Below are 57671 nucleotides of genomic sequence, written 5' to 3'. Positions count from 1 at the left end.
AATGGAAATTGCTGCTGGAATTTGTTTATAATAATAGCTTTGACATACAAAAAATTGAAAAAGCTATATGATGAAGAAGAATGGGAAACAGTAGTGGAGCAAATTTTCAATGGGTTTGAAAAAGTGGGAAAGAAATACACTTATATCGAGATTGCAAAAGAGGAAAATAGGTCAGACAAGTTGTACCTTATTTGCAAAGAAAATAATTTCTATATTCAGAATTTTTATCCTTATCTGCTCGATGAATATAAAGCGGAAGCGGAAATGATTTTTAAAAATTATATTCGAGATCAGGCAGAGCCTGCGGGGGCAAGAAAACATTACCGGAGCGTATGCAAGCTGATCAAGGAATATAAGGAAGCATTTGGAAAGACAGGTTTTATCGAGTTAAAAGCAGAACTAAAAGAGAAATACAAACGTTGGCCAACATTTTTGGATGAGCTGGAAAAAGTGTAAAAAAGCAAACCATTCCCAGTTCCACGAAAAAAGACGCTCTATTCCTGAGCGTCTTTTAAGCCTTTTCTGATAAGTGTCCTGATGGCTTCATTATTTGAAAGAATTTTGTTTTCTTCCTGATAGGCTTTGATTTCCTCAACTAAATCGTTGGGAAACATAACAAATGCACTGATTGTCCGGTTTTTCGTAGGCATTTCTTCACCTCTATGTCAATTATGGCTCAAAAATGTATAAATAGCAAAAGAATAGGCTTTTGAGTGTTTTATAACCATGAGAAGTTTGCAGATTCCTATACAGACTATTATAATTTAAGTAGCCATTTTTCATTTACATAAAACAATAAAGGAAAGGTATTTTGCCATGAATATAACCATCGCAGGCACCGGCTATGTCGGCCTGTCCAACGCAGTACTTCTGGCGCAGCATAATGAAGTTATTGCGCTGGATATAAATGAAGAAAAAGTAAATATGATCAATGATAAAATTTCTCCGATTGCGGATGAAGAAATTCAGCGATTTTTAAAGGGAAAGAATTTGAACTTGACAGCTACTACAGATACAATTCAGGCGTTCAAGGAAGCAGATTTCGTTGTCATTTCAACACCGACAAACTATGACCCCGACCAAAACTATTTTGATACAAGCACGGTAGAAAATGTCATCGAAAATGTTTTATTCATTAATCCGGATGCTGTTATGATCATAAAATCCACAATCCCGGTTGGCTATACGGAATCAGTCAGAGAGAAATTCAATACGGAAAATATTTTATTCTCTCCTGAATTTTTAAGGGAAGGAAAAGCACTTCATGATAACCTGTATCCTTCCAGAATCATTGTCGGCGAGCAATCCGAGAGGGCTGAGCACTTTGCAAATCTATTGGCAGAGGGAGCAGTGAAAGAAGATATCCCAATGCTTTTCACCCATTCCACGGAAGCAGAAGCTATTAAATTATTTGCCAATACATATCTTGCCATGAGGGTTTCCTTCTTTAATGAGCTGGACACGTATGCAGAAATGAAGGGGCTGAATGCCAAACAGATTGTGGAGGGCATTGGACATGACCCAAGAGTTGGGAATCATTACAATAACCCATCCTTTGGCTATGGCGGCTACTGTCTGCCTAAAGATACGAAGCAGCTGTTGGCCAACTTTGATGGGGTGCCAAATAATATCATCCAAGCGATTGTGGATTCCAACAGCACGAGAAAAGATCATGTTGTCGATCGCATCATGAGCCAAAATCCAAAAACTGTTGGCATCTACCGGCTGACGATGAAAACCGACTCGGATAATTTCAGGCAATCAGCAATTCAAGGTGTGATTGAGCGGCTTAAAGAGAGTAACGTGGAAATTGTTATTTACGAACCCTCCTTGGAAGAGGATACTTTTGAAGGGTATAAAATGATTAAGGATTTTGCTGAATTCAAGGGGACTTCAGATGTTATTGTTGCCAATCGTTTGTCGGAGGAATTGAAGGAAATCAGAAAGAAGGTTTATACAAGGGATTTGTTTAGCAGGGATTAATAACATTGGTTTATCGAAACGAATCTTATGGAATAGTAAACATAAGAGGTGGAAAATATGATAAAACCTAAAGCGCTAATAACAGCATTTGTAATTCTTCTCGCTCTTACCTTCATATTCGCATCTTGTGCAGAGGAGACTTCCACAGATAACGGATCTGATGACAATGGGTCGGAGGAGAATGGAAATAATGAAGAGAAGGATCAGGAAGGTACAGGAGAGGAGGCGGCTGAAATTTCGAATGATGGAATAGTTTATGCATTAACACCTGTTTCCGTAGCGGCAGAAAATACAGTTTATGAATTTACGATCAAGAATGAAAGTGATGAGAAAAAAGAACTTTCCTTTACAACAAGTCAGCGTTATGAATATGAACTGCGGGATGCAGAAAATGAGCTTGTTAAGCGGTTTTCCGATGGTATGGCTTTTATGCAAGTGTTGGAAGATATAGAATTGCCACCCGGGGAGGAACTGAACTATGAACTCGCGCTTCCTTCACTGGATCCAGGTGAGTATACGCTGACTGCCTATTCGGTGGCAGAGGGTTTAAGTGAAAACCAGGTGACGGTAACGTTTGTGATTGAAGAGTAGTAAAAACTAGTTTGTTTTAAGGCTGTTTTCGAGAAGTTTGCTGCTAGCAGGTAATATAGATTCAAAAATAACAGCCTATAAATAAGCTCACACCAATAGATGTGGGCTTTTATTTTTTTGTTAAAAAAACGGAGTTGAAGTATTACTTTTCAGCAAAATGATATATGGGTACTGCCGCAGTTTCAGCCCAGTGCTCAGCAACCAATGTTAAAGTTGGTACGGATTTGCTTGCAGATGCAGCTTCCTCAAGGTAATCCGAAAAGATGCCTGATGCGAAAAGGTTTGCGGCGATATAATAAGGTGTTTTCAAGGATTGCTCAACAAGCCAGTTCAGTTCTTCATTATGTAGTTCCCGCTGCACCATAACTCCAGATTAAGCCCCACGCTCTACATAAACGGAAGTGCCTTTACGTATGATAAAAAAGTCCTCCTCTGCTAAAATGACCTTGGTTTCGCAAGCCAGTGTCAGGCAGAGGAAGACATCCATAATGGATAAATCAAGTTTATCACATACAAAGTGGAATTGCTGAAGAAAGCATAAGCAATCTCCATACCTTTTATCGGCAGGTTAAAGAGAATGTTGAAACACAAGGTCGTTATTATATATCATTTTTTATCCTATTATTAAAAAGCCGGATTTCTTCAAACTTCCCGCGAAGACACAGGCAAAAACAGCTTAATCCCTCTCTTATTAAAAGGGAGCACCTTGCTGTCTGTCACCAGATGGCTGATATAGCTTGCGAGACATGTATAATAAACTCCCTGAATCCCAAGTGATGCTTCCAGTCTGGACGCGATCATGCCAAAGAAAATAATGCCTAAAATCGAGTGTGTATAACCCCGATGAGAAACCATGGATGCAATTAAAATATATGCTCCAAATAAAATCAGCCAGCTTTCCTGAAGTGAGGAGCCTCCAGCCAATACGCCGATTCCTGTAAGTATAAGCATATGTTTTTGTTTAAGCCGGGAAGAAATCAGCAAAATTGCGAGTCCGATTCCCATGCCAAGGTATTTTGCTGTATCCGTTCCTTCAAAGAAACTGTAAAAAATCATTAATAGACCAATAAGCTGAGCTACAGTTCGCAGTAGTTTATGAGATAATGTAATTCTCCCCGTGAGTTTTCCATCAATGTCCAAATCGGGTACTAATGCAGTTACAACCCCCAGACCAACCAAAAAGACTGTAGCCGATGGGCTGGATTGAAACGTATTTGCTGCTATGTATCCGATAGCCCCGCCGACTGCTGCATGTGCTGTTCCATTCATAATGCTGCTCCTTTTCCTGATTGTATATTACTATGCTTAACTATTGTACTACAAAATATGGTAAATGAGACATAGCTTTATTGCCAGTTGAAAATGATAAAGGAATAGGTTATGACAGGGGGGGTTAGAGGATGATTGCAGTATGTTTCCATCCATTAAAAAGGACGGCAATGTTATGCCGTCCTATCTCAGTTACAACTCATTTTTAAGAGGACCAAACAAAATTTTGCATTGCACGATCCTCCATCAATAATTATCCATCCCGCTGATCTTCACTTCATACGTACCTTCTTTTCGCCAACCGGCGCCACATGTATCGCCTGTTCCGTTAATCCTTCCACTGCCTCCAGGATCGTTTCATTAAAACTAGGATGTGGATACAATGGGAAAAGTAAATCTTCATCCCTTCCGACCATTTCAAGGGAAGTAACGGCTGTAGAGATTAACTCAATCGCTCCAGCACCAATCGTGTGAAATCCCAGCAGTAAATCGGTTTCCTCGTCTTTAATGATTTTCGTTATTCCGCTCTTTTCATTGGTTACCGTCGCATAGCTATTGCCTGTATAGGAAAATGAACTTGCTTTTACACTATACCCTGCATCTATTGCTTCATGTTCCGTCAGTCCAACTGCTGCGATGGGCGGGTTTGTATGGACAATGGTCGGTAAAAATGTCAGGTCTGCTTCACTGTTCATTCCTGCAATGGTTTCAGCTGCAATTTTTCCCTGTTTAATCGCCTTTACCGCAATTGAGTTGCCTGCTGTAATATCCCCAACGGCAAATACATTGTGAATTGATGTTCTCATTTGCCGATTGGTTTCAATAAATCCGGATTCCGTTGTAGCAATGCCAAACCGGTCAATTCCAAGTGATGCTGCACCGGCGTATTGCCGAGTAGTCAAATAAGCATGGGATCCTGTTATTGTTTTCTCTTTTCCATCCTTGAAAAGATGTACTTTTGCCTCATTTTTCTCCGTTGATATTGTATCTAGGTGAAAACCGCGATGTATATTTATGTTTTGTTTTTTTAACATTCGTTTGAGCTCACGGTTAATGGAATGATCGAATGAAAAGTCATCTTTTCCATCTAAAATCAGACTTACATCGGATCCAAGACTTCGGTAACTAAATGCAATTTCAAGTGCAATATAGTCACTGCCATAAACTAATAATTCTTTCGGCATTTCTTTTAAGTTGTAAATTTCCTCAGAGGATAAAATGCGACCGCTATTGTCAGTGAGAAAATCAGTTTTGATCGGCGAACTGCCGGCAGCAATAATCGCATGATTAAATTCATACGTATCAAATTGATGTCCGCTTTCAACGCCAACTCTATTTTCAGCGGTAAAATTTGCTTTTCCGTGTATGATTTCAATTTTATTGGCTGCACATAATGTCTCCACACCTTTTCGTAATCGGTTAACGGTTTTATCTTTATACTTTAACAGACGGCTGTAATCAAAATTTATTTCACCGGTGGAGATTCCAAGTGATGAAAGATGAGGAACGGTTGCATATTTTTTTGCGGCATGTGCAAATACCTTTGAAGGGATGCAGCCTTCATTTAAACAGACCCCGCCTAATTGTTTCTTTTCAATTAAGGTCACGCCAAGACCGAGCTGTGCTGCACGGATTGCTGCATTGTATCCACCAGGTCCGCCGCCAATAATCACCAGATCCCGTTTTTCTGCAAATTCGCCCACAACCATTTAAACCAGCTCCAATAGCAGTTTACTCGGATTCTCGATCAGTTCAATAAAGTAATTAGTGAAGGCGACAGCTGTTGCTCCATCAGCAACACGGTGGTCAAATGAAAAAGATAGATTCATGATGGAGCGAATGGCAATTTCTTCATCTTCCATCACAACCGGCATTTTCTTTGTTTTATGAAAAGACATGATTCCTGTTTCCGGATGATTGATAATAGGTGTTGCACCGGTTCCGCCGAGCGGTCCGACATTGCTCATGGTAAATGTGCCATTTTTCACATCTGTCATACTTAATTTGCCTTCCTGCGCTTTCTTCGTTAATGCTTTCATCTCTGTTTGGATTTCACGTAATGTTTTTTGACTAACATGATGCAGGACAGGGACCATTAATCCTGACTCTGTATCTGTTGCAAGGCCAATATGGTAATCCTGTGCAAGGCGAATCACTTCATTTTCTTCATCAAGCTGTGCATTAAAAATGGGGTATGCTTTAAGTGAAATGGCAGCTGCTTTGATGAAAAAGGCAACAACGGATATGTTTTCTCCCGTCTTTTTGAGTTGCTTTCGCAATTTGAGCAGTTCTGTTAAATCGGCTTCATCAAAATGGGTGACATGGGGTATCGTTTTTAATGAATGGTTCATTTTATTGGCAATTTGTTTTCTTATTCCTTTAAATGGTATCGTATCTTCTGCTTGGTCCATTATCCGATTTGGTGTATCATTAGTGGCAGTGGAATGGTCTGCAAATTGATGAATATCTTCCTCGGTTATTCTCCCGGCTGGCCCCGTACCTTGGATGTTTTCGATGTCCACTCCGTAGTCACGAGCAATTTTTCTCGTATATGGGGCGGCTAAAATACGTTTATAGCTGTTTGTTTGCGGCGTATTTTGCTCGGTTTGCAGTGCGATGACTGCGGCCGATTTTTCAGTCCTTTCCGCACTTTCAGGGATAGTGTTCTTCTGTCCATTGTCAATCTCAATAATAGTAGTTCCAACTGTGATCGTTTCTCCCACATCAAAATGTATGGCCTTAATTATACCCGCTGTCGGTGAAGGGATTTCTGCAACCATTTTATCTGTTTGCATTTCAATCAGTGGCTGATCAACGGCTACTTTTTCTCCAACCTCAACAAAATAATTTAAAATTTCCCCTTCGTTCATGCCTTCGCCGATATCATAAAACTTTACTTCTGCCATATGAACCACCTCCTAAAAATTCACTGTCTTTTCAATTGCAGCTTTAACACGTTTTTTTGTTGGTAAATAATCATTTTCCAATGAAAAAAGCGGAACAGGTACATCAAATCCTGTCACTCTTTCAATAGGTGCTTTTAAATATAGAAATGAGGTGTCATTGATGATGGAAGTAATTTCAGAGCCCACTCCGCCGGTGGCATGTGCTTCGTGAACAATAACAGCGCGGCCTGTTTTTTGAACGGAAGCTGCGATGATATCTTTATCAAGCGGGTAAAGTGTGCGGAGGTCAATGACGTCACACGAAATACCTTGTTTTCTCATTTCGTCTGCTGCATGTAGAACAATTGGCATCATTGCGCCCCAGGCGATTAATGTAACATCGTCCCCTTCTTTAGTCCGCACCCCCTTTCCGAGGTCTACTGTATATTTTTCAGCCGGCACGTCATTACGTTCTCCTCGGTACAAGCGCATTGGTTCTAAAAATAATACAGGATCGGGGTCCTCGATGGCAGCGATAAGCAGGCCTTTTGCGTCATATGCATTTGAAGGACAAACCACTTTAATCCCTGGTAAATGGGTGAAAAGTGCTTCCACGCTATCAGAGTGAATCTCCGGAGACCGTACACCGGCACCATATGGCGCGCGAATCACCATCGGTAAATGATAGTGCCCCATGGTCCGTGACCGCATTCTTGTGACGTGGGTTGCGATTTGTTCGTATGCCGGGTAAATGAATCCAAGAAACTGTATTTCAACAACAGGCCTTAAGCCGTTAAGTGCCATCCCGACAGCTGTGCCAACAAATCCAGCCTCACTGAGTGGCGTATCGATTACCCGTCTTTCGCCGAATTGTTTCTGGAGGCCGTCTGTTGCTCGAAAAACACCACCGTTAACCCCGATATCCTCTCCAAGTAATAAAGTTGTTTCATCATCTGCCAGCATCGTTTTCAGCCCATCATTAATTGCCTGGATTAGTGTGATTGACCGGGGCTTTTCTGCCTGCTGCTTAATATGCTTTTGCATAGACAATACCATAATCGCTGCCTCCTTTTATTAAAGAAATCGTATAAAATTTGCTCCGGTTCACGTGCTGCAGGAATATGAAAGTCCGTCTTGCCGATTTCGTAAGCACCAGTCTCTAACATGTGACAAAGGAACTAATATTATCTTGAAGCTGATTGCTGCTTCAACTTTTCTTCAATCATTTTCTTCGGAAGAATTTTTTGAATCACTTCTCCTTTTCCAATCACACCGTATTCATTTTTTACATATACATCTGTCACAAGTTCCCATTCACTTACCTTACTGACAGCAGCTGTGATTTCAATTTTGGTTCCCAATCCGGATGGAGTTATATGCTTTACTTTCACTGCAGCGCCCATTCCTTCTTCACCGTCTTCCAAATAAGGGATGAGCAGATTTCTGGATGCCCATTCCATATGATAGACCATGGATACAGTGGAATAGGTCGGATGAACCACTTCCCCTGCAAATTGAGCAAACATTTCCTTTGTTACTTCTGCTGAAATTTTGACTGAGTCACCAATCTTCAAACCTTTTATCATTGAACTCACCTTTTCTGCTGCTTAAAAATGCTTTGTCCGATTTCATTGTTCTCATACCAGAAGGATCATGCAAATCCAGGAGCCTAGTGTTAAATCTTTTTAATACTTATTTATATTATTTGAGTAGGAATTTTTTGATAATAATACAATGTTAGTATATTTAGTCGATGGTTAGCTGTCAACCCCAGGGATTTCCAATTTTCTAATTGTTGAAGGTTTTATTAGGTAAGGATGATTTTATTTTGATAGCTTTCCTTATTGTAAGATGTTTTACTATGTCAGCTTTAATATAGCATTAAACTAATACATATAGATTGTAAAAAATTCCGGGGGAAGTTCTTGAATTTAACTGTATGTATATTTTTCATTCCCATAAATGTTAACTTGACGATTACCAAATGGAGGGATACCATAACGACAGGCATCTCCTGTTAGTTAGTGCAGCAAACTTTTCACGACCTCCAGAAATACATTCAGTGGTTAAGCTTCTTATTTGTGCATCCTGATTAAAATTGGAAACAGCATAGTTCTGCCATACCGCATAAAAAAACAGAAAGAGTTGATTGAAATGACTGAAATCATTGCTTTGCAAATTCCCGAGGCATTGGAACAGCAAGATTATAATTTTTTGGCTTCCTGTATTTCTGATAGCAGACTCAAACAGCTCAGTCGGTTTATCCATATGGAAGATGTATATCGGTCCCTGTTTGCTGAGTCATTGGCCAGGGCAGTAATTATTAATAAGTTACATATGGAGAACCGAGATATCCATTTCGGAAGTAATACGTACGGAAAACCGTATTTGTCAGGTCAATCAAACTTTCATTTTAATCTATCTCATTCAGGCAGCTGGGTAGTTATGATCTGGGGGGAAGACCCAGTTGGAATTGATATCGAAAAGGTGAAGAAAATCGATATTGGTGTGGCTGCACGCTTCTTTTCCAGTGAAGAATATATGGATATTATGTCAAAACCTGAATATGAACAGCGGGATTTCTTTTACGCACTGTGGACATTGAAGGAGAGCTATATAAAAGCACTGGGGACGGGATTGTCTATGCCATTAGACTCATTTGGTATTCGTATTCTCGAGGAAAAAATTACGCTGACCGGGGCTCGGGCTCAATGCTTATTTAAACAATATGAGATTGCCCTCGAATACAAGTTGTCTGCATGTACTTTCACTAACGAATTACCAAAGTATGTTCAGCATTATCTATTCAAAAGTTTGATTAGCGAATTAAAGCAAAAAGTTTAGTGACTGTGATACATGTCTAAGTGCGTATTCAAAAAGAAGGGGTGAAAAGAAACTTGAACTTCTGCTTCACAAGAGCCTGAATTCAGCTGTAAACTGCCACATTGATATTTCATACATACAATAGCTCCGTTCAAAAGTAGGTATTTTATCCTGTGAAAGGAGTGCTGATAAAAGCAGTTGAAAAATAGTGAAAAGGAAATAAACTAGTAAAATAGGAACATTTTAGAAAATTCCATTGATTTTTATTATATAGGCTGATAGTATTTTAAATGGATTTAGTAAGATAGTTCATTATATTGTTAATTGAAACACTGATTATTCGGGGTTTTGAAATTGATGTTCGAGGAGAAAATCTTCATGACAAGTAACAAAACAATAAAAAAAACGATAAAGGTCTTTAGACCGAATAGTGAAGCATCATTCAGACTATTCTGCTTTTCCTTTGCAGGAGGATCAGCATCATTCTTTGGCGATTGGCAGCCTATTTTAAGTCAAAGCGGAATTGAAACTTGTGCGATACAGATGCCGGGGCGCGAGGATCGACTCTCCGAAAAGTTGTTAACGAATGTAGATGAGATTGTTTCTGAAGTAATTGAGGCATTGGAAGATTTTCAGGATAAACCATTTGCTTTCTTCGGACATAGCATGGGAACACTAATTAGTTTTGAAGTAGCCCGTAAACTCAGGTTATTGAAAATGAGACAGCCAAATATTTTATTTATGTCAAGTGGCAAAGCACCGCAAATACAACCAAGAAGAATACTCCACACACTCCCCAATGACAGTTTCCTTTTGAAAATTAAAGAGTTAGGCGGTACCCCTGATGTCATCATGGAAAACGAGGACTTATCAAATATATATTTACCCATATTAAGAGCGGATTTTAAAATGATAGAAACTTATAAATATATAGATTCCAATCCCTTGGATACTAAAATTGTTGCATATGGAGGCAGGATAGATGAAGAGGTCAAGTACGAAGATATAGTTGCCTGGGAAGACCACTCATTAAAACCATTAAAAATTAATATGTATGAAGGCAGTCATTTCTATTTACGCGATTACAAGGAAAAGGTAATAAAAAACATTATAGCTCACATTAGGTCTGATTGTCAATAATTTTATTATGAAAATATGAAAATAATGGAGTGATAGCATTGGAAAAAATAGGGGTCATCGGTGCTGGCGTAATGGGTGTAGGTGTTGCTCACAGCTATGCTTTGGCAGGATATAACGTAATTTTGATAGACATAGATTCTGAAACATTGGAACATGCAGAGAAGCAAATATTTACGAATGCAAGATTATATAGTATGTACAATAAAGAGTTGGGAAGGGTTTCCCCTGATGAAATCCTGAATAATATAACCTTTACGGACGATTTAGAAACACTGGGAAATGTAAACTACATAATTGAAAATATTTCAGAGGATTGGGAAAAGAAGAAGGACATTTATCATACGCTCTATAACATCTGTTCATCAACTTGTATTTTAGCTGCCAATACATCATGCATTTCAATTTCCAAAATTGCTTCATTGACTAAACACCCCGAATACGTCATCGGGACACACTACATGAATCCAGCCCCGCTGAAACCTGCGGTAGAAGTCATTCAGGGCTACCATACATCGGAATCAACAATGAATAAAACGAAAGAACTGTTAGCTTCGATTAATAAGAATGCCATCATTATTAAAGACTTTCCAGGATTTGTATCGAATAGAATATCCCATCTTTTTATGAATGAAGCTGCATTTGTGGTACAGGACCAAGTTGCAGAGCCGAAAGATGTAGACGCTATTTTTAAAGAATGTTACAGCCATAAAATGGGGCCATTAGAAACAGCGGATTTGATAGGAATAGATACCGTTGTTAATTCACTGGATATTTTATATCAAAGCTTTCAGGATCCTAAATTTCGGTGTTGTCCATTATTGAAACTGATGGTCGATCAAGGACGGCTTGGAAAAAAATCCGGGGAAGGGTTTTATAACTATTCCATAAATAAAGTAAATTGAGGAGAGGTAAAAATGGGGATCGGTACGGAAAAGAAAGTCCAAAAAATAAAATGTGTTGTTTGGGATTTGGATAACACAATATGGGATGGAATACTTATTGAAGAAAATGTAACGCTCAGGAAAAACATTATTCATACGATTAAGGTTTTAGACGAGCGCGGAATATTGCAATCCATTTCCAGCAGGAATGATTACGATCTCGCTATGCGGCAATTAAAAGCGTTTGGACTTGATGAATATTTTATTTACCCCCAAATTAATTGGGGAAATAAATCAGCTTCATTATCCAAGATAGCAAGGTTGATTAATATAGGTATAGATACGCTTGCTTTTATTGATGATCAAGCATTTGAAAGGGATGAAATCAGTTATGAGTTACCTGACGTTCTTTGCATAGATGCCCTGAAAATTGAAAATATACTGGATAGACCGGAGCTGTCCCCGCAGGTGGTAACTGAGGATGCCAAAAATCGCAGAAAAATATATATGGATGATATAAAACGTAATGAAGATGAGAGCAAATTTGAAGGCACGAATGAAGATTTTTTAAAGACGCTGGGTATGAAATTAACCCTGTCAAGTCCAAATTATGCGGATTTGGAAAGAGCAAGAGAGCTGACACTTCGTACAAACCAGCTGAATGCAACTGGATATACGTATTCAATTGACGAACTTTATGAATTTACGAAATCCGAAAAACATAAGCTCCTGATGGCTGAACTCTCTGATGTTTATGGTTCCTATGGAAAAATTGGGCTTGTACTAGTTGAACTAAATGAGGATGTGTGGATTCTAAAACTGTTGCTTATGTCCTGCAGAATTATGTCAAGAGGGGTAGGTTCTATCATATTAAATCAGCTTATTAATCACTCTATAGACAGCAAAGTTAAATTGATAGCAGAATTTATACCAACTGACAGAAACAGAATGATGTATGTAACCTATAAATTTGCCGGTTTTTCCGAAATGAAAAAAACGGGTGCTGTTAACTTATTGGAAAATAAGGATAATAATCACAGGAAAATTCCGGGTTACATTGAAGTGAATGGATCTATTTAAGGGAGGGGTATTAAAGAAAATGAATAAAGAATTTTCAATTCGAAAAGCAGAACTTGCTGACAGTATTGCGGATATTATCAAGGATATTTTAGATGCAGATTCCGTTAAGTATGACCTTCCGTTTATCGAGTTAGGGCTGGAATCACTAGATATTCCCTTTTTTATTAAAAAGATGTCGAAGGAGTTTAACGTTGAAATTCCGGTCACTTCGGTGTTTGAAAATACGACCATACATTCCTATGCAGAATATATATATTCAATGCTGGAGGAAACAGGGAAAGCGGATGAATGGGAAGAAGCTAATCAACAAACAAATACTAAGGACACTGTGGGAATTGTAGGCATGAGCTGCAGGTTTCCCAGCGGAGCAAATAATCCTGAACAATATTGGGATAATCTCATGGAAAATAGGGACGGCATCTCAACCATTCCTGAAAGCAGATGGGATATAAATGAATATTATAGTGAAAATAAAAAAGAACCAGGAAAGATGTACACAAAAAAAGGCGGATTTCTCAATGTGCCGGTAGATGAGTTTGATGCACCATTTTTTAATATTTCACCAAAGGAAGCTCAATCACTGGATCCGCAACAGCGCCTGCTGCTGGAATTAACTTGGGAAGCATTTGAATCTGCAGGTATGGATATTAATGAATATAAAGGAAGCAACACTGGAGTATATGTCGGCATGGCTGGAGAAGAGTATTCTTTAGCACATTATAAATCAGGTGACGTAAATAAGATTGATGCCTATTCGTTAACCGGAACAACATTTAGCACTGCTTGCGGGAGGATATCTTATACATTTGGTTTTGAAGGTCCCAGTATGAGTGTAGATACTGCTTGTTCATCATCTCTGACAGCACTCCACATCGCAAGTAAGGCACTGCAAAACCATGAAGTTGATATAGCTGTTGTGGCAGGAGTTAATTTAATGATTTCCCCGGCTGTACATGTATGCTTTTCGAAAATAGAAGCCATTTCAGTTGATGGGCATAGTAAAAGCTTTGATGATGCAGCAGATGGCTACAGCCGATCAGAAGGCGGCGGGGTCCTTATTCTTAAACGTACAGAGGAGGCAAAGGCAGACAAAGATCCTATATTGGGCGTTGTATCCGGTACTGCTGTCAATCAGGATGGAAAAAGCAACGGCTTAACCGCACCTAATGGAGCTTCCCAGGAAAAGTTAATGAATAAGGCGTTAAAAGAAGCCGGGCTCAGTGAACAGGATATAGGATACATAGAAATGCATGGAACCGGCACAAAATTGGGAGATCCGATTGAAGTAAATGCAGTGATAAACAGCTATGGCAATTTAAGAAGTAATGAGAAACCATTAAAAATCGGTTCTGTAAAATCAAATATTGGACACCTGGAAGCAGCTGCCGGTATCGCCAGCATTATAAAGGTGCTGTTGTCTTTCAAGCATGCTGCATTGCCTGCTAATCTGAACTACAACACACCAAATTCATTTATAGATTGGGAAAAAAGCGCCATAAAAGTGGTTAATGAAAATATGAAGTGGAAAGATCCCGTGAAAAGAGCCGGAATAAACGGATTTGGATTTGGTGGTTCAAATGCGCACATTATATTAACAGAACCAGATAATAAAGCAGAGGAAAAGACAGAAGCTCAGACAGACACTGATCCTGCCTATATTTTAAAATTAACCGGAAAAACAGGGAATGCAGTGAAGTCTAATGGGGTTAACAGCTTGGATTTCATAAAAAATAATCAGCAGACTTCCTTGGCAAATATAACATATACCAATAATTCATATAAAAGTGACTTTAGTAAGCGAGCAGTGATTACCGGAGACAGCAGAAATGATTTGATGCAGAATTTAGACGCTTATATAAATAATCGGCATTCAGAAAGTGTTATAGAGACTGCGGATGAAATTGGTTTGCCTAAGCTCGTATTTTTGTATACCGGTCAAGGGTCTCAGTATATTGGCATGGGCAAGGAGCTTTACACAAAATTCAAGGTGTTCCGTGATGCTTTTAATGAGTGCAGCGAGCTATTTTTGCCATATTTAAAAGAATCATTATCCGAGCTTATTTATAGCGGTTCTTTTGATGATAACTATATTGCGAACACTTTTTTTGCTCAACCATTGATTTTCAGTATTGAATATGCGCTGGATCAATTATGGGAAAGCCTGAATATTAGGCCGGATATCGTAATTGGCCACAGTATCGGGGAATATGCTGCAGCAGTTAGAACAGGAATCATGACATTGGATAATGCAGTAAAGCTTTTGGCTAAACGCTCATCTTTAATGTCTTCTATGCCTGGTGGAAGCATGACATCTATTTTTGCAGAAAAAGAAGTTGCAGAGGAGCTAATTAAAGGATATGAGACCCAAGTATCCATAGCCGTGATTAATGCAAAGAGCAATATAGTTGTATCCGGGGAGAAGGAAGCAATAGAAAGTATTACTGCTAAGGCAAAACAAAGAAAGGTAGAAGCCAAACCATTGCATGTTTCCCATGCCTTTCATTCTCAGATGATGCTGCCAATTGTTGATGAGTTTAGAGATACCGCTGCCTCTGTTGCATTTAAGGAAAGTCAGGTTGAATTCATTTCCACAAAACTCGGACGTACAGTCAAGGAAAAAGAAATTCTGGATGCTGATTATTGGTCGGATCATATTACAGATACCGTTAATTTCCATCAGGGTATGGAATGTTTGAAGGAGAAAGAAAACATTATTTGCCTGGAGATCGGTGCTGCAAAAGTGTTAAGTCTGCTGGCAAAAATGGCACTGGGCGATGAATCGTTAATCTTATCCTCTATGGATAGAAAAACAAACAATTTGAAACAGCTTTACACTTCTGTTGGAGAACTATACTGTCAAGGGTTTCCGGTTAAATGGAGAAATCTTTACGATGATAATCGCAGCAAAGTCGAATTGCCAACCTATGCCTATGATAAGAAATCTTATTGGCTGAAACCAAACCACCAGATGGAAAAAAATGTAATTTCAAGTGGAAGCATTCTGGGTCAAAAAATAGTCACACCATTGTTAAAGGATACGTTCATTTATCAAAATACGTTTAATAGTAACTATCCTTACTTTATGAAAGAGCATATTATTTTTGATTATGCCATTGCACCTGCAGCTGCTCACTTATCCATGCTGTTCTCCAAGGCAAAAGATTTTAGGGGAGATCAGCCATTATCGATGGAAAATATCGAATTTCACAAACCCTTAATTACTGGAAAAGATGACCAGCGAACTGTTCAGTATGTATTTGAGAATACTGAACCTGACGCGATTGACTTCAATGTGATGAGCACGGAAGAAGCAGAAACAATGAAGGGAAATTGGAGTGAGCATTGTAAAGGAACACTCAAAGAATTAAAAAATAAAACAAATGAAGATAAAACAGCTGCTATTGCTGATTTGGAAAATATGTATCCTGAGAACCAGGCAGCGTATACAGTGTATGATGTCATGGAAAAATTCGGATTTAATTTAGGTAGTGGTTTTACCAGAATAAGTAAGGTGTGGAACAATGATCATTGCGGCGTTTGCCGAATTGATCCTTGGGATGACTCGCCTGTGGATGAGAAATATGAAATCTATCCGGGTACAGTAGATTCAATTTTACAGTCACTCTTTGCAGTGTCCGAATTAAGTGTAAAAATGAACGCCGACACAGAAAACTATAATTTTATGACAGCAATACCTATTTCCATCGGCAAAGTAATTTATTACTACAGGGAAGCAAAGTCGTTGTGGTGCCATGTTGAAGCTGAAAATTCCCAAAAAGACGGGATTCTGGGCAACCTTGAAGTTTATAATGAAAAAGGCGAAATAGTATTGGAGTTAAAAAATTTCCTTGCTATAACAACAGACCGTACCGCTATTTTAAAAGACTTTGATATAGGCGTCAGCAATTTGCTTTATGATGTACAGTGGGAAGAATCCAAGGGTAAAGAATCAGTGCACGTTTCTGAAGATAAAAAACTGCATTATATTATACTGTCCGGAAATAAATTGTTAGCTGATGCAATGTATGACCGTTTAGGTGTTCAAGGATACGACAGTACCATCATCTCGGCGGAAGAGTTGAGCAATCTAAACAGTAAGGAGGAAATGAAGCATCTGCTAAAAATGCTGATTAACAAAGACGCAGGAAAAACGTATAAACTCTTGTATATTCCCCCGAACAATATCGGGGATGTAGACAGCACCACGGAGAAGTCATTAATCCAATCGGTGGAAAAATCCAATTCGGATGTATTGCACATCATCCAGGCAATGAGCGAAATGCAAGCCGCTGATGTGCTTCAGCTGTGGATTATTACTCAAAATGCGCTAGGTCTGTCTGAAGAAAATATCGATATTATGCAATCAATGCTGTGGGGATTTGCGAAAGTAATTCGTTTGGAATATCCGGCACTTTGGGGAGGAATTGTAGATTATTGTGCAGATCATGAAGATCAGAACATGGACAGTCTTATAGCGGAGTTAATGGATACCGGCAATGAACAGGTTGTATTGCTCGAAAATAAAAGGCGCCTGGTACCGAGGCTTGAGACATATGAGATGGATAAAAACAAGGAAGCAATTGCTGTTCATCCCGATGCTTCTTATGTCATTAGCGGAGGTACGGGAGGCATAGGTTTGGCTTATGCAGCGTTTTTAATAAATAACGGTGCAAAGCATCTTGTTCTTCTTTCCCGAAACGGACCAAACGAAGAAGCTTCGAAAAAAATAGAGCAATGGAAGAAAGAGAATGCGAACGTCATAGTGAAAAATGTAGATATAAGCAAAACATTTGAAGTGGATGATTTAACAGAAGCTTCCTTGCCACCAATTAAAGGAGTGATACATGCAGCTGGCGCACTAAGCGACAAGATGATTGCAGATCAGGATTGGGAGAGCTTTGAAAAAGTGTTTTCCGGAAAAACATTGGGAGCGATAAATCTGCACAAGGCATTTTCCGAGTATCCGCTGGATTTCTTTATGATGATGTCCTCCATTACGTCAGAAATTGGAAATATTGGTCAGTCTAATTATGCAGCTGCCAATTATTTTCTGAATACATTGGCTCACTATAGAAAAAGCATGGGGTTACCGGGACTATCCATTTGCTGGGGGCCATGGGCAGATATTGGCATGGCTGCAAAAGACCAGGAAAACCTTGGAAGAGTTGCAGAAAGAGGCATTTATGCGCTGCCGGCTGAACGCTGTGAAAAGCTAATTGAAAAATTACTCAGTGTGGATGCACCAAGTGTTGTTGCAGCTGATATGGATTGGGATCTCCTCGATGAAAAAACAGATAACCGGGAAGTATCAAATTTTCTATCAAAAGTAGCTGTAAATAATATGAATGTGAACAAAAGTAAAGAAACACGAACAATAAGTATTTCATCCGAGTTAAAGACGTTGGAAAGGGAAGAAAGGCATGAATTTTTACTGACAAGATTAAAGCCTGTCATATCAAAGGTAATGGGATATGCTGATGGTGAAACGATTCAGGTGGATATTCCAATTACGGAACAGGGTGCGGATTCGTTAATGATTTTTTCCATGAAAACGGAAATCAGCAAATTAACGGATTTTGAGATTGATGTGTCAGCTTTCTATAACTACCCGACGCTAGTAAGTATGACTGAGTATATTTTAAAGCAGATATTTACAGAAGATGATGTTGACAAGGAAAAAGGATTGGATAAAAGTGACTCTGTGGACGATTTATTGCTCGAAATTAATTCTTTGACTGACTGAAAAAACTGCATGAAATAATCATAATTAAAAATGATTCGTATGGAGTGATTCTGAACGATGCTTTAATTTCTGGTATTGCTCCATTTGAATCATGATTAGGGAAACCCCACACCTGACTGAGGAAAAAAGCAGAAGCGCCCGTTTAGCGGTGCATGAAATTAGATGAACCAGATTTACAGTATTTGAAATTTAAGTGAATCTTATGTCTGTTAGCCGCGGACCTTTATACTTCCTTTGGGGATTCCCGGATATACATATATATCACAAAGATAAATACACATGTGTTAAATGAATTAGCCAAAAAAGAAAAAGTACTTTCTGTTAAAAAATCGAAAGTCCCTTCTTAAATATAACAGTGACTTAAGCAGGTACATTAGAAAACTTGGCTTATACGCTGGAGTGCAAGCTTTAATGGAGAAAGTCATAGCTGCTAAAAAAGGATCTGAGGAATATGAGTATAAAGGTGAAATTGAATCAGGATTTACAAAATAAAGCTACAAGCGTGAACAGTAGCGAAACCAATATTCGGGGAGATGCTCAAGTGAAAAAGAAATTAATAGGGTTCGACAGTGTAATGAAAGAATATGAAATGGGTGAGATGACCATCAAAGCCTTAGATGGTGTTGATTTTTCCATTTACGAAGGAGAACTCGTTGTCATTCTGGGAGCAAGCGGTGCCGGTAAAAGTACTATTTTAAATATCCTTGGCGGCATGGACACAGCTACTTCAGGAGACGTGTTTGTCCATGACAATAATATTACCGAATATGATGAAAAAAAATTAACGGCATTTCGTGCGGAAGATGTAGGTTTTGTGTTCCAATTTTATAATTTGATTCCCAATCTAACTGCACTTGAAAATGTGGAATTTGCTTCTGAAGTGTGCGAAGACCATTTAGATGCAAATGAAATATTAAACAACGTCGGGCTTGATGAACGCAAGGATAACTTTCCATCGCAGCTTTCCGGCGGGGAACAGCAAAGAGTTGCAATAGCAAGAGCCGTTGCAAAAAATCCTTTACTGTTACTTTGTGATGAACCAACCGGTGCGCTGGACTATAAAACTAGTAAATCAGTATTGAAACTTTTACAGGATTTAAATAAGGAAACCCAAAAATGTATTGTCATCATTACACATAATGCTGCTATTTCCCCTATTGCTGATCGGGTTATCAAAGTGAAAAGCGGAAAAATAGAGGAAGTAACTACCAATGAAGTAACACAGAGTATAGAGGGGATTGAGTGGTAGTGAAGAAATTAAGTTTAAAACTACTAAGGGATATAAAAGAGTCCAAGGGGCAGTTTTTAGCAATAATTTTAGTTATTGCGGTGGGCGCTTTTTTTTATGCCGGATTGGTTACAATAAGCAGTGATCTTAGTGACTATACCGAAAATTATTTTGATGAACATAATTTAGCAGATTTCAACGTCCATTACAGTGAAATTACGGAAAGCGAAATAGCTCCGATGCAAGATATCGAGGGGATCAATAATATTGAAGGCAGATATACGTTTGATGCGAGTCAGAATTTTGATGGATATCGTGCATCCTTGAAAATACATAGCATACCGCAGGATAACCAGATCAACACCATTGCTGTAACGAGTGGCAACACGCCATCCAGTGAAGAAGAGATCATGTTGGATTCCCGCTATGGGGAAGCTCATGATTATGCAGTTGGTGATATGATCACCATTAATACAGATGATGGAAGTTTTGATTTTATCATTAGCGGGTTCGGAGAAAATGTGGAGCATGCATTTAATATTGAGGACCCATCCCTTGTTCTGCCGGACCACAATACTTATGGCTTAGCCTATATCCATGAAGATCGAATAGAAGAAATTGCAGGCAGTTTTTATTACAATGAATTAATTGTAGATGCACAAGAAGCATATGATACGAATCAAATCAGCAATGCCATTGAAGATTACTCAGAAGCACTTCCTTACCTGTACCTGGTAAATAAAGAAAGAGCGGTCAGTTATTCTGCTATAAATGTAACCATTAGTAATAACGGATTGATGAGCACAGTTGCTCCACTAATCCTATTTATGGTTGCTGCCGTTATTATTTTTCTTACCATGTCAAGGCTTATTGATTCCCAAAGAAATCAAATCGGTATTATGAAAGCATTGGGAATTAAAGACAGTAAGATTTTACTGCATTATATGGGATACCCTATTTTGGTAGGTATTGTCGGCTCTATCGCAGGTTGGTTAATTACTGCTGCAACACTTGTTAATGTACTTAATTCAGTAATCGAACAAACCTATTCCCTGCCGAATTTTAATTTGTCTGTTTCGTATTATACGATATTCCCGTCAATTATCGTTTCTGTCGTTTTCGGGATCATTGCCTGCTTTCTAAGTGGAAGAAGTATATTAAAAGAACGAACAGCACAGGCATTAAGACCAAAGCCGCCAAAGAAAATGAAAAAGATTTTAGTGGAAAGAATTCCTGGTCTCTGGAAAAAACTATCCTATGGAAATAAACTGATTCTGCGAAATATTTTTCTGAACAAAAAGAAAGCCTTGGCAAGTTCTGTTGGAGTAATTGTATGTGTGATTCTATTAATTACAGCTTTTGGTTTTGAGAGTTCTATGCAAACTATTGCTTCACAGATTAATAAGGTTTATAAATACGATTTTAGAGTGGATTATAAAGAGGAGATATCACCTGAAACTGTAAACCTGCCGCCGGATGTTGACAACTATTTTGCATTGGATACCATTCCTGTCGAGTTTGTAGATTTCACGGATGAGAACAATGCATCTTTGGTTGTTACGGAAAAAGAAAATAATTTAATTCAATTCTTCGATGATCAGAATAACAATATTGCATTAGATGATACGGGCGTGCTGGTGCCGAAATCTTATGCCGATATATATGAAATTTCAGAAGGAGACACGATAAAAATTAAATTAATTGGTCCTGAACACCAAGGACAGGAACTCGATATTAACGTAGCCAAAATATCGACGCAGTATACAAATCCGTCCTTTTACACTACACCGGAGTATCTCAGCAGCCTTGGTGCTGATTACAATCCGTCTTCCTTATTGGTTCAAGTGAATAGTGGTGCAAATACGGACAGTGTTCAAAGTGATTTTGAACAGGACCCTGCTGTTGACAGGATTTCTGATAAGAGTGATATTGAACAATCAGTTGATAATATCATTGAACAGAATAATCCGGTGTTTATCATATTCATTCTTTGTGCGGTTATATTATCTTTTGGGGCAATGTATACCATTTCCTCCATTAATATTTACGAGCGCACACGTGAGCTTGCTACATTGAAGGTGCTGGGTTATCAAAAGAATAGGATTAACAGTATTATTTTTGTTGAAAATATCATTTTGACGTTGATTGCAGTCATTATCGCTTTGCCAATCAGTGGTTTCGCATACGGTTTGGTTGTTCAGGCATTATCCAGTTCCAATCAGCAGATTCCTGAAAACCTTGGTTTGGTTACAATTGGGATTGCAGTCTTACTGACATTTGCATTAACGATCATATCGAATCTGCTGCTCAGACGAAGAATTAAAAAAATTGATATGATTGAATCGCTGAAGAGCGTGGAGTAGGATTATTTAAACTTTTGTCAGGTGGAATAAACCTTCTGGCAATGTATTTAACAATTTAATTGTTTGTTTAATTTTTACCGGACTTTTTGACTACCTCTTTAAGGATTGGGGATGAGATTATGGGAGAACAGGTTGATAAGTATAAAATTGCCCTGAAAAAGGCTGCAAAAAAAATAGAAGATCTTTCCAGTGAAATAAATGAACAAAAAAATAAAGAGTCTATTGCCGTAATTGGATATTCATGCCGCTTTCCCGGCGAGGCTGTTGATCCGGATGGCTTTTGGAAAGTGCTTGAGAATAGCATGGATACTGTAACAAAAATAAAAGAAGACAGATTTGACTATAAAAAATATTATAGTGAAAATCCGGAAGATGAGGGGAAGATGATCACCCAATATGGCTCCTTTTTAAAGGAGGATATAAAAACATTCGACAATACCCATTTTAGGTTAACGGCACTGGAAGCAAGCTCTATTGATCCGCAGCACAGACTATTATTGGAAGTCAGCTGGGAAGCTATGGAGAACGCAGGATTGAATATCGAGAAGTTAAAAGGAAGCAGAACCGGTGTATTTATTGGAATAAATTCATTTGAGTACGCAAATGCAGAATTGTTCTCAGGAAATACTTCTGATATTACACCGTATTCTACAACAGGAGTCTCGCTTAGTTCTGCTGCAGGCAGAATATCATATTATTATGACTTTACCGGACCTGCTGTAACCAATGATACTGCTTGCTCTTCATCTATTGCAGCTTTAAACGCTGCTTTTGAAAGTTTGAGGAATCATCAATGTGATATGGCTATTGTCGGTGGTGCGAATTTATTGCTGTCCCCTGAATCGTTCGTTGGACTATCCAAATATAGTGGTCTCTCCAAAGATGGCAGATGCAAACCGTTTGATGAGGCAGCAGATGGGTTTGGAAGAGGAGAAGGATGCGGTGTCATTGTTTTAAAGCGAATGGGAGATGCAATGGATGCTGCTGATGATGTTAAAGCTTTAGTAAGGAGTGTTGCATTAGGACAGGACGGGAAATCAAATGGATATACTGCCCCCAATGGTCTTTCCCAGCAAAAAGTTATGAGGCAGGCATTATCCAACGCAGGGTTAACAGGTGAGGATCTAGACTATGTAGAGACTCATGGTGCCGGAACGCCCTTAGGTGATTTGATAGAAGTAGAGTCCATTTCAGAAGTTATTAAAAATAAGAAGGACAAGCTGTTAATAGGTTCTGTGAAGTCAAATCTCGGCCATTTGGAGGCTGCCTCAGGCATGGCAAGCCTTATTAAGGTTATCATGGCAATCGAGAAGAAAAAGATACCGGCAAGTATTCAATTTCACAATCCCAATCAGAATATTAACTGGAATAAAACAAAAGTAGTCAGCCAAATGACTGACTGGCCGGAAACTGGCAATGTGAGAAGAGCAGGGATTAATTCATTTGGCTTTAGCGGAACATTAGCAAATGCAATTATTGAAGAACCTCCTGAAATTTATATAGAAGAGAAGCAGGATATACTGCCGGAACATATCATGACGTTATCGGCTAAAAATGAAAATGCACTAAGAGATTATTTGGGTTCAATGAAAAAGTTTCTTTTAAATGAAGAGAAAAATATTGGGGATATTGCTTATACTACGAATGTAAGTAGATCATTTCTGAATCACAGATTCGCTGTCATTGGAAAAACAAGAGAAGCGTTTGTGGATAAGATGGAGCATGCTCTAAATAACCCACAAGGCATTTTATCAACAAAAGGTAAAAAAAATAACGCCAAAACTGCCTTTATATTTACCGGTCAAGGCTCTGTATATAAAAACATGGCAGAAGACCTTTACCTGACGTCAAAACCGTTCAAGGAAACATTGGATATATGTAATAAAGAATTTAATAAAATGCTTGATATATCGATATTGGATGGGATTTTTAGTGATGATACGGAACTGATCAACACCCCTATTTATTCCCAGCCCATCATATTTTCAGTTGAGTATGCATTGACAAAACTCTGGGAAAAACTGGGCGTTAAGCCTAATGTTGTGGTTGGGCACAGCATTGGAGAGTATACTGCTGCATGTTGTGCCGGGCTAATAAGCTTCAATGATGCAGTCAGAATGATTGGTCAGCGCGGAAAAATGATGGAATCAATTGATATTGAAGGGAAAATGCTTGGAATTCTTACAAATGAGGAAAATGTACAGAACGCTATTAAGGAAAGTGGTTGTAATAACGTTTCCATAGCTGCTGTCAATGCACCTGAGAATGTTACTATATCCGGTCCAAGTCAGGAAGTGGATATGGTTGTTTCTGCAATACAATCGAAGCATAGAGTTTTTATTAATCAACTAAATATTGCGCACCCGTATCATTCTCCAATGATGAAAAAGTATGAGGATGTTTACAGCAGCAGTATAGGTGACATATTATTTGCTGATCTTCATGTTGATATGATATCAACTATCAGCGGGAAGTTAGAGAATACTGATTATTTGGGTAATAAAAGTTATTGGGTGGAGCATCTTTCAAAAAGTGTAAACTTTCATCGTGCTATTTTGGAAGCAAGAAGGCTTGGAGTAGAGGTATTCATTGAAATTGGTGGAGATGCCACACTGAGCGGACTGGCAAATCAATGTATCGATGATGAAGAAGCCATGTTTCTTCCTTCACTAAGGAAGGGATTAAGAGGATATGAACAACTATTTGACTCCATTTCCAAGCTATATGTAAAAGGGTTTGATATTGACTGGAATTCTTTTCATGACACTTACGTAAATAAAAAGGTGGAAATTCCGAATTATCCATTCCAAAAGAAAAAACTTTGGCGCGAGGTGAATAGTATGGAAAATTTAACCCAGCCACAGGAAAAACAAAAGATACCATTAAATAAAACAGATGAAATGCCTCAACATGAACAGACAGACCCGACAGAGGAAAAAGAAAAGCTGAAATCAGAGATTAAAAAAATGATTCAAATGCTGACATGGCTGGAAAATGATGAAATAGAAGATGATTTGAATTTATTTGAGCTGGGCTTTGACTCATTAGTTTTAGTATCTCTAAATAAACAAATCCACAGTAAATATAACTTGGATATATCTTTAAATGATTTTTTTGCGGAGCTGGATACGGTTGAGAAGATTGCAGGATATATCTTTGACCATACAGACACCACTTTAATTATTTCCGAGGAGACAGACACAAAAGTGACTCCCGAAGCTACAGTTGTTATAGATGAGGAAGATGAAGAAGCCCAGACAGCACATGCAATGAATAGCAGCTTAGAGAATGCTCCACTTGACAATATGGACACTATACAGGATGTATTCAATAAACAGATTCAAATAATGGATAGACAGCTTGAGATTATCAAAAATATGACGGGATCAAGCGGACAGGTAACAATTGATAAGAGGAATTATCAGAATGGACAGAAAAAAACGTCAGCGCCCACAAAAAATTTAAATACGAGCAAACAAAAAAACACTGATAAAACCAGCTATGTTCCCTTTAAAAAGACCAATATTGAAGAGACAACGCGATTAGATGATCTAAAGTTAACATACATAAAAAATGTGGAGAAGAAGTATATAAATCTTTCTGCTAAATCGAAGGAAGCGACACAACACTACAGAAGTGTATATGCAAATAACAGAAATGTAGCTGGATTCAGGCCAGTATTTAAGGAAATGATATACCAGATTGTAGCTGAAAAAGGATTGGGTTCCCGAATCCGTGATATAGACGGTAACAGCCTGCTTGATTTAACGATGGGGTTTGGTGTGAATTTGTTTGGCCATAATCCGGATTTTATCAATAAAGCCTTAAAAGCAGAATTGAATAACGGAATGCCTTTAGGACCAATGGGAAGACTGGCAGGAACAGTCGCTGAAAAAATAAATGAACTTACAGGTGTAGAAAGAGTTGCTTTTTATAACTCAGGGACGGAAGCCAACATGGTAGCTGCTAGAATAGCCCGAGCTGCTACAGGAAGGAAAAAAATTGTTGTTTTTGCAGGCTCTTATCATGGAACTTATGATGGTTTGCTGGGCTTACCTTCTTATAATGAGGAAGGAAATCCAGTTTCCATTCCGCTGGCACCCGGGATTATGGATAGTATGGTCAGTGACCTTCTCGTTCTGCAATATGATGATGAACATGCATTGAATTTTATTAAAAATAATGCTGATGATATAGCCGGCGTATTGGTTGAGACAGTCCAAAGCAGAAAACCCGATATTCAGCCTCGTGATTTCCTTCTGAAGTTAAGGGATCTAACGGAGGAATTTGACATTGCATTGATGTTTGATGAAATAATTACCGGATTCCGTATTGCGCCGGGAGGAGCTCAGGAATACTTCGGAATTAAAGCAGATATCGTAACTTATGGAAAGGTAGCTGGGGGCGGAATGCCCATAGGCATTGTATCCGGCAAAGCGAAATATTTAGACAGTATAGACGGCGGAATGTGGCAATATGGAGATCAGTCGGTTCCACCTCGCGAAAATAAAAGAACTTTTGTTGCCGGAACTTTTTCACATCATCCTATGGCTATGGCTGCAGCAGCAGCGACACTAACGCATATAAAGAAAAATAAAGACCATATGTATGCGGAGCTTAATGGTAAAACAGACCGTTTTGCTGAACACATAAATGCTTACTTTGAAAAAAATCATATACCGATGAGAGTAGTTCATTTTGGTTCTTTATTTCGGTTTGTTTTTCAGGGAGATTTTGAAATATTCTTTTATGGATTACTTGAAAAAGGAATTTATATTTGGGAAGGAAGAAACTGTTTCTTTTCAACGGAACATACAGAGGAAGATATAGATGCAATTATTTCGGCAATTAAACGAACCGTGGAGGAAATGAGACAAGCAGGGTATTTTGGAGAATTGCCTCCACAGAAGGAATCAGACATTATCACACCTGAAGAAACAAGTCATCCACAGGTTTATCCAATGTCTAATATGCAAAAAGGTTTATATGCCCAAAGCATAGTCAGCGAGGACGATCCAAATACCATCGTTTCCGCATTAAAATTTACTGGAGAACTTGATATCCCTAAATTGGAAAGAACTATTTCTGAAATCATGCATCGCCATGAAAGCTTAAGAACACAATTCTATGTAGAAGATGGCCGGTTTAAACAGGAAGTTTTGCAGCATGTTGAATTTAACATAAAGAAAATGAAAATGAACGGCGAGAATGCTGATGCGTTGATACAGAAAGCTGTCACATCTTTTGACTTAAGTACAGCACCGCTTTTTAGAATTACAGTAATAGAAGACGGAGATAGCGCGGGGTTATTAATCTTTCATTTTCACCATACCATAGCAGACGGAATTTCAATGAATATATTTGTACAAGAAATAATCCAATTGTTTAGAGGTCAGAGTTTGCCACCTGTAAGGCATCAATACAGGGATTTTATTGAATGGGAAAAAAAGTATTCCGATTCTCATGAAATGGAAAGGGATAAAAAATATTGGCTTGATAAATTATCCGGAGCGAGAAATGTATTACAGCTGCCTGCTGATTTTCCACCTAATAAGGAAGGGGATTTCTTTGTCGCAACGGTTAAAGAAAAAGTGTCTTCCAATGTGGTTAATCGCCTGAAAAAAGCAGCCGGTAAACATCAATGTTCTGTATTTATGCTGTTAGTTACTGCATGTAATATTTTGCTCAAAAAACTTTCAGGCAGTGAAGATATTTTAATAGGAACACCAGCCTCAAATAGGGGTGGAGGATCGTTTGATAATAGTATAGGGATGTTCACGAATACGATTGTATTGAGAAATTCTCTTAAGGATAAAAAAAATCTCAAGGAATTGATCATGGAGGTAAAGCAAAACAGCTTGGAATCCTATCCACATCTTAATTACCCATACCATGATCTAATCAGCCAAATTAATGAAGATATAAGTCATAAAGACGCTTTAATCAACACGATGTTTATATATGAAAAAACAGATCAAAGGTCACTAAAAATTGACGACTTGGAAATAAGTGCTCATGACTTTAAAACACAGTTTTCAGATTTTGATTTTACAATGGAAGTACTTGAAGAGAATGGTGCGTTTGACATCAGTTTGACGTATAAAACCGGCCAGTTCAAAGAAGAAACGATGAAGAGGTGGGGACAATACTTTAATAATATTTTAGAGATATTACAGCACGATGAAAATAATCAAATGAAGCTTGAAGAGATTGAATTAATCGACGCCGCAGAGAAGGACACATTGCTTCATGAGTTCAATGCCGATGCCGAACTTTTGGAGCCTGAAACGAGGACAATTTGTCAACTGTTTGAAGCACAGGCGGAAAAGACACCAGATAAAACAGCAATTGTTTTTGAAAATAATCATATGAGCTACCGGGAATTAAATGAGAAAGCCAATCAGCTGGCAAGGCTACTGAAGGAGAAAGGAGCAGGTACAGAATCAATTATAGGGATCATGGTAAACAGATCCTTGGATATGATGATTGGAATTTTGGGGGTATTAAAAGCCGGAGGAGCCTATTTGCCAATTGATGCGGATTATCCGGCAGAGAGAATTCGTTATATGCTTACAGATAGCGGCTGCAGCATCTTACTGACTCAAAAATCATTACACGAAAAATTTGATTTCTCCATTCAGCAAATATGTATGGACGAGGAGAATCTGGAGAATAGAGAGAAGGAAAATCTCGATATTGTCATATATCCTGATAATATGGCTTACCTTATTTATACATCCGGATCAACTGGAAAGCCAAAAGGTGTCATGATTGAACACAGGAATGTAACCAGTTTTGTACATGCGGTAACCAGTAAAATGGATATAGATGAAACGGACCGTGTTTTATGCATGACTACGTTCAGTTTTGATATTTTTGGATTTGAGTTATTTGTTCCTATTACAAAAGGTATGGAAATCTACCTTTTGAACAACAAAGAGCAAAAAGACTTACTCCATTTAAAAGCCTTTATCTATAGAAATAAAATAAACATTCTTCAAATTACTCCATCAAGAATGAAGATGGTTATTGACTCTATAAAGAATGATGATATTAATGGCAGCCATCTTCAAAGCTTAAGGACAATATTAATCGGCGGCGAGGAACTGCCTTATAAAGTATATGATGAAGTGAGAAAAATAACGAATGCCAAAATCTATAACATGTATGGTCCTACAGAAGCTACGATCTGGGCTACGATGAAAGAATTAAATGACAGCACAATTACCATTGGAAAACCGCTTTCCAATTGCAGGGCATTAATACTGAGCAACAATAAAGCCATCCTCCCGTTAGGGGTGCCGGGCGAACTTTATATATCGGGGGAGGCAGTGGGAAGGGGTTATTTTAATAAGGAAGAACTAACCTCTGAAAAATTTGAAGAAAATCCATTTATACCTGGCGAGCGTATGTATCGGACGGGTGATTTAGCCAGATGGACAGAAGACGGTAATATTCAATTTTTAGGCAGAATGGATAATCAGGTGAAAATAAGAGGTCATCGAATAGAACTGGGAGAAATAGAAAACCAGCTGCTGAAAGATGAGCGAATAAAAGAAGCCGTAGTAATTGATAAGGACATCGGTCAAGAAGATAAACGTTTATGTGCCTATGTCGTTTTCAATGAGAAAATACTGCTTAAAGAATTAAGGGAACTAGTTGCCAAGGCCTTGCCGGACTATATGATGCCAGCGCATTTTATACAACTGGAAAAACTGCCGCAAACGTTAAATGGAAAAATAGACAGGCTTTCTTTGCCGGATCCATCAGGGAAAATAGAGACGGGAGTAATATATGAAGCACCTCAAAATGAAACGGAAGAAATGTTGCTGGATATATGGATGAAGGTTTTACGTGTAAAGCGGGTAGGGATAAATGATGATTTCTTCAGCTTGGGCGGGGACTCGATAAAAGCCCTTCAGCTGGTTTCGAGATTGAAGTCTGCATGTTTTGATTTGGATGTCGAAAAGGTTTACGATCATCCGACAATCAAGGAATTGGCCAAAGTTTTTGTATCCAAAAACAAGCACAGTCAAGAAACTGTAACAGGAAAAGTAAACCTCACACCAATTCAGCTAAGCTATCTTGACGGGGAATTAAAGCAGTACAGCTTATCTCAGTCCGTGGTCTTATATACAGAAGATGGGATTCAGCTTGATTCAATCAAAAAGGTGTTTGACAACGTAATGGTCCACCATGATGCATTAAGGATGGCGTATAAGTCGTATGGAGAAAAAATTATGCAAATTAACCGGGGGCAGGAAGGTAATCTATATGATTTGCATGTATACAACGATTCAAGCTATGAAGAAATGTTGGATAAATGTAACGAAATCCAGGATAGTATCAGCCTTGATGCAGGACCATTGGTTAAATTGGGTTTATTTAAAACAGCAACGGGAGATTATTTCTTTATAGCTATCCATTCTTTGCTCATAGACGATAGATCATGGGAAATTCTATTGGAAGATTTGGAAAGTGGTTATGCCCAGGCAATGAATGGGGAAGAAATTACGTTTGGGAAGAAAACTGCATCCTATAAGGAATGGTCGGAAAAATTGAATGAATATGCCGATTCCCATACGATAACAAATCAGTTTGCTTACTGGAATGAATTAGAAGAAGTAAATATAAAAAAACTGCCAAGAGACGCCAGATAAGAAAATGGATAGCAAATAGCAGGACAGGGAGGGAAGGAAACATGGATGTGCAAATTAAAACGTCATCAACTCGCAGGCAGCAAATGTTTGAATTCGGTAAACAAAATACCAGGCAGCTGGAAAAGATGAATAAAGCGTACAACACGGAAACGAGAGAGCTTTTACTGGTAGCTCTGGCAATGACAATCAGCAATTGGACAAAAGAAGAAAAGACATTAATTAATGTTGAAACGGATGGCCGGCAAGAGAGGCTGGAAGGTATAGATGTCACCAGAACAATCGGGTGTTTTTCAACGCAATATCCAGTGATTCTGACAAACCATGTTAATATTGCGGACACCATTAAAAACACAAAAGATATGTTGCGAAACATCCCCGATAGTGGAATGTCTTATGGACTGGCTAAGTATTTATCCGAGGAAAAATTGAATGTTAATTTAAAGCCGGAAATACAATTTACCTATCTATGGAGGGGAAATCCCCGCAAAAATGACAGTATGTTTCAAGCAGTTAAGTTAAACAATGGCCAGGCATTCTATCCATTGACTGTTTTAGGAGTATTCACAGAGGGAAGCTTAAAAGTTTCCTTCACCTACAGTAATAAAGAATTTAACGACGGGACAATGGAAGGCTTAATGAAATACTACAAAGATTCTCTCGTTTTAATTATGGATCATTGCCTGAAAAAAGAAGATAGTGTTGTTACGACTTCTGATCTGACCGATGGAGATATCACTTTGGAGGAACTGCAGGCTTATCAGGACAGTCTGGGTAACATTAAAAGAATTTATCCGCTGGCACCGATGCAGGAAGGAATGCTTTATCACACTTTGCTCGAAAAAGATGATCCTTACAACATCGTTTCGAGTATACAATTAGAGGGTTCGGTCGATGAGAAAATCTTAGAACAAGCATTCAACAAGGTGATAGACCGGCATGATATTTTAAGAACCGTTTTTGATTACTTTTCTTTTAAGCAAAGTATGCAGGTTATTTTTAATAAGAGAAAGGCTGAAGTTGAATATCTGGACCTTACAGAGCAGCATAAGCAGAAAGAAAAACTTGTTGATGATTTAATTAAACAACAGAAACAAGAACGATTTAACTTAAGTACCGATATGCTAATAAGATTAACCTTGGTTAAGACAGATGAAAAGCATTATTACATCATTTTTAATGCCCATCATATTCTGATGGACGGTTGGTGTTTCGGTATCATTGTACGTGAGCTCTTCAGCATATATAACGAATTGAAATATGGAATCCCGGCTGATTTGGAGGATGGAAAACCATACTCTGATTATATTGCATGGTTAAAGACCAAAGACTTTGAAAATGCGAAGGATTACTGGAGATCCAACCTGGAAAAAATTAATCATCCTGTTAAAGTGCCATTTGGCACAGAGAATAAAAATAATGAAACAGTTAAACAAGAATTAAGCTTGACCCTTGATAAGAAACAGACAGGATCCATGGAGAAATTGGCACGAAAACATAAAGTAAGCCTTAATACGGTTTTACAAAGTATATGGGCCATTCTTCTTCATAAATACGGAAATAATAGTGATATTGTATATGGCTATGTTGTCTCGGGAAGAAGTCCCGAATTAGAGGGAGCAGAAAACATTCTTGGGCTATTTATCAATACGGTTCCCCTAAGCGTAAGAGTGCCAGACGATACACAATTTACAGAACTGATGCAGGCTGTAAGAGGGAGAATTTTAAAAAACAGCCAATACGATTATTTAAGCCTGGCAGAGATACAAAACGTCAGCCGGCTCAAAAACGATCTTATAAATTGTCTTTTTGTATTTGAGAACTTTCCATTGGATGAAGGTGAATTAAAAGAAGAAATTGAACGAAATAATGAGTTGACACTGAACAGTGATAACCATTCTATTTTTCGCAACACAGTAATCGATGAAACTAACTATGACTTCACTGTTGTGGTGACGCCGAATAAAGAAATGGAGATAAAGTTTTTATATAACGAAAAAGTGTACAGCACAGAAGATGTTTCCAAAGTAATGAATTCCTTTGAAAATTTAATGGATCAAATTATGCAGAATAGTATGGTGAAGATACAGGATATCCAATTGGATAATCCGGAAGAAAAGCATAAAATGCTCGTTTCCTTTAATGATACAAAAACTGCATATCCAAAAAATAATACAGTGGCGGAACTGTTTGAAAAACAGGTCAAAAAAACGCCAAACAATACAGCGGTGGTCTTTGAAAATAAACATTTAACATATGAGGATCTAAACCGGGAGGCGAACAGACTAGCCCATACGCTGAAAGAAGAAGAAATTGAAAAAGAGCACATAGTAGGCATTATGGTAGAGAAATCCCTCGAGATGGTAATTGGAACATTGGCTATTCTAAAAGCTGGAGCAGCATATTTGCCAATTGATCCCGCATATCCAGAAGACAGAATAAACTACTTGCTGCATGATGGCAATGTCAAAATGGTATTAGCTGATACAGAGAATCGGAATGCGCTTTTAGTTGTTCCGAAGCTGCTGGATATTACCAAAAATAGTGCCTATACCGGCAATATAAATGACCCTGAAATAATAAATGATGCGACGAGCCGGGCATATGTTATCTACACTTCCGGAACAACAGGAAATCCCAAAGGAGTAGATATAAAGCATAAAAGTATTGCCAGACTGGTGAAAGAAACGAATTATGTTGATATAAAAGAGGATGACAGGCTGCTGCAGACAGGATCGATTACGTTTGATGCCTCCACTTTTGAAATTTGGGGACCTTTGCTGAACGGTGCTGCACTTTATCTTGCAAATCAGGATACCATACTGGACTATGACCTGTTGGAAGATTTTCTGAAAGCAAATAAAATCACAACTATGTTTTTGACTCCTGCATTGTTTCATAAAGTAACGGAAGTAAACCCGAAAACTTTCAGTGAATTAAGAACCTTGCTTGTTGGCGGTGATGTATTATATCCGAAATATGTAAATAGAGCATTAAAAGCAGCTGCTGGTCTTACGATTATAAATGGGTATGGACCAACAGAAAATACAACATTTTCTACAGCATACCGTATGAGTTCTCCTGTGAACGAAGAAAAGACAATTCCGATCGGTTCTCCGATTTCGAATACAACGGCATATATTTTAGACAGTAATTTCGAATTAGTTCCTATTGGAATGGAAGGAGAACTATGTTTATCGGGTGATGGGCTGGCTGCAGGTTATCTGAATAAGGAAGAACTGACAAAAGAGAAATTCGTTGACCATCCTTTTTTGCCGGGTCAGAAGATGTATCGAACCGGTGACAAGGCCAGGTGGCTGCCTGATGGAAATATCGAATATTTAGGGAGAATGGACCAGCAGGTGAAAATAAGAGGTTTCCGAATTGAGCCTGGAGAAATAGAAAATGCGCTGTTGAAGCTTCAAGGGGTGAAGGAAGCTGCGGTAGTATCCAGAGAGGAGCAGGATGATAAGTATCTTTGCGCCTACTACAGCTCAGAAACAAATTATGATCGTGAAGAAATGAAAGATGAGCTGAAAAAGCATTTACCTGATTATATGATTCCTGCCTGGATTATAAGGATGGAGTCATTGCCGCTTACGCTTAATGGGAAGATAGACAAAAAACAACTGCCGCTGCCAGGTAAACATACGGAGACAAATTTCCATGATGATGCACCAGGAAATGAAGTGGAGCAGGTCATTGCCTCGGTTTGGAAAAGCGTACTGGGCGTTAATAGAATTGGAATAAATGAAAAGTTTTTCAGTTTGGGCGGAGATTCAATTAAAGCAATACAAATTATAGCCCGAATCAGAAATGAGGGATATGATGTTGAGCTAAAAGATTTAGTTGGAAACCCAACCATTAAAGAATTAAGCGGAAATGTTAAACAGAATGACAGAGAAATAGATCAGGGGGAAGTAACAGGTGAGGTTGATCTGACACCGATTCAACAATGGTTTTTTCAACAAAATAAATTAGTGAAGAATCATTTTAATCAAGAACTGATGCTTTTTAGTGAAGAAGGCTTTAATCAACAGTGGCTGCAGCAAGCCTTTGAAACTATTATCAAACATCATGACATATTAAGAGCAGTATTTACAGATGGAAAGCAAAGAATTAAAGAAACATCAGAAAAGCTCTATGACATGGTTGTGCATGATTTAACCGGAAGAGACGTCAATAAAGAAGAAATCAATGACTTATGCAGTGATATACAGGCAAGCATGGATTTGGACAAGGGCCCATTAGTCAAATTGGGATTATTTAAAACCGATAAAGGGGATCATCTGCTGATAGCAATTCATCATCTTATTGTAGATACCGTGTCATGGAGAATTATCGTGGAAGACTTTGATAGGATTTATAATGGGCTGAAACTCAAACAGGAGATAGTGCTTCCGGCAAAAACCACATCTTTTAAAGAATGGTCGGCGAGACAAAAAGATTTTTCCGCAGGTTATCAGATGAAGAAGGAGCTTGCGTATTGGAAGAACTTAAACGCTTATGATATGAGGAAGCCGCAACAGATTAAGGAATCCAAAAAACTTCATGGGCATACAATGAGCACCAAAACAGCAGTTTTAGACAAAGGTTTTACAGATAAGCTGCTTACGGAAGTAAATAGAGCATATTCTACGGAAATAAACGATATTATACTTGCCGCTTTAACCCTTACTTTAGGCAAATTTAATCACACCAATCAAATCGTGCTGAACCTGGAATCTCATGGCAGGGAGCCAATCGTGAAGGATGTAGATATCACAAGAACAGTTGGATGGTTTACAAGTCAGTACCCGGTAGTTTTGAGCAGTTTTAAACATTTGGGAGAACTGATTGCGGGGACAAAAGATACATTGCGGAAAGTCCCGAATAAAGGGATAGGATATGGTATTCTGAAGTATTTAACGGAATATGATTTGGGAGAAATAATTGAACCGGATGTAAGCTTCAATTATTTGGGACAGTTTGACCATATTATATCCGGTGAAAACTTTACATTGTCTGAGATATCCGGAGGAACTTCCGCCAGTAAAGACAGTATACGATTGTATCCATTGGATTTTGTTGCTTTTATTGCAAACGGGGAATTTAACTTGACTTTGAATTACAGCAGCGAAGAATTTAATGATACAAACATCGATCAACTGTTACAAGATTATATGAATAACGTCAAGTCTATCATTTCTCATTGTGTATCGAAAGAACAAGTGGAGGTTACCGTTTCAGATGTTACAGACGAAGCAATAATGCCAGTACAATTACAGTCTTATGAAGATGCTATGGATAATATTCAAAGCATTTACCCGCTTTCCCCAATGCAGGAAGGACTGATTTTCCATTCTTTATCGGAAAGTGGAGAGGCATACCATGTCAGTATGCAGCTTTCATTAACAGGAGACCTAGATGTCGAGATCCTGAACAAAAGCTTTCAGGACTTGACAGCTCGTCATGATGTTTTTCGAACGAGTTTTGACAGCAGCAGTTTTCATGAGAATATGCAAGTTGTATATAAAAACAGAGTTCCGGAACTGCAATATTTTGATATCAGTAAGATGAAAGGAAACAAGGAACGCTATGTCCACAAATTATTGCAGAAGGATAGAAAACGAGGTTTTGACTTATTTAAGGATATTTTAATCAGGCTGTTTGTAATAAAGCTTGATGAAAAGGAATTTAGTCTGATCCTGAGCAACCATCATATTATTTTGGATGGCTGGTCCTTTGGTATCATTACCCAAGAGTTATTTCAGATATACAACAATTACAAGGTGGGTGCACCTCAGTTTACGGAAAAGGTGGTTCCTTATCAAAAATATATTGAATGGCTGAAGAAACAGGATGAAGAGAAGGCGGTCGGTTTTTGGAAAGACTATTTGACCGGCTATAACAATCATATTGAAATACCTTTTAAAAAGTCATCTATCAGTCAGGGAAGAAGCCAAGAGGTCATTTGGAGTCTGGGTAAAGAGAAAACGGATCAATTAAATGTATTTGCAAGAACTAACAATGTCACAGTCAATACGATTTTACAAAGTATTTGGGCAATCCAGCTGCAGCGGTACAATAACGTTAGAGATATCGTATTTGGGTTTATTGTTTCCGGCAGGACGACAGAAATTAATCAAATTGATGAAATGGTAGGCTTATTTATCAATACGATACCATTAAGAGTAAACACAACGAAAGAAAAACGATATACAGAAATAATCAGGAAAATGAAAGCTGATTTAGATGAGAATGAACCGTATCGTTATGTCTCTGTGGCTGAAATTCAAAAGAATACAGAGGTTAAATCAAGTTTAATCAATACATTAATGGTATTTGAAAATTATCCCATAGATAAAAACTTGATTAATGACGGGATACTTGAAGACGCGGGTTTACAAATTGGCGAATTTACGTCTATTGAAGAGACAAACTACAGCTTCAACCTGAAGGTAATATCTGGAGATGAACTTGTCATCGCGTTTGATTATAATGACGGCATTTATGATCAGAAGGCAGTCAGTAAGGTAAAAGATCATTTTGCCGGTATTTTGGATCAAATAATGGAGAATCCTGAACTTGAAATTGATGAACTGGAATTGCTGGAGAATGAGGAAAGAAACGTTTTATTGGAAGATTTTAATTCCATGAATGTTCCTTTGGACATGAAGGCTACAATTCAAGGATTATTTGACTATCACGTGAAGAAAAACCCGGATAAGCCTGCAATAGTATATGATGGCCAAAAAATGAGCTATAGCGAGTTAAATAAAAAGGCAAATTCATTGGCTAAGCTGTTAAGAGATAAGGGAATTGGGCCGGAGACCATTGTGCCGGTGATGACAGACAGGTCCTTTGAAATGGTAATTGGAATACTTGCTGTATTAAAGGCAGGAGCAGCATATTTACCCATCGATTCAGAATATCCTGAAGCTCGCATCAATTATATGCTTAGCGATAGTGGAGTTCAAATGTTGTTAACCACCAGAAAATCTCTGCAACAAAGAGAACTTGCCATCAGTGAGTTCATTTATTTGGAAGATGAAGAGCTGTATGCGAATGAAGTGGAAGAAATAGATAACAAAAGTAATTTAAACAGCTTGGCATATGTTATTTACACGTCAGGGACTACCGGGAAGCCAAAGGGGGTCATGCTTGAACAAAGAGGGGTCATTAATCTGACAAATTGGTTTAAGCAGGAACTTGAAATAAGCGGAGATGAAAACATATTACAATTTGCCAGTATGGCATTTGATGCATTTTCTTGGGAATTAAACATGACACTTTTGCTTGGAAACACATTTTATATACCGGAAAAGGATGTAATTACAAGTCCGGATTTATTCAATGATTATATAAAAAGCAATCAGATCACGACAGTAACTCTGCCTCCATTTATCGCAGCCGAGCTTGATGCGGATAATGGCCTGCAGAAAGTAATCGTAGCCGGCAGTGAAGTGAAAGAGAATCAAATTAGCCATTTATTGAAGAAGATGACAGTTATTAATGCATATGGACCGACAGAAGATACAGTTTGTACAACCTTTTATCCGCTCTCAGATAAAAGTAAAGGAAGCATACCGATTGGAAGGCCGATATCAAACCATCGTGTTCTCATCCTGGATGAAGATCATAAGCTGGTCCCTGCCGGTGTTGAAGGTGAATTATGTGTATCCGGAGCTGGTGTAGCCCGCGGATATCTGAATAACGAATCCCTAACAAGGAAGAAATTTATAGAAAATCCTTATAAAACAGGCGAAACACTTTATAAAACAGGGGATGTTGCCAGGTGGATGCCGGACGGAAATATAGCGTATTTAGGAAGAATGGATCATCAGGTTAAAATCAGGGGATTCCGAATTGAAATGAGTGAAATAGAACAACAGATGCTGAACATATCATCCATATCCCAAGTTGCTATAGCGGATAAAGAAATAAATGGGATGAAATATATTTGTGCTTATTTTGTATCGGAGGATGAAATCAGTGTTGCTGATTTAAGAGAAACATTGAGGAAGACCCTTCCAAACTATATGATACCGTCTTATTTCATCAGATTAGAGTCTCTTCCATTTACTATAAATGGAAAGGTGGACAGGGAGAGACTTCCGGATATCGAAACAAATATACAAACCACTGCTTCTAAGGATGAGGAAGTTCATGAAGCCGAACAAACGATAAAGGACATTTGCAAAAAGGTATTGGGATTGAAACAGATTGGCGTGCAGGATAACTTATTTGAATTGGGAGCAGACTCCATACGAATTGCCAAGATATATACGGAGCTAAGAAAATTGAACTTTGACATTTCCATTAAAGACCTTTTTTACTATGAAACGATAAGGTCCATTTATTTAAACTGTATAGCTCCGGACTCATCGGCAGTTCAAGCGGAGAAAGAAAATGCAGAAGTTGTCTATACGGGAATCAATGAAATCAAACGACAACTGACAAAACAGATAAATGAATTTAACGATATGATATTGAGTGTGGAAGCAACCAAAGTATTTCCCACATCTTCCATCCAAAAGATTACGTGGGAGACAAATAGGACGTACAGCGGTGCAATTATGAAATTTAATCATGAGGTAAATGTGAAGCTGCTGAAAAAAAGTATCGTTAGTGTGATCAATAAACAGGGATTGCTGAGAACCAAATTAGTAATGTCAGACGGGAAAATGGAAATGAAAGAACACGGCATGCCGGAGCATCTAAATATACCTTATGTAAACCTGGAAAACACAACGGAGAAAGTGAAAAAACAGGCCATAAATTTCATCGTGGACAATCTATATCAGGAGAACTTGGAAAGCAAAGAAAAAATGATGCATCAGCTTCTGTATAAGGTGATTATAGTTAAATTAGATCGTGCAAAGTACAAAATTTATATGCCTTTTAATCATCTCATATTTGATGGAATGAGCATGGAGATCATAAAAGCAAATATTAAAAAGGCATATGCTGACAACGGTGAACTTTTGGAAGAAGTTACCGGATATGATACCTATGTCCGCCAAGTGCTCTCAGGTCCAAAGGATATATCTGAAGAAGAGCTTATGGAAAAGTTTCGTCTTAATGATTTTTCGAAGCGTATAAAATTGTATAATCAAGCATTTAAAAACAAATCTTTTAGAAATACCACTATATCACTCGAATTATCGGAAGACATTTATGAGCAAATCAAAGAAAACGCCTGGGAAGTTTCCTTAAATATTTTCCAGGTCATTTTGGAAAGCAGCTTTGATATGGAAAAAGTACCTTTTGTCATGATGTATCAAGACAGAAAAAATAATGTAAATAATTACTACAATACGGTTGGAGAGTTTCTTGATGTATTGCCATTAGTAATAAAAAAAGGTGAAAAATTTGATATGGAAAAAGTGCATGACTTCATTAATTTGGCATGCGGAAAGAATATTAATTTTTCAACACTGTTGGAGAACAAGGACTTTGAGAAGCAGTATAAAAGAATTAGTAAAGCTTTAAAAGGTGTCTATACAAACGCGATTCAAGTACCAATATTTAATTTTTCAGCTATCTATGATTCAAAAGCAGAGGATGAAGCGCTCGGGGGAGAACAAGGCGATTTGTCTACAGAAATTAATGTGGCGCTTCACGAGGGAGGATTGAAGATACATTTATTTTGTGAGGAGGATAAGAAGACAATAATTAGAGAAGCCCTTCAGAAGTATGTTCATCATCTAGGCAGCATCATTACTATGAAACCGAAATAATACAGTTTACCTCAGAGGAGAAGAATAATGGAAAGAAGACAAGGAAATAAAAAAGTTGTTATGATCTTTCAGGGAATCAGTGCCAATTATAAAGAATCAATTGCGATGTTGAACAGTACGCAGCTGGGTGAAGTGAAGAAACTATGCCATGTGGTGAATGAAAAACTATCATATGATCTATGGTCATATATTTGTGACACGGACATTTATACAGAAGATAACCCGGAGCTGGATTGGATGGCAATTTATGCTGCAAACCATAGTATTTATCGGTCCTATCTTTCCTTCGGGTATATACCGTCTATGTCTTTAGGCTACAGTATGGGTCTAATTACAACTGCAGCCTGTAATGGAGCCATTTCCTTTGAAGATGGATTGGATATTCTAAATGGAATAAGCAGGTATAGGCGAAAGCATTCCAAACAAAAAGAAAACATGGCTATCATTATTGGAAGGACAGAACATGATATAGCGGAAACAATTGTGAAAAAGAATCTGTCTGAGTGTGTTCAGATCTCCATTGTGAATAATGATGACTGTGTTACCATCTCAGGAGTAGATGAAGCAATAGAGGAGATCGTTGATCTGAGTATGGAGGCCGGAGCTCTGCAGGCTTCTAAACTGAATTCGCCTATTGCGTTTCACTCCCGATTTACTAAAGATGGTATAGAAGACTTAGAAGCAGTAATGGCATCTATAAATTTCAGAGATTTAGAGGTTCCTATTCTTTCTGCTTACAGTCAAAAATTACTTTATAAAGGAACAGAAGCAAAGCAGGAAATAATCAAAAATATGTACAGTAAGATGGAATGGATGAAAACATTGAATAATGCTGCCGAAAGAGGAGCTGAAGTATTTGCTGATGTAAGTACGGACGGCTCTTTAACCAAGCTGTCAAGGCTTGTTGTGGATGAGCATGAATTCATTACCTTAAATAAATTAAATCGATTATTGGACAAGTTAAAAATATGAAAAGAGGGTCATGAAATTGAATGATACAAAATTAAAGATTCGGGAATTTTTGCAGCAGTTTTTTGGCGATCATCAGTTGCGTGATGATGAAGATTTGTTTTCTACAGGTTATGTTAATTCGCTTTTTGCAATGCAGTTGGTCATGTTTATAGAACAGGAATTTCACATTCAATTAAGCAATGATGAACTGGATTTGAGTAATTTCAAATCGATTGACACTATATCCAATTTTTTAGAACAAAAGCAAGTTCAATAGTTCTTAAGGAAGATGAAAAAGTTACTAAAGTAAAAAAAGGTAAGGGGGAAGAAATGGAAATACAACTGACAAATAACCAAAAAGAATTAAAAGAGCAATTCAGAAGGTTTGCAGAAGAAGAGATAGCTCCCTTTGCGGCTGAAAGTGACAGAAATGAATGGCTGTCAGAGGAAATCATGGATAAAATTCACCGTTCAGGTTATCTTGGTTCCATGATATCGGAAGAATACGGAGGAAAAGACTGGGATCCTATCACGCTGGGTCTGCTAAATGAAGAAATAGGAAGAGTATGTTCATCTACAAGAGCAATGTTCACCGTTCATGGCATGGTGGCAATAGCAATTGAAAGATTTGGAACGGAAGAACAAAAGAAAACGTATTTACCGCTTATGACAGATGGAAGCCTGCTTGGTGCTTTTGCATTATCGGAACCCGGTGCAGGCAGTGATGCCAAAAGTGTTACATGCGAGGCTGAAGTTAAAAATGACAGTTTCATGATTAATGGCGAAAAAAAATGGATAACAATGGGACAAGCGGCTGACTTATTCCTGGTGGTAACCAAACTCAACAACAATCCCACCGTATTTCTCGTGGAAGCAGATACGCCGGGGTTAGACATTGTTCCCATGAGTGGGTTAATGGGCAACAGAGCATCTATGCTGGCAGAATTACATTTTGAAGACTGTGTCATTCCAAAAGAAAATATGATTGGAAAAGAAGGTATGGGTCTTTCCCATGTTGCTTTGAATTCGCTGGATTATGGAAGATACACCATTGCCTGGGGATGTGTCGGCTTGGGGCAAGCATGCCTGGAGAAGAGCTTTACTTATTCCGGAAAAAGAAAACAGTTCGGTGCATCCATTAACAAAAATCAATTAGTTCAAAAGATGCTAACAGAAATGATTGTAGAAGTTAAGGCTGCTCGGCTAATGTGTTATTATGCAGGTTATTTAAAGCAAATGAATGTTGCTGAATCCATTATGGAGACATGGAATGCCAAATATTTTGCTTCTAAAATGGGTGTCAGTGCAGCGGATAAAGCAGTGCAGATTCATGGAGGAAACGGTTTTATCCAAAACTACGATATAGAAAGGTTCTATCGTGATGCTAAAATAAATGAAGTCATTGAAGGGACTTCCCAGATACATGAAGTATTAATTGCAGCTAATGCCAATATGGGATGGATTAGCTCCTAAAAAGAAATGAGTAATATAAGGAGCATAGGTAAAACCACCTGCTTGGCAATGTACAGACTGTGTCTTGAGCTCTCCCCGGCTTCTGCGGGGAGGCATGATTAGGGCGAGTGACGTGGATTAAGTGGAGCCGCCTTCTCTGAATACGGGTGAATTATACCATGACTGCATTTTTGGCTAATGTAATTATCCCGGTACGTTTTCTTTCCATGTTGTAGTCAGGCACGAGATAAAGTTTATTAAATTATTAATTAGTTATATAGTTTAATGAGTATCCCTTTTGCTCAGAATAACTTTTCTTATGAACGTAAACAGGCAGAAATTCAAAGGTGAATTGTTCAGAAGCTTAATTACTTTGTGTGCCTCAACGGTAAGAACACTGATTCTGAGCTAGTGGGATAATCACTTATAGTTTTAAGAAGTGGTTCAAAAAGTCCGGTAAAAATGACACTTCGACAGGGGAGCTTCGACTAATTACCGACACGTCTTGGGCCTACGCTGAAATGCTTGCCCCACCGTAAAGATTTGTGTCGAACGTCGAATTCACCACATTTTGTGGTAGCTCGTTGGCTTGACGCTACTCATGTATCTAAATGCATACATTCCGTTCCTTGGAAAAGAAATACGCTTTTCCTGCGTGCGAAGTAAATGAACAGAAGCTTATCTTATGCTCAAAGCTACGCCGCGATCTGAACTTCTCGGTTCTTTTTATCATCCTTTTTATAAGAAAATGGGATTTTTGCGGTGTCTGGTAAGACATGGGGGTTTTGAATACGCACTTTAATACATAAATACAGCTTTTAGCCAGTGAAAATTAATGGAGGTGTCTTTTTCATGGGGGTTGTAGACTTTTCCCAAAAAAATAAGCAGGAAAATATAAATATGTTAGAAAAAATGGCAAATCATGAGCAAGTCATGTTCTGTAATGATCCTAAAACAGGACTGCAGGCAATCATTGCTATTCACGATACAAAGCTTGGCCCCGCACTTGGGGGAGCAAGAATGTATCCCTATGAAACGATGGATGACGCGTTGGAGGATGCTTTGCGTCTATCGGAGGGTATGACTTATAAATGCGCTGCTGCAGATATTGATTTCGGAGGCGGAAAAGCCGTTATTATTGGTGATCCGGAAAAAGATAAAAGTCCTGCTTTATTTCGTTCGTTTGGTCAGTTTGTAGATTCATTGAATGGCAGATTTTATACTGGAACAGACATGGGAACAACCATGAATGATTTTGTACAAGCTTCAAAAGAAACCAATTTTATTACCGGTATTCCAGAAGCCTATGGCGGGGGAGGAGATTCATCCATACCAACTGCACAGGGTGTTATTTACGGATTACAGGCGACGAATCAGTATCTTTTCGGCGAGGATCGATTGGAAAGTAAAAGCTACGCCATTCAGGGATTGGGCAAGGTTGGCTATAAAATTGCGGATCATTTGTTAAAGCTGGGTGCAACTTTATTTATTAGCGATGTAGATAGGGGAATTCTTGATAAGTTTAAAAATAAAACAGCTGTGAATGGGGGGTCAGTAGAAGTTGCAGGCAAGGAAGAGATATACAGTACAGATGCTGATATTTTCATACCTTGTGCGATGGGCGGAGTGATTAATGATCAAACAATACCACAGTTGAAGGTGAAGGCCATTGTTGGCTCAGCAAATAATCAGCTTTATGACAACAGTCATGCAGAGTTGCTTGATAAAAAGAATATCCTTTATGCACCGGATTATATTGTTAATGCCGGGGGGTTAATTCAAGTTTCCGATGAATTGTATGAACCAAATAAGGAGCGTGTATTATTAAAAACAAAAGCTATTTATCATTCGATTCTTGAAATCTACCGCCAAGCAAAGCTCGATTGCATTACTACGGTAGAAGCAGCAAACCGCAAATGCCAGTCAAGAATGGAAGAACAGCAAAATCGGAATAACTTTTTCAATCGGAAACACAGTCCGAAATGGGATATTCGGGGATAGGGTGAAAATCCATTTTAATAAGGGTGGGATTAGAGTGAAAGAGAAATATCCTCAATTCAGGATCGTGGATGAAACAGGACAAGTTATAACAGAAGATTACGAGCTGGAAATGCTGGTGGAAAAATCAAAATCATACTATTATCACATGTTGCGTATCCGGACTTTTGACCGAAAAGGGAAAGCATTGCAGCGTCAGGGACGGATTGGAACCTACGTGCCATTTGAAGGCCAGGAAGCTTCGCAGGTTGGCAGTGCATTGGCACTTCAAACGGACGATTGGCTTTTTCCTTCCTATCGCGATCATGGAGCGGCATTAACCTTTGGAGCTGATATGGATAAAACCCTGCTTTATTGGAATGGCCGGATCGAAGGAAGCCTCCCTTCAAAAAAGAAAAATATACTTCCTGCATCAGTTCCGATTGCAACTCATCTTCCCCATGCAACAGGCGCTGCAATGGCTGAAAAATATAAAGGCAATCAAAATGCTGCTATTGCTTATTTTGGGGATGGCGCTACATCGGAAGGTGATTTTCATGAAGGATTGAATATTGCCAGCGTTTTTAAAGCTCCGGTTGTCTTTTTTAACCAGAATAATGGATTTGCTATTTCGGTCCCGATGGAAAAGCAAATGAATTCCGAAACCATTGCCCAAAAAGCAGAGGCTTATGGAATTCCAGGCGTACGGGTAGATGGAACAGATATTTTTGCAGTTTATTTTACCGTGATGAAGGCACTTGAACGGGCTCGGCTGGGGAAGGGACCGACACTTATTGAAGCTGTGACATGGCGATTTGGCGCACATACTACGGCGGATGACCCAACGAAATATCGTGACCAGGAAAAAAGTGACCAAATGCGGGATGCTAAGGACCCTTTGCTGCGGCTTGAACGATTTATGAAAAAGAATAATTTATGGGAAGAGAAATGGATCAAAAAAATACAAGCAGATATTGAGCTGGAATTAAATAAGGCAATAGAAATGATGGAGAACTATGGTGAAACTAATATAGCCGATATGTTTGATTATGTTTTTGAACAGCCGACCTGGACTATTCAGGAGCAAAAGAAAATGCTGATGGAAGCGGAACATGATTGACTGTTGTCGGGTTAAAACCAGGGGGTAATAGCTATGGTTTATGTCGCACTTCTTCGCGGGATAAATGTGGGCGGGAAAAATAAAATTGATATGAAATTACTTCAAAAAACATTTGAAAGAGCAGGTATGAAATCTGTTGTGACATACATTAATTCAGGTAATATCATATTTACACAGGATAGCCTTTCAAAGTTAGAAGTTTCACATATTCTAGAAGAAGCAATACAAAAAGATTTCGGATTACAAATTAAAGTTTTAATTCGCACTTTTGATGAGTTCAAGATAATAATGAATTCTCTACCGGAGTCATGGAAAAATGATCAGCATATGAAAAGTGGTGTTATGTTTTTATGGGATGAAATTGATGATAAGTCAGTAATTGATAAACTGCAAATTAAACCTGGGATTGATTATGTTAAATACGTAACAGGAGCTATTCTGTGGTCGGTTGATAAGGAAAATGCAGCCAAAAGCGGGAAAATAAAACTCGTTGGTACGGATTTATACAAAAAAATGACGATTAGAAACGTCAATACAACCCGTAAAATATACAAACTTATGCAGAAGACAGTTTCAGGTTAGCCTGATGTAAGCTTTAAAATATTCAAAAATGAAAAAGTAGGTTGTCCAAAGAAGGGTAACTTGGTATAATCAAACGATTGTTGGGTGAGCACACGCTGCACTTGATGGGATTTTAGCGTCGATTGGTCTAGAGAGTAGTCTCCGCGTACCACCTGTTACAGCACATCAATGGCGTTGCTGCAGGGTTTTAGACTGGATGTGCAACCGGGATACTGATGATGATTGCTTTATACTCTATTAATCTGCACATTATGGGACAGCCCACCTCGCCGATCTTAAGTAATGGGGAGGTGATTCCCGAACTTCAAGGAGAAACATTAATCGAATTTAGGCATCGGGTTATTGGAGCGGTTCTTTTCATATTCACGCTTCTGTTATTTTGGAGAGTGAAAAAGGAATACAGGGAAAAGCGTTCAAGGGTGGTGGCCAATTGGATGCTTGGTCTATTGACTTTGCAGCTGATTATGGGTGCCATCGTTGTATTTTATCATCTGCCGGCCATCGTGGTTACGGCTCATTTATTGATGGCGATGATCTTTTTGGCTATTTTAATGTGGTTTTGGCGTTATCCTGTAGGGAAGCTTTCATTTGGAACATCGTAATCGAGGCATGGATAACATCAGCTGAATGAGAGTAGGGGGATTAGCCCTCTACTCTATACTTTCTTCAGTCTCTTTTCGCACAAAACACATTATTCCTGCTGCTAAATATAACAGGGATTGGAACAGAATGCCCGAAAACATCAGCCAGCTGCTTATCACAGCTGCTGCGATAAAAAGTCCACCTGAAAGGCGCGGTCTGCTTGAAAGTTTAAGCAAGGCAATCAGCCCCAATAAAAAACTGATAAAAGAACTGATTACGGGAATCCATAATGCACCAAGCAATAAATACATAAAGCCGCTCAATACATCATCAAAATACGCTTCAACTCCCGACCATCCAACTCCAATGTTTATAAGCAACAGCAATAGTCCCAGAGCAACAAAAAATATAAAATCAATGGCAGTTCCGATAATACCTAATATTAATTCTGCAGTCCGTTTCATTCAACAGCCTCCTACAAGGTTTCTCTACTTATAATATAGCAAAAATCAACAGATATGAATAATAGAATATGATACACATATTGAAAATGCAATGCACGGACGGATTCCAATGAAAGCATTTCAAATTAAGATCGAACTAATTGATTCAGACCCTCTTGATGGACAAGGTGATGATATTCTTGGGATGATTTTGCATCATTTGCCAGCAGTACAAAGGCGTCCGGGTTACTTGGGTGAATTTCCAGTGCTTCTTTAATCAGTTTCTCTTTTTTCTTTGCATGTTTTGGCCCTTTTATTTGTTGAGCCTTATCCAATTTCTCCTGCGCAATATAGCGGGGCTCGTCGGAGGAAGGGGATGGAATTTCTTCACTTGATAATAATTGATCCAGAAACGTATTCATTTCTTCCTCTGATTTAAAATCCTGCTCCTCCATGATTTTTTGGATATCGTGAATAGTATTTTCGAGGCTTGTAGTGTGATCTTTGTGAGGAGGGGTTTCATGTAAAATAATCCACGGAATCAATCCGCCCATGTATGCATCCTCTAGTGCTTCGCTATGATATAAATCCGGCAGGGGATGTTCAAAGTAAATATTTTCTATTGTATCCTCGTAGTTTGTAATCGTATATTCTAATAGCATTTCGTGGAGGTTTTCCAATTCCGTATTGTACAGCTCAGGACTTAGTTCAACCACATTCGAAGCTCCACAGCATTTTTTGTAGTTTTTCCACTCCCGCATGGACATGGATCGTTTCTTTTCGGATTGTTCATTTTCACACACCCCGCATAATAAAGTTTGATAGTTTTGGTATGCAGGAAATAATGGATTTTCACAAGTGGCACAAGGGGACAGGTCTTCTGTCCCAATTGCTCGTTCATGTGTGGACTGATTCGAGTATTCCTTGCCAACTCTACAAATGGTAAAGGGCTGTGATCGTTGGAATGCTGATATATTATCATGAGCGCTGATAAATCCAAGGGTATCGGAAGGCTGATATTCAGCCAAAAGAAAACGGTAGATTTAATTTTATTGTACCAATTCCCAGGTGGGACAGCTCACCTGATCCTGTGTCCCAACGCTTCTAAAATTTCTTCATTATGCTGACCAAGAAGGGGAGCGGGTCTTGTCAACTGACCCGGTGTACCGGAAAATATAGCGGGGAATCCGAGTGTTTGCATTTTGCCTCCAATTGGATGATCATATTCCAGTACCATATCCCGGCTTTTTATATGTTCATTCGTCAGCGCTTCATCATAGGATAAAATAGGACCTGATGGAATGCCGTGTTTTTCCAGCAATTCAAGCCAATAATCGCTATTTTCGTGTTTGAATACCCGCTCAATCTCCATTTCCAATGCTTCTCTATTTTCTGCGCGCAGGCTGTTGGTAAGAAAACGTTTGTCTTTCAGCCATTCCGGTTTATCCACGACATGCTGGCAAAATATTTCCCAAAGCTTCTGATTGCCTGCCCCCACTAATATATAGCCATCTTCTGTCACATATCCCTGATAAGGAGCGGAAACCCGGTGGGCAGTGCCATTGCGTGTAGCTACTTCGCCTTTTCCAAAATACGCGGCAGCTTCCCAAACGGTCCAGGCAAGCCCGGAGTCCACAAGGGAAACATCAATGTATTGCCCTTCGCCATTTTTTAACCGGTGAATATAGGCAGATAAAATCGATTGGATGGCTGTTTGGGCTGCGGCAATATCATGAATCGCGATGCCAACTTTTACTGGCTTACCATCTTCTTCCCCGGTCATATCCATTAATCCGGAAAGGCCTTGAGCCATAATGTCAAACCCGCCTTTATTTTTGTAAGGGCCAGTCTGGCCGTAGCCCGAAATGGAGCAATAAATAAGATTCGGGTTGATTTCTTTTAATATGTCATAATCGATGCCGAGTTTTTTTGTTACACCGGGGCGATAGTTTTCCACAAACACATCTGCGGTTTTCACTAATTTGTATAGTGTATTTAATTCCTCTTTTTCTTTTAAATTCAGCTGCATCCCGCGTTTGTTCCGGTTGACCATCATGTACATATAGCTTTCATTATCAATGTAGGGGCCCATCGAACGAGTGTCGTCCCCGTTCGGATATTTTTCTATTTTAATGACATCGGCTCCCATGTCTCCAAGGACCATTGTACAATAAGGCCCCGCCAACACTTGTGATAAGTCGATTACTTTCATGCCTTCCAGTGCCTGTTTCATGTATTGTGTGCTCCTTTCTATTAGTGGCAGGGCAGGGAGGGTATGGTTTAATTTCCTTCCTTGATCACCGTTACCTGTTTCGCTTCCTGAATGCTGCTTGCACCAGCTAGTGCAAGAGATACCCGTGTGTCCTGAATGAAATTAGCTAAAACTTGTTCCACACCAGCCTGACCTGCTATTGTCAACCCGTAGACATAAGGTCTTCCAAGCAATACTGCATCCGCTCCCAGGGCAAGTGCTTTTACAACATCAGCTCCACGACGAATTCCGCTGTCCAGTAAAACAGGAATTTGACCATTTACTTCATTTGCAATTTCCTGCAAGGCATCGAGACTAGATATAACCCCATCCAACTGCCGTCCGCCATGATTGGAAACAATAATCCCATCGATCCCCATTTCGATGGCTTTTTTGGCATCACAAGGGTTTAAAATACCTTTAAGCAGAATAGGGAGGGATGTTTTTCTTTTAAGCTCTGCAATATCCTGCCAATTCAATGTTGGATGATGAATATTCTTTAAAATTTCTTTGATGACTGTTTCGTTATCATCGTCAGCCAGGGTAGATAAAAACACTTCATCTGATACATAGTTTGCTTTTCCGTATCCTTCTTTCAATGGAGAGAATTTGTTTTTCATGTCTGTTTCCCTCCAGCCAAACATAGGCGTGTCTATTGTTAAAACAATCGCTTTATATCCGGCATTTTCCGCCCGCTCCACCATGCTATAGGAGATCGATTTATAATTGGACCAGTAGAGCTGAAACCATTTTGGGTTATCAGCGCTAGCCGCAGCTACTTCCTCAATGGCATAGCTGGAAACGGTGCTTTGAATAAAAGGCACCCCTTTAGCTGCAGCTGCTCTCGCAACGGCAAGATCCCCGTCACTGTGACATATTTTCATCATGCCAACAGGTGCAAGCAGAAATGGATGTTCATATGTTTCTCCAAATAATTGTACATTCGTATCCAGGCTGGAAACGTCATTTAAATAAGTGGGCAGGATAGAATATTTTTCAAAAGATGCTTTGTTCTTCCGCAGCGTTTCCTCTGCACCTGATCCTGATTGAATATTTCCAAATACTGCCGGATCTAATTTTTGTTTTGCTGCTTGTTCCAGATCTTTAAAGCTGAAGGGAACAGCAGATGCTGAAGTTATATTATCAAAATAGGCATCCCTGTTTTTTGTAATGGACAATCAAATCACCTCTTTATTCAAATAAAATTTGGCTTTCTTTTATCGAGAAATGCTTGAATACCTTCCTTGTAATCCGCTGAACTATAGGAATCAAGCACGACCTTTTCAATTGCTTTCGTTTCCTCAATTTCACCATCAATGATTGACTGGATTACTTGCTTAATACCTGCATTGGCAACAGGGGATTTTTTCAGAATCTGATCGGCAAATTCCAGTCCTTTTTCTTCCAATTCTTCTGCAGGATGCACCTGGTCAATTAAACCGATTTTATTTCCTTCTTCTGCAGTTATCAGTTTAGCAGTGTATAAAAGTTCTTTTGTTTTTGCTGGGCCAATCAGATTGTACAGCCGCTTTGTGCTTGTCAGATTATAAACGATGCCGATATTTGCTGAAGTAATGCCAAGTTTGCTGCCGGCTGCTGCAAACCGGAAATCACAGGCATTGGAAAGTTCCAAACCGCCGCCAATGGCAAGTGTTTGAATGAGGGCAATCGTTGGTCTTGGAAAACGGTATAATTTTTCGATCGCTCCAAGGGCAAAATCATTGTACGCTTTGGCTTTTTCGGCATGCAAGCGGACTTCGAGAAATTCCGTAATATCCGCTCCGGCCGAAAATGCCGTCCTATCCACTCCCTTTACGATAAGCAGTTTTACGGTTTCATCATCTTTTAGTTCATCAAGCAAGTTTTCCAGCTGCTGAAACATGGAAAGGTTAAAGCTATTCTTTTTTTCCGGCCGATTAATGATGATCGAAGCAATGGCTCCGTTTTTTTCGATATACAATTCGTTAGACATAATTAAAATCCTCCCGTTAATCCTTCTTTAATCTAGCTGCAAGCCTGTTTCCAAATGATTGAACACCCTGGACTAAAATGATTAATATGATGACGGTTGCATACATGACTTCTGCTTCATAGCGCAAATGTCCATAACGGTAGGCCAGATCCCCAAGTCCTCCGGCACCAACGAGACCGGCCATGGCTGTGGCACCAATGAGACTGACCGTGGCAATGGTAAGCCCAAGAATAATGGACGGCCGGGCTTCCCGAAGCATGACATTCCAGATAATCTGCCGCTTTTTAATCCCCATCGCTTTATACGCCTCGACAACACCTGCATCTACTTCCAGTAAAGAATTTTCTATCAATCTGGCGATGTACGGGGCTGTATAAAGGACGAGCGGAACGATGACCCCTTGGACGCCAATGGTTGTGCCAACAAGGAATTTCGTGAAAGGCAATATGAAAAACAGTAAAATAATAAATGGAATGGAACGTACTATGTTAATCACGAGATTCAGAACTTGATAGACCCATTTGTTTTCCAGTGCCTGGCCGGGACGCGTCAAAACAACTAAAATACCTAAAGGGATACCAAGTAAAATGGCCAGTACAAGGGCGATTGACACCATTTGAAACGTTTGAACAGTTGCTTCCCATATAATCGGCAGCCAATCCTCCATAAATTGTCCCATGCTAGCTTCCCTCCACTTCTTCTGTACGGACACCTTGCGCTTCTAAAAAGGCAAGTGCTTCGCTTGTTTTTTTATGTTCCCCAACGAGATGGATCACAAGATTTCCGATAATACCGTTCTTTAATTCCATAATATTTGCTGTTAAGATATTAGGCTGCACATTAAATCGTTGGCTGACTTCTGCCAAAAGTGGTTCTCCCGCGTTATCCCCAACAAATGTCAGTCTGGATACCGTTCCTTTGAGTTTTAATTGCTCAATGAGGGAGTCCGATAATTTTCGCTGGGAAATGGTGTTTAAAAATTTCTTTGTTGTCGGCTCGATTGGATTTGTAAATAAATCAATCGCTGTTCCCTCTTCAATGATGTCGCCATCTTCCAGTACATACACATAATCACATATTTTTTGAATGACATTCATCTCATGGGTAATAAGCAGAATAGTAATTCCAAGCTCCTGATTAATTTTCAGCAATAAATCAAGAATGGAATTTGTTGTCTCCGGATCCAGTGCACTTGTCGCTTCATCACTAAGCAGGACTTCCGGTTCCTGGGATAAGCTGCGAGCAATGGCCACCCGCTGTTTTTGCCCGCCGGATAATTGAGCGGGATAAGCATCCTTTTTCTCGGATAAGTCAACGATTGCCAAATATTTATCCACTTTTTCTTTTACTTCTTGTCTGCTGTAGCCTAAGAGCCTTAACGGGATGGCTATATTATTAAAAACGGTAGCAGTTTTTAACAGGTTAAAATGCTGAAAAATCATGCCTACCTTCTGCCGGGTGACCCTTAATTCCTCATCCGTTAGTGCAGTCACTTCCTTATCAGCAATATACACTTTCCCGTCAGTAGGTCTTTCCAGTGCATTCACAACCCGAATTAACGTACTTTTCCCAGCACCACTGTAACCAATCACACCATGAATTTCCCCTTTACCAACACGAAGATTTACTTTATGGACCGCTTGAACGTCCCCGTTTTTAGAGGGGAAGACTTTTGATACATTCTCTAACCTAATCATATTGACATCCTTTCACTGAAACATAGGGAGTTCTTTTGTTACAGAGCATACGGCTTCCGGGATGAAGCAAGGGGGAGGGGGACCGAAAAGATCGATTCGCTGATAAAAAGCTCCGACCCGCTGATAACCCCAAAATACCGCTAAAAAACACGCGACAATAACTGGCCCACACCCCCCGCCATGGCAAATGCCCGGGAATTGCGGGATCCCAATGAGAACCTCCTGCTCCCGACCTATAAACTTCGCTGCATATTATGAAAATACTATTACTCTTCAAAATTACTCATCCCAGCTCGGAATAATAGACCCATCAAATTCTTCCTCAATAAACTCCCTTACTTCCTCAGATTGGTATGCATTGACAAATCGTTCCACCGTTGGATCATCCGCATTCTCTGGACGAACTACAATATAATTCACATATGGCGAGTTGGTGGATTCGAGCAGAATAGAATCATCTCGAGGACTTATGCCTGCACCAAGCGCGAAATTTGTATTGATGGCAGCAGCATCTACTTCACTTAACTGATTCGGAATCTGTGCTGCATCCAATTCAATGAATTCCAGTCCCTTTGGATTTTCAATCACATCATGAATGGAAGCTGTCTCTGCTTTTTCTGGATCCAGCCCGATAATTCCTGCTTCTTCTAAAATGAAAAGTGCCCTTGACCCATTCGTTGGGTCGTTCGGTAATCCAAATGCTGCACCATCCGGCAGATCATCAATATTTTCATATGTTTCGGAATACACACCCATCGGATTCAGAATTGTTTTGCCGACAGAAACAAGGTCTGTACCATGATCCTCGTTAAACGCATCAAGAAAAGGTTGATGCTGATAGCTATTTACATCCAAATCTCCTTCATCCAGAGAAGTGTTCGGCAAAACATAATCAGAGAACACTTTTAGTTCGACCTCCAGGCCATCTTCCGCCGCTACATCTGAAACCACTTCAACTATTTGCTCATGCGGTCCAGCGGTTACACCGATTACTAAACTGTCCTCATCCAGTGCTTCACTATCTGCTGAACTGCTTCCGCAAGCGCCAAGCACTCCTGTCAATAATATAAGACCGTAAATAAATACTGCTTTCTTCATTTTCCATTCCTCCTGTTAGATATTTTGATAAACAAAAAGCCTCTCTTTCCGAAAGAAAAGAGAGGCTTGTAAATACATTACAGTCGTCCTCTCTTATCTTCCAAAACATCACGTTTTGCAGGATTTAGCACCTTGTTATGCATTACACATACCGGTTGCCGAGCGTCATCGGGCCAGTCCCTCAGCTACTCTTGATAAGAGATTTGCTTATTCGATTATCAACTATTAATGTATACGATATATCATATTTTTGATTTCGTCAACTGTTTTTTTGAACTTTTGGATGTGTCAGCAGTTTTAAAAGGTTTTCAGTTGTGCCTGCACAGAATGATAATAGTATTTTTCCTTCAGCTTATGCAATCAATATTTCTACTTTAACCCCTTTTTATAGGGTTAAGTATTCGTTAATACTCACTATAAATATATTAAATCGCCAATACTTTATTTATCTCTCAACACCTTAATCAAATTCATCACCAGCTGCGTCTGTTCCGTTAAAAGCACGCCGGCATTTTTCATGCATGCTTCAAGGGAGAGCGGCTTATTTGTAATGGAAAAACACCCGGAAAAATGATCACTTAATGCATCTAAATTTCCACCGAGGCTCCCGGAAAGCAGAATGACAGGTACATCGTATTTTTTTGCGAGAGAGGCAATATAACCCGGTGCTTTTCCATAAAGTGTCTGTTCATCACTTTGACCTTCCCCTGTGATCACCAGGTCAGATTCACGAATTGCTTCCTCTACACGGCTTGCTTCTGCCACAAGCTTGGCACCTGAGATGAGTTCAGCCCCCAGTGATAACAACGCAAATCCCAGTCCGCCAGCAGCACCGGCTCCGGCTTGGTTCATCAAATGCTCGCCAATTTCATTTTCCACAAGACGCCCAAAATGTTCCATCGCCTGATCATACGCTTCCAGCTGCTCGTGTGCCGCTCCTTTTTGCGGTCCATATACATAGGTTGCACCATGTTCTCCGCAGAGCGGATTATCGACATCTGATGCCACTTTAATGGACATATCTTTAAGCCTGTAATCCACCCCGGAAAAATCAATTGCGTCCACCTGGTGAAGATCCTTTCCAAAAAACCCAACTTCCTCACCATGAACATCAAATGCTTTCAGCCCCAAAGTCTGCAGCATTCCCAGTCCGCCATCATTTACCGCACTCCCGCCAAGGCCGATGATGATTTCCGAGCAATTTTTTTCCATGGCATCCTTAACAGCTTCCCCAATACCAAAAGAGGTCGTATGATCCGGATTTCGCTTTGTTTCAGGTACCTGTGTAAGCCCTGCAATGGCTGCACATTCGATAATGGCAGTTTTTGATTCCGTTATTGCATAAGCAGTAGTTACTTTTTCTCCCAATGGTCCTGCAGCATTTAACGGGATACTATCTCCATTTGCCGCAGTAAGTAGAGCCTCCATTGTTCCTTCTCCGCCATCTGCCATTGGTTTTTGAATAACTTCCGCTTGTGGCATTACTGCATCAATTCCTTTGACAATATTTGCTGCGGCTTGAACAGATGTAAGGCTTCCTTTAAAAGAATCTGGTGCAACAACTATTTTCATAATCGCGCTCCTTTCCGTCAGTATTTCCATAACCATAATATACCTCAAAAATGTCCTTCTTACATAATAGGAACAAATTCAGGCAGAATAACAAGATGAATGACAAGGAGGAATGAACATGGGTGAAATAAGTCATTTTAAAGGCGGGGAAAAAGCCCCGAATAATGGCATTTATATTGAAGTTGGCAAAGAAGGTGGTGGGATAGAAGAGCCAAGGCAGGTGGAAATGTCAAAGGGAGATAAGTTTCCAGAGACTTCAAATAATGACCGCCTTTGGAAAAACAAACGAAGTCTCTCTCATCCAAGTCCGCAAAACAGCAGACATACATCAAACTAAAGCAGGCAGACAAGTGTCCCCGCCTGGAGCAACAGTGCCTTAAGGAGTACAGTACTTAAGGCACTAATGCTGTAAAGACAAGGTAGATTTTCGTCTGATAAACTCCTGAACTTCTTTTGCACTGAGTCCTAACGATTTTGCCTGCTTCACTAATGTGATCCACTCCGGATCCATTTTTTTCAATTCCGTAGTATAAACATCCTTCAATATAGTAGCCCCCTTAAATTCATGTACTGTATTGTTATTTATATGATACAGCAGGTTAAGGAGTATTTCTGTTAACTACTTCACGAATCGGTATAATTACCAATTAATTTTAAAAATTTCTGATTCACATCGATTGTTTTCCTTCCACGGCTGTGAATAAATCCTTCTTTTTTAAGCTGAAGCATATTTGTTGATACAGATTCTCTTGTAACACCAAGCATATTTGCCAATTCCTGGTGAGATAAGGGGATGGGGATGGTTACAAAGGTACTGTCTTCTTTGCCGTAGGTGTCTGCCATGGAAAAAAGTAAATGCTTCAGCTGTTCTTTTACATTTCCGGTAGCAATAATTGCAAGCATTTTTTCACGATTCTTTAGTCTGTCGCTTAAAAGCTGCATTGCTTTTGCCAATAGTTCTGGATACGTCTGAATCAGGATGTTGAAATCTTCTTCGGAGATCGAACAAAGATGAACATCCGAAAGTGTCTCCACAAAAACTTGCTCCGTCCCCAGCGAAAAAAAGCTGACCGAACCATATGTGCTGTATGGGCCAAGTAGACTTAGGGTGAAAATACTCCCGTCTTCTTTCATATCGTAAATCCGAACAGCTCCTGTTTTTACAAAGAAAAGTTTTTTCTCAACCGATTCAGGTGTCTGGATGATCGTGTTCTTTGAAATATCACTATGTGCGATCATGGAGCCTATTTTTCTAACTTCATCCACTGGTAAGAACTCGAAAAAGCCAATTTTTGAAAGGTACCACATTTTATCTAATGTTAGATCAAAAGCCATGTATGGTCACCTGCCTAGAACGTTTATTGTTTTAATTTTACCACTCTTTCACTGTTCAGTGAAAGAGGAATTTTTAATGATTTTACTGTTCATGATACCCCTTTCTCTTTATTTTTTTTAACAACTGCCATGGTACATCGCGAAACACAAATCAGTTTATTTTCTTCATCGGTAATTTTGATATCCCATACCATTGTTGTACGGCCTTTATGTAAAGGAGTCGCCGTCGCAGTAACGACCCCATCGCGTTTTCCTCTTAAATGATTTGCATTTA

At 39.0% G+C, this 57671-nt stretch carries 41 protein-coding genes and 1 riboswitch (2 of these 42 cut by a window edge); of the genes, 21 read left to right on the top strand and 20 right to left on the bottom strand.

Annotation, left to right across the window (positions count from 1 at the left end):
• A protein-coding gene (locus tag ACDX78_RS09450) for a hypothetical protein (protein WP_486027301.1) crosses the window boundary here: on the top strand, positions 1 to 71 show its 3' end. It extends 670 nt beyond the left edge of the window; 71 of the gene's 741 nt are visible here — the last part of the coding sequence; its start codon lies beyond the left edge, outside the window; its stop codon occupies positions 69 to 71.
• On the top strand, positions 55 to 456 hold the full coding sequence (locus tag ACDX78_RS09445; RefSeq protein ID WP_486027299.1) for a hypothetical protein: 402 nt from the start codon (positions 55 to 57) through the stop codon (positions 454 to 456). Before ACDX78_RS09450 ends, ACDX78_RS09445 begins: the two co-directional genes overlap by 17 nt.
• 38 nt (positions 457 to 494) lie before the next feature.
• On the opposite strand, the gene ACDX78_RS09440 is transcribed toward ACDX78_RS09445, so the two are convergent.
• Positions 495 to 650 carry a ribbon-helix-helix domain-containing protein gene (locus ACDX78_RS09440; protein WP_486027297.1) on the bottom strand — a complete coding sequence of 52 codons (156 nt, stop codon included), beginning with the start codon at positions 648 to 650 and terminating at the stop codon, positions 495 to 497.
• Positions 651 to 816: 166 nt separating this feature from the next.
• On the opposite strand from ACDX78_RS09440, the gene ACDX78_RS09435 reads away from it, so the two are divergent.
• Both ACDX78_RS09435 and ACDX78_RS09430 read left to right on the top strand, forming a co-directional pair.
• Positions 817 to 1983, top strand: a complete 1167-nt coding sequence (locus ACDX78_RS09435) for a nucleotide sugar dehydrogenase (RefSeq protein WP_486027295.1) — start codon at positions 817 to 819, stop codon at positions 1981 to 1983.
• A 57-nt stretch (positions 1984 to 2040) separates the two neighbouring features.
• On the top strand, positions 2041 to 2574 hold the full coding sequence (locus ACDX78_RS09430; protein WP_486027293.1) for a BsuPI-related putative proteinase inhibitor: 534 nt from the start codon (positions 2041 to 2043) through the stop codon (positions 2572 to 2574).
• Positions 2575 to 2716: 142 nt separating this feature from the next.
• Here the strand turns inward: ACDX78_RS09430 and ACDX78_RS09425 are convergent, their stop codons facing one another.
• The 6 genes from ACDX78_RS09425 to ACDX78_RS09400 form a co-directional block, all read right to left on the bottom strand.
• Entirely contained in the window at positions 2717 to 2938 is a 222-nt protein-coding gene (locus ACDX78_RS09425; protein ID WP_486027291.1) for a hypothetical protein, read from the bottom strand.
• A gap of 278 nt (positions 2939 to 3216) precedes the next feature.
• Entirely contained in the window at positions 3217 to 3843 is a 627-nt protein-coding gene (locus tag ACDX78_RS09420) for a metal-dependent hydrolase (RefSeq protein WP_486027290.1), read from the bottom strand.
• 272 nt (positions 3844 to 4115) lie between these two features.
• Positions 4116 to 5552 (bottom strand): dihydrolipoyl dehydrogenase, encoded by a 1437-nt coding sequence (gene lpdA, locus ACDX78_RS09415; protein ID WP_486027289.1) that lies wholly within the window; start codon positions 5550 to 5552, stop codon positions 4116 to 4118.
• Complete coding sequence (locus ACDX78_RS09410) at positions 5553 to 6749, bottom strand: dihydrolipoamide acetyltransferase family protein (protein WP_486027287.1); 1197 nt, start codon at positions 6747 to 6749, stop codon at positions 5553 to 5555. It abuts the gene before it with no gap.
• Positions 6750 to 6761: 12 nt separating this feature from the next.
• A complete protein-coding gene (locus tag ACDX78_RS09405) occupies positions 6762 to 7784 on the bottom strand; it encodes an alpha-ketoacid dehydrogenase subunit beta (protein WP_486027286.1) in 1023 nt (340 codons plus the stop codon).
• Positions 7785 to 7912: 128 nt separating this feature from the next.
• The gene (locus ACDX78_RS09400) at positions 7913 to 8314 is read right to left on the bottom strand and encodes a thioesterase family protein (protein ID WP_486027284.1); all 402 of its coding nucleotides are present in this window, start codon (positions 8312 to 8314) and stop codon (positions 7913 to 7915) included.
• Positions 8315 to 8882: 568 nt separating this feature from the next.
• On the opposite strand from ACDX78_RS09400, the gene ACDX78_RS09395 reads away from it, so the two are divergent.
• The 16 genes from ACDX78_RS09395 (at position 8883) to ACDX78_RS09320 (ending at position 47049) form a co-directional block, all read left to right on the top strand.
• A complete protein-coding gene (locus ACDX78_RS09395; RefSeq protein ID WP_486027283.1) occupies positions 8883 to 9572 on the top strand; it encodes a 4'-phosphopantetheinyl transferase family protein in 690 nt (229 codons plus the stop codon).
• A gap of 357 nt (positions 9573 to 9929) precedes the next feature.
• Entirely contained in the window at positions 9930 to 10691 is a 762-nt protein-coding gene (locus tag ACDX78_RS09390) for a thioesterase II family protein (RefSeq protein ID WP_486027282.1), read from the top strand.
• 38 nt (positions 10692 to 10729) lie between these two features.
• Positions 10730 to 11593, top strand: a complete 864-nt coding sequence (locus tag ACDX78_RS09385; RefSeq protein ID WP_486027280.1) for a 3-hydroxyacyl-CoA dehydrogenase family protein — start codon at positions 10730 to 10732, stop codon at positions 11591 to 11593.
• Positions 11594 to 11605: 12 nt separating this feature from the next.
• Entirely contained in the window at positions 11606 to 12652 is a 1047-nt protein-coding gene (locus ACDX78_RS09380; protein WP_486027278.1) for an HAD-IIIC family phosphatase, read from the top strand.
• 19 nt (positions 12653 to 12671) lie between these two features.
• Complete coding sequence (locus ACDX78_RS09375; protein WP_486027276.1) at positions 12672 to 18395, top strand: SDR family NAD(P)-dependent oxidoreductase; 5724 nt, start codon at positions 12672 to 12674, stop codon at positions 18393 to 18395.
• A gap of 574 nt (positions 18396 to 18969) precedes the next feature.
• On the top strand, positions 18970 to 19644 hold the full coding sequence (locus ACDX78_RS09370) for an ABC transporter ATP-binding protein (RefSeq protein WP_486027337.1): 675 nt from the start codon (positions 18970 to 18972) through the stop codon (positions 19642 to 19644).
• Complete coding sequence (locus ACDX78_RS09365; RefSeq protein ID WP_486027274.1) at positions 19644 to 21986, top strand: ABC transporter permease; 2343 nt, start codon at positions 19644 to 19646, stop codon at positions 21984 to 21986. Before ACDX78_RS09370 ends, ACDX78_RS09365 begins: the two co-directional genes overlap by 1 nt.
• A 119-nt stretch (positions 21987 to 22105) precedes the next feature.
• Positions 22106 to 30646: an amino acid adenylation domain-containing protein gene (locus ACDX78_RS09360; protein ID WP_486027272.1), complete on the top strand. Its 8541-nt coding sequence runs from the start codon at positions 22106 to 22108 to the stop codon at positions 30644 to 30646.
• 41 nt (positions 30647 to 30687) lie between these two features.
• Positions 30688 to 40365: an amino acid adenylation domain-containing protein gene (locus ACDX78_RS09355; RefSeq protein WP_486027270.1), complete on the top strand. Its 9678-nt coding sequence runs from the start codon at positions 30688 to 30690 to the stop codon at positions 40363 to 40365.
• 27 nt (positions 40366 to 40392) lie between these two features.
• Entirely contained in the window at positions 40393 to 41337 is a 945-nt protein-coding gene (locus ACDX78_RS09350) for an ACP S-malonyltransferase (protein WP_486027269.1), read from the top strand.
• Between the two features lie 16 nt (positions 41338 to 41353).
• Positions 41354 to 41593 (top strand): acyl carrier protein, encoded by a 240-nt coding sequence (locus ACDX78_RS09345; RefSeq protein ID WP_486027267.1) that lies wholly within the window; start codon positions 41354 to 41356, stop codon positions 41591 to 41593.
• Between the two features lie 53 nt (positions 41594 to 41646).
• Positions 41647 to 42789: an acyl-CoA dehydrogenase family protein gene (locus tag ACDX78_RS09340; protein WP_486027265.1), complete on the top strand. Its 1143-nt coding sequence runs from the start codon at positions 41647 to 41649 to the stop codon at positions 42787 to 42789.
• A gap of 831 nt (positions 42790 to 43620) precedes the next feature.
• Positions 43621 to 44769: a Leu/Phe/Val dehydrogenase gene (locus ACDX78_RS09335; protein WP_486027264.1), complete on the top strand. Its 1149-nt coding sequence runs from the start codon at positions 43621 to 43623 to the stop codon at positions 44767 to 44769.
• Positions 44770 to 44803: 34 nt separating this feature from the next.
• Complete coding sequence (pdhA, locus tag ACDX78_RS09330; protein WP_486027262.1) at positions 44804 to 45865, top strand: pyruvate dehydrogenase (acetyl-transferring) E1 component subunit alpha; 1062 nt, start codon at positions 44804 to 44806, stop codon at positions 45863 to 45865.
• 33 nt (positions 45866 to 45898) lie between these two features.
• The gene (locus tag ACDX78_RS09325) at positions 45899 to 46447 is read left to right on the top strand and encodes a DUF1697 domain-containing protein (RefSeq protein WP_486027260.1); all 549 of its coding nucleotides are present in this window, start codon (positions 45899 to 45901) and stop codon (positions 46445 to 46447) included.
• Between the two features lie 218 nt (positions 46448 to 46665).
• Positions 46666 to 47049 carry a COX15/CtaA family protein gene (locus tag ACDX78_RS09320; RefSeq protein ID WP_486027258.1) on the top strand — a complete coding sequence of 128 codons (384 nt, stop codon included), beginning with the start codon at positions 46666 to 46668 and terminating at the stop codon, positions 47047 to 47049.
• Positions 47050 to 47097: 48 nt separating this feature from the next.
• On the opposite strand, the gene ACDX78_RS09315 is transcribed toward ACDX78_RS09320, so the two are convergent.
• The 10 genes from ACDX78_RS09315 to ACDX78_RS09270 form a co-directional block, all read right to left on the bottom strand.
• On the bottom strand, positions 47098 to 47493 hold the full coding sequence (locus ACDX78_RS09315; protein WP_486027256.1) for a DUF4064 domain-containing protein: 396 nt from the start codon (positions 47491 to 47493) through the stop codon (positions 47098 to 47100).
• A 125-nt stretch (positions 47494 to 47618) separates the two neighbouring features.
• Positions 47619 to 48188: a hypothetical protein gene (locus tag ACDX78_RS09310; protein WP_486027254.1), complete on the bottom strand. Its 570-nt coding sequence runs from the start codon at positions 48186 to 48188 to the stop codon at positions 47619 to 47621.
• Complete coding sequence (locus tag ACDX78_RS09305; RefSeq protein ID WP_486027252.1) at positions 48176 to 48265, bottom strand: SEC-C metal-binding domain-containing protein; 90 nt, start codon at positions 48263 to 48265, stop codon at positions 48176 to 48178. Before ACDX78_RS09305 ends, ACDX78_RS09310 begins: the two co-directional genes overlap by 13 nt.
• Positions 48266 to 48550: 285 nt before the next feature.
• The gene (locus ACDX78_RS09300; protein ID WP_486027250.1) at positions 48551 to 49705 is read right to left on the bottom strand and encodes a CaiB/BaiF CoA transferase family protein; all 1155 of its coding nucleotides are present in this window, start codon (positions 49703 to 49705) and stop codon (positions 48551 to 48553) included.
• Positions 49706 to 49752: 47 nt separating this feature from the next.
• Positions 49753 to 50901: an alpha-hydroxy-acid oxidizing protein gene (locus ACDX78_RS09295; RefSeq protein WP_486027248.1), complete on the bottom strand. Its 1149-nt coding sequence runs from the start codon at positions 50899 to 50901 to the stop codon at positions 49753 to 49755.
• A 17-nt stretch (positions 50902 to 50918) separates the two neighbouring features.
• Positions 50919 to 51695 carry an enoyl-CoA hydratase/isomerase family protein gene (locus ACDX78_RS09290; RefSeq protein ID WP_486027247.1) on the bottom strand — a complete coding sequence of 259 codons (777 nt, stop codon included), beginning with the start codon at positions 51693 to 51695 and terminating at the stop codon, positions 50919 to 50921.
• 16 nt (positions 51696 to 51711) lie between these two features.
• Positions 51712 to 52374 carry a methionine ABC transporter permease gene (locus tag ACDX78_RS09285; protein WP_486027245.1) on the bottom strand — a complete coding sequence of 221 codons (663 nt, stop codon included), beginning with the start codon at positions 52372 to 52374 and terminating at the stop codon, positions 51712 to 51714.
• Position 52375: 1 nt separating this feature from the next.
• Complete coding sequence (locus ACDX78_RS09280) at positions 52376 to 53392, bottom strand: methionine ABC transporter ATP-binding protein (protein ID WP_486027243.1); 1017 nt, start codon at positions 53390 to 53392, stop codon at positions 52376 to 52378.
• A 279-nt stretch (positions 53393 to 53671) separates the two neighbouring features.
• A complete protein-coding gene (locus ACDX78_RS09275; RefSeq protein ID WP_486027241.1) occupies positions 53672 to 54490 on the bottom strand; it encodes a MetQ/NlpA family ABC transporter substrate-binding protein in 819 nt (272 codons plus the stop codon).
• 90 nt (positions 54491 to 54580) lie between these two features.
• Positions 54581 to 54691: riboswitch (SAM riboswitch) on the bottom strand.
• Positions 54692 to 54931: 240 nt separating this feature from the next.
• A complete protein-coding gene (locus tag ACDX78_RS09270; RefSeq protein WP_486027239.1) occupies positions 54932 to 56062 on the bottom strand; it encodes a glycerate kinase in 1131 nt (376 codons plus the stop codon).
• A 118-nt stretch (positions 56063 to 56180) separates the two neighbouring features.
• On the opposite strand from ACDX78_RS09270, the gene ACDX78_RS09265 reads away from it, so the two are divergent.
• Complete coding sequence (locus ACDX78_RS09265; protein ID WP_486027237.1) at positions 56181 to 56399, top strand: YjzC family protein; 219 nt, start codon at positions 56181 to 56183, stop codon at positions 56397 to 56399.
• A gap of 63 nt (positions 56400 to 56462) precedes the next feature.
• On the opposite strand, the gene ACDX78_RS09260 is transcribed toward ACDX78_RS09265, so the two are convergent.
• The 3 genes from ACDX78_RS09260 to ACDX78_RS09250 form a co-directional block, all read right to left on the bottom strand.
• Positions 56463 to 56606: an anti-repressor SinI family protein gene (locus tag ACDX78_RS09260; RefSeq protein ID WP_486027235.1), complete on the bottom strand. Its 144-nt coding sequence runs from the start codon at positions 56604 to 56606 to the stop codon at positions 56463 to 56465.
• Between the two features lie 80 nt (positions 56607 to 56686).
• Positions 56687 to 57397 (bottom strand): Crp/Fnr family transcriptional regulator, encoded by a 711-nt coding sequence (locus tag ACDX78_RS09255; protein ID WP_486027233.1) that lies wholly within the window; start codon positions 57395 to 57397, stop codon positions 56687 to 56689.
• 89 nt (positions 57398 to 57486) lie between these two features.
• Positions 57487 to 57671 carry the final stretch of a PaaI family thioesterase gene (locus ACDX78_RS09250; RefSeq protein WP_486027231.1) on the bottom strand. Its footprint extends 244 nt past the window's final position, so only the last 185 of its 429 coding nucleotides appear in the window; the start codon falls outside the window, past its right edge; it ends in the stop codon at positions 57487 to 57489.

Origin of the sequence: Virgibacillus oceani, from assembly GCF_041521345.1 — a bacterium.
Taxonomy (GTDB): domain Bacteria; phylum Bacillota; class Bacilli; order Bacillales; family Amphibacillaceae; genus Virgibacillus_N; species Virgibacillus_N oceani_A.
Note: the sequence above shows the minus strand (reverse complement) of the source record. Positions and strands in the feature narration are given on the sequence as shown.

What these genes read in the sequence shown, in the direction of transcription:
- ACDX78_RS09440 (WP_486027297.1), bottom strand. Translation starts at nt 650, where the DNA reads ATGCCTACGAAAAACCGGACAATCAGTGCATTTGTTATGTTTCCCAAC.
- ACDX78_RS09435 (WP_486027295.1), top strand. Translation starts at nt 817, where the DNA reads ATGAATATAACCATCGCAGGCACCGGCTATGTCGGCCTGTCCAACGCA.
- ACDX78_RS09430 (WP_486027293.1), top strand. Translation starts at nt 2,041, where the DNA reads ATGATAAAACCTAAAGCGCTAATAACAGCATTTGTAATTCTTCTCGCT.
- ACDX78_RS09425 (WP_486027291.1), bottom strand. Translation starts at nt 2,938, where the DNA reads ATGGTGCAGCGGGAACTACATAATGAAGAACTGAACTGGCTTGTTGAG.
- ACDX78_RS09420 (WP_486027290.1), bottom strand. Translation starts at nt 3,843, where the DNA reads ATGAATGGAACAGCACATGCAGCAGTCGGCGGGGCTATCGGATACATA.
- lpdA (WP_486027289.1), bottom strand. Translation starts at nt 5,552, where the DNA reads ATGGTTGTGGGCGAATTTGCAGAAAAACGGGATCTGGTGATTATTGGC.
- ACDX78_RS09410 (WP_486027287.1), bottom strand. Translation starts at nt 6,749, where the DNA reads ATGGCAGAAGTAAAGTTTTATGATATCGGCGAAGGCATGAACGAAGGG.
- ACDX78_RS09405 (WP_486027286.1), bottom strand. Translation starts at nt 7,784, where the DNA reads ATGGTATTGTCTATGCAAAAGCATATTAAGCAGCAGGCAGAAAAGCCC.
- ACDX78_RS09400 (WP_486027284.1), bottom strand. Translation starts at nt 8,314, where the DNA reads ATGATAAAAGGTTTGAAGATTGGTGACTCAGTCAAAATTTCAGCAGAA.
- ACDX78_RS09395 (WP_486027283.1), top strand. Translation starts at nt 8,883, where the DNA reads ATGACTGAAATCATTGCTTTGCAAATTCCCGAGGCATTGGAACAGCAA.
- ACDX78_RS09390 (WP_486027282.1), top strand. Translation starts at nt 9,930, where the DNA reads ATGACAAGTAACAAAACAATAAAAAAAACGATAAAGGTCTTTAGACCG.
- ACDX78_RS09380 (WP_486027278.1), top strand. Translation starts at nt 11,606, where the DNA reads ATGGGGATCGGTACGGAAAAGAAAGTCCAAAAAATAAAATGTGTTGTT.
- ACDX78_RS09375 (WP_486027276.1), top strand. Translation starts at nt 12,672, where the DNA reads ATGAATAAAGAATTTTCAATTCGAAAAGCAGAACTTGCTGACAGTATT.
- ACDX78_RS09370 (WP_486027337.1), top strand. Translation starts at nt 18,970, where the DNA reads ATGAAAGAATATGAAATGGGTGAGATGACCATCAAAGCCTTAGATGGT.
- ACDX78_RS09360 (WP_486027272.1), top strand. Translation starts at nt 22,106, where the DNA reads ATGGGAGAACAGGTTGATAAGTATAAAATTGCCCTGAAAAAGGCTGCA.
- ACDX78_RS09355 (WP_486027270.1), top strand. Translation starts at nt 30,688, where the DNA reads ATGGATGTGCAAATTAAAACGTCATCAACTCGCAGGCAGCAAATGTTT.
- ACDX78_RS09350 (WP_486027269.1), top strand. Translation starts at nt 40,393, where the DNA reads ATGGAAAGAAGACAAGGAAATAAAAAAGTTGTTATGATCTTTCAGGGA.
- ACDX78_RS09340 (WP_486027265.1), top strand. Translation starts at nt 41,647, where the DNA reads ATGGAAATACAACTGACAAATAACCAAAAAGAATTAAAAGAGCAATTC.
- ACDX78_RS09335 (WP_486027264.1), top strand. Translation starts at nt 43,621, where the DNA reads ATGGGGGTTGTAGACTTTTCCCAAAAAAATAAGCAGGAAAATATAAAT.
- ACDX78_RS09325 (WP_486027260.1), top strand. Translation starts at nt 45,899, where the DNA reads ATGGTTTATGTCGCACTTCTTCGCGGGATAAATGTGGGCGGGAAAAAT.
- ACDX78_RS09320 (WP_486027258.1), top strand. Translation starts at nt 46,666, where the DNA reads ATGATTGCTTTATACTCTATTAATCTGCACATTATGGGACAGCCCACC.
- ACDX78_RS09315 (WP_486027256.1), bottom strand. Translation starts at nt 47,493, where the DNA reads ATGAAACGGACTGCAGAATTAATATTAGGTATTATCGGAACTGCCATT.
- ACDX78_RS09305 (WP_486027252.1), bottom strand. Translation starts at nt 48,265, where the DNA reads ATGAACAATCCGAAAAGAAACGATCCATGTCCATGCGGGAGTGGAAAA.
- ACDX78_RS09300 (WP_486027250.1), bottom strand. Translation starts at nt 49,705, where the DNA reads ATGAAACAGGCACTGGAAGGCATGAAAGTAATCGACTTATCACAAGTG.
- ACDX78_RS09290 (WP_486027247.1), bottom strand. Translation starts at nt 51,695, where the DNA reads ATGTCTAACGAATTGTATATCGAAAAAAACGGAGCCATTGCTTCGATC.
- ACDX78_RS09285 (WP_486027245.1), bottom strand. Translation starts at nt 52,374, where the DNA reads ATGGGACAATTTATGGAGGATTGGCTGCCGATTATATGGGAAGCAACT.
- ACDX78_RS09280 (WP_486027243.1), bottom strand. Translation starts at nt 53,392, where the DNA reads ATGATTAGGTTAGAGAATGTATCAAAAGTCTTCCCCTCTAAAAACGGG.
- ACDX78_RS09275 (WP_486027241.1), bottom strand. Translation starts at nt 54,490, where the DNA reads ATGAAGAAAGCAGTATTTATTTACGGTCTTATATTATTGACAGGAGTG.
- ACDX78_RS09270 (WP_486027239.1), bottom strand. Translation starts at nt 56,062, where the DNA reads ATGAAAATAGTTGTTGCACCAGATTCTTTTAAAGGAAGCCTTACATCT.
- ACDX78_RS09265 (WP_486027237.1), top strand. Translation starts at nt 56,181, where the DNA reads ATGGGTGAAATAAGTCATTTTAAAGGCGGGGAAAAAGCCCCGAATAAT.
- ACDX78_RS09255 (WP_486027233.1), bottom strand. Translation starts at nt 57,397, where the DNA reads ATGGCTTTTGATCTAACATTAGATAAAATGTGGTACCTTTCAAAAATT.